This is a genomic window from Methylocystis borbori (assembly GCF_036576025.1).
Lineage (GTDB): Bacteria > Pseudomonadota > Alphaproteobacteria > Rhizobiales > Beijerinckiaceae > Methylocystis > Methylocystis borbori.
The window spans coordinates 1-54964 of sequence record NZ_JAZHYN010000010.1 but is presented as its reverse complement, the minus strand read 5'-3'; the positions used below and the strand labels follow the sequence as shown (position 1 = coordinate 54964).

The window sequence follows — 54964 nt, the reverse complement described above, 5'->3', positions numbered from 1 at the left end:
GTGCTGATGTTCTTCGCCTGGAGCGTCGGCTTGCTCGTCTCCGGCATTTTGCTGCGCTACGGATTGGGTGCGGAAAATCTCGTCTGGTCGCTGATGTTTTGCGTGCAGCCGCTCGGCGCCGTCTATTATCCGGTGACGACGCTGCCGACGTGGCTGCAACCCATTTCCTGGTCTCTCCCGCCGACCTATGTGTTCGAGGGGCTGCGCGGGGTATTGATCGATCATGTCGTGCGCTGGGACTTGCTGGCGCAGGGGCTCGCGATCGACGTTTTTCTCTTCGCCGCCGCTTCGGCCGCCTTCGGCCTGTTCCTGCAAAGCGCGCGGCGCGCCGGGACGCTGCTGCAAACAGGAGAGTGAAGATGGGCGCGACCCGCGCCGATACGGCGCTCCATGCGCGCGGGTTTTTCGCCAGCCGCGCCAAGGCGCGGGAGGCGATCGAGGCCGGGCTTGTCACCGCCAACGGCCGCCTCGTGACGAAGCCTTCGGAGCCGATCGCGCCGGAAGCGGAAGTCGTCGCGCGCGCGCCTTACCCCTGGGTCTCGCGCGGCGGCATCAAGCTCGCCCATGCGCTCGAAGTTTTCGGCGTCGATCCGACAGGGCGCTTTTGTCTCGACATTGGCGCCTCGACCGGCGGCTTCACCGACGTTCTGCTTGCGCGCGGCGCGCGCCATGTCGTCGCCGTCGATGTCGGACATGGGCAATTGCACGAAAAGCTGCGCGCCGATCTGCGCATCTCCTCTCTCGAAGGGCAGGATGCGCGCGCACTGGCGCCGGCGCGGCTTTCCGAGCCGCCGAGCCTTATCGTCATCGATGCGAGCTTCATCTCGCTAACTGCGCTGCTGCCGCATGTCCTTGCGCTCGCCGCGCCGAGGGCCGAACTGATCGCGCTCATCAAGCCGCAATTCGAGGCGGGCCGCGCGGCGGTCAAGAAAGGGATCGTGCGCGACGAGAAGATTCATGCTGAGGTCTGCGCGCGCATTCGCGGCGAGATCGAAAAGCTCGGCTGGCGCGTTTTGGACGTCATTCCTTCGCCGATCGACGGTGGCGACGGCAATAGGGAATTTTTGATTCATGCCGCCAGAGATTGAAAGTCGCGCCAATCCCCTGGCCCCTTATCTCACTTCTCCCCGCAAGCGGGGAGAAGGGGCGGAAGGCGCCGCGCCCAATGCCGATAGAAACGAGACGAAGCGCAATGCTGGCAGCCCCTCTCCCCGCTTGCGGGGAGAGGTAAGGTGAGGGGCTTGGGTGATTAGCCCGCAGCGCCTCGTCGTCGAACGCCTCGGCCATCGCGGCGAAGGCGTGGCGTACATAGGCGACAGGCGCGTCTTCATGCCCTATGCGTTGCCCGGCGAAATCGTGACGGCGGAGATCGAGGGCGATCACGCGCGGCTCGTGGACATCGTTGAGGCCTCGAAGGATCGCATCGCGCCGATCTGTCCCCATTTCGGCCATTGCGGCGGCTGCGCCGTGCAGACGCTTTCAGCCGGCGCCTATGCAGCATGGAAGCGCGGCCTTCTCGAAGACGCGCTGCGCAACGCCGGACTTGCGCTTAATGTCGCGCCGATCATTGACGCGCATGGCGCGGGACGGCGCCGCGTGACGTTTCACGCGCGATTCGAAGCGGGAACGGCGCGCGTCGGCTTTATGGCGGCGCGTTCGCACGAAGTGGTCGAGATCGACGCCTGTCCGCTGCTGGCGCCCGAACTCGAAGGCGCGCTGCGGGCGGCGCGGGCGCTCGCCGCGCCTCTCGCGTCGCGCGGCAAGCCGCTCGATATCGCCATCACCGGGACGTCCGACGGCTTGGATGTCGAGCTGCGCGGCGCGGGGCCGCTCGCCGAAGACGAATGGCGCGCGCTGATCGCCGTCACGGAGACCCATGATCTCGCGCGGCTGACGAATCACGGAAATCTCGTCGCGCTGCGCCGCGCGCCGCGGATCGCGATCGGCGCCGCGACGCTCGCACTTCCGCCGGGCGCTTTCCTGCAAGCGACGCAAAAGGGCGAAGAGGCGATCGCCACGCTCGTGCTTGAGGCGACAAAAGATGCCCGCACTATCGCCGATCTTTTCTGCGGCGTCGGCGCTTTCGCGCTTCGGCTGGCGGCGCGCGCGCGCATTTGCGCCTATGACAACGCCGCCGGCGCGATCGACGCGATGGCGGCGGCCGCGCGGACGACGCAAGGATTGCGAAAGATCGAAACCTTCGAGCGCGATCTCTCCAAGCGCCCATTAATCACGCAGGAACTCGAAGCCTTCGACGCGCTCGTCTTCGATCCGCCGCGCGCCGGCGCGCCCGCGCAAGCGGCGGAAATAGCGCGATCGAAAACGCCTATCGTTATTGCAGTCTCATGCAATGCACAAAGTTTCGCCCGCGACGCCGCTATTTTGCTCAGCGGCGGCTATCGCGCGCGGACCGCGACGCCCATTGACCAGTTTCGCTACGCGGCCCATGTGGAGATTGTGGCGGTTTTCGCGAGAGACGGCGCCGTGAGCCCGAGAAAAAGACGTCTGCTCGGCTGAAATAGCAAAGGCGCAGCTATATGACTGTGCCGTGAATGTCACAGAAGGGTAAAGAAGAAGAGCGGATGACCGTCATGAGCAAAGAGCCGTATTGCCGAGTCGGCAAATCAGGCATAGGATTTGCGTGATGGTCCGGGCTTGGCCGGAAGTCCAATGACTTCCGTGATCTGAAAGGAGATCGTCATGATGAATGCGCTTATCGCCGCAACATTGTGTAGCGTCGTCCTCGCACTCGCTTGCGCGCCTGTCGCGACTCGCGCCTATGTCTACGCGCGCCGCAAAGACGGTCGCAACCATCGTCGTCGCTAAAGACGGCGCGACAAAAAGGGCGCATCTGACTGACTGTGACAGCCAATCGGTTTGACGCGCCTCTTTTGCTCTCTCGCCTCGCGGCCATCATCGGCGAGGCGGCCGTCGTAACGGATACGGCGGCGATGTCGGCCTATCTGGCCGAGCCTCGCGACCTCTATCACGGCCGCGCCCTCTGCGTTTTAAAGCCCGCCAGCGCCTCGGAAGTCGCGCGGATTCTCGCGCTCTGCAACGAGAGCGGAACCGCTGTGACGCCGCAGGGCGGCAATACCGGCCTTGTGGGCGGCCAGACGCCCGATGAAAGCGGCGCCGGCGTCGTCCTCTCCCTCGAAAGACTTAAAAAGCGCCGCCATATCGACGCGGCAGCCGACGCGATGACGCTCGAGGCCGGCGTTACGCTGCTCGAGGCGCAGGAGGCCGCAAGCTCGGTCGACCGCTATTTCCCGCTCTCGCTCGCCTCGGAAGGAAGTTGCGCCATCGGCGGCAATCTCGCCACCAACGCCGGCGGCGTGCATGTGCTCGCTTATGGGTCGATGCGCGATCTCGTGCTCGGGATCGAGGTCGCGCTTGCGGACGGGCGTCTGCTCTCGACGCTCGGCGCGCTGCGCAAGGATAATACGGGCTATGATCTGACGCGGCTTTTCGTCGGCTCGGAAGGAACGCTCGGCGTCATCACCGCCGCGACATTGAAGCTCTTTCCGCGCCCGCGCTCCCGCGCCGTCGCCTTTCTGGGCTTAAGCGATCCGGCTCAGGCGCTTGATCTGCTTGCCTTCGTAAAGTCGCGCGCGGGTCCGAGCCTGCATGCTTTCGAACTCGTTTCGCGCATCGGCCTCGACCTTGTGCTGAAGCATATTCCCGGCGCGCGCGATCCGCTCGCGCAAGCTCACAAATGGTACGCGCTTGTGGAGATCGCGGCTTTTTCAGCGGGCGAGGCGGAGCGTCTTTGCGCCGAAATCCTCGCCGCCGCGCATGAGGCGGGGCTCGCCGAGGACGCGACGCTCGCGCAATCCCTCGAACAGGCGAAGGAGCTTTGGCGGCTGCGCGAAAATCTGTCGGAGGCGCAAAAGCGCGAGGGCGGCTCGATCAAACACGACATTTCCGTCCCGGTGAACGCCATTCCGCAATTCATCGCGGAGGCGGGCCGCCGCCTGCGCGAAGCGATCCCCGATGCGCGGCCCGTGCCGTTCGGCCACATGGGCGACGGCAATTTGCATTACAACGTCTCGCAGCCCGTCGGCGGAGATAAGGCGGCCTTTCTTTCGCGCTGGGACGAGGTCAATGGAATCGTCCACGGGCTTGTCGCCGAATGTCACGGCTCGATCTCGGCCGAACATGGGATCGGCCGCTTGAAGCGCGATCTGCTGCGCGAAACGAAGGACGCCGTGGCGCTCGACGCCATGCGCGCGATCAAAAAGGCGCTCGACCCGAAGGGGATTCTCAACCCGGGCGTATTGCTATAGCCCGGGCAAAGAATCAGGGCGGACAGTCCGTGCGCACCGTCGCGCCGTCGCGATAGCGGAAATATTCGACGCAGGAGACGCCGTTCACCTCGATCGGCCGCTTGCCGACCTCCGGGGCGCGCAGGAAATCGGCGATCGACGTATGGCCCTTGCCCTCCCAATCCATCTCCGCCCAGGAATAGCCCTGCCGCCAGGCGGTGAGGGCGCGAATGGCGAGAAAGAAGATCGGGACCGCCAGAACCGCGGCGATAGCGGCGACGACGAGGCGCCTGCCGAAGGGCCCGGACATGGTCAGCCTTTCCGCAAGGGTTTGACGTCGGTCAGCGCCCATTCGGCGCTTTTTTCGCGGCAGGCGGCGCCTTGCAGCTTCTCCTCGTTTTCCTTGACGGCGATATCGGCGAGAAAGGCGCGGCAGACCTTGCCCTCCAGCGGATAGGGCTGGCCGACGGGGGTAAAGGAGCCCTTGGCGCCCGTCTGCGGATTGTCCCAGTTAACGCTGGCGCCGCTTCCCTGCGGATCGAGCGCGGTGCTCATCGCGGCGACCGCCCGGCGCAGATCTTCGGGATCGAGCGCGCGCGAAAGCGCCGGCGGCCGCTTCGTTATCGATCCTGTCGCGTCCTGCGCGACGCTCTCTTTCTCCCACATGGCGGAGCCGGACATCGGAACGGCGATGGAGCACCCCGAAAGCGCCGCGGGCCCGGCGAAAGAAGCGAAAAGCGCCCCATGGCGCAAAATTTGAGCAATGGCGCCGGCGGCGCTATGTCTGATACGCAGATAATGCAAAGCGCCACCTTCCATAGGCGCCGCGCCAAGGGCGCCCGCCGAGAGAGGATTTTCGCGTGAACGCGTTAACGCCGAGTGACTTCGTCGAAGCGGCCGAGCCTTTCGCGCTTTTCGGCCAATGGTTCGAAGAGGCGAAAAAGAAAGAGCTTAACGATCCCGAAGCGATGGCGCTCGCCACCGTCGACGAGAATGGACTGCCCGACGCCCGCATGGTGCTGCTCAAGGACTGGAGCGTGGAGGGCTTCGTCTTTTACACCAACGCCGAGAGCGCCAAGGGCCGACAGCTCGCCGCCAATATGCAGGCGGCGGCGCTCTTCCACTGGAAGTCGCTGCGCCGCCAGGTGCGGCTGCGCGGGCCGGTGGCGCCGGTGAGCGAGGCCGAGGCCGACGCCTATTACGCCAGCCGCCCGCGCGATTCGCGCATCGGCGCCTGGGCGAGCCAGCAGTCGCGCCCGCTCGAGAGCCGCTTCGCGCTGGAGAAGGCGGTCGCGGCCTTTGCCGCCAAATATGCGCTCGGCGAGATTCCGCGCCCCGCCTATTGGCGCGGCTTCCGCATCCAGCCGCTGGCGATCGAATTTTGGTCCGACCGGCCGTTTAGGCTGCATGATCGGCTTCGCTTCCATCGGGCGGGGCCGGGAGAGGAATGGCGCAAGGAGCGGCTCTATCCATGAGAATGAAGCGGTTAGCACTCGCGCTCGGCCTCGCGTCCGCGGCGCTTTTTTCCGTTGAGGCCGCCGCGCAGGACCCGTTCGACTTCCTTTTCGGGGGTTTTGGCGGCTACCGCCGCGCGCCGCGCGAGCAGGCCCCGCCGCGATGGTCCGAACCGTCCGTGGCGAGAAAGCGCGTCGCCCCCAAGAAGAGCGTGGAAAAACCGGCGGCGGGGGGAACGGCGGCGCCTGGGGGCAAAACGGCGTCCGGCTCGGAGCCGCCGCCGCCGCCCTATGAGCCGCAGATCACGCGGCTCTCGGAAGTTCTCGGCGCCCTCGCCTTTCTGCGCGATCTCTGCGGCGCGGGCGACGGCGAGGAATGGCGCGGCAAAATGTCCGCCCTCATCAACGCCGACGCGCCCGGCGGGCCGCGCCGCGAGCGTCTGGTCGCCTCCTTCAATCGCGGCTTTCGCGGCTATGAACTGACCTACCGCGCCTGCACGCCCAACGCCAAAACCGCCATTTCACGCTATCTCATAGAAGCCACCTGGCTCACCCGCGACATCACCTATCGCTACGGCAATCCCTAAAAGCCGCGGAATTAACCTTTCGGCAAGAGCCGCCTCGCGCGTCGCCGGCGGCTTGTCTAAAGTGCGCCCATGACGCAATTGAATTTGGCCGCATTCGACGAAGCGGGCGGAGAGGAGCAGCGGGCGGCGCTCGTCTATGTCACCGAAGCCTTCGCCGAGGCGATCCTCGCAGGCATAGAGAGCGATTCCTTCGCCCAGGCGGCCCTCTCGGCGGCGCTGCGCGAACTCGTCGCGAGCTATGGCGAAGAAGCGGTCGCCGGTTTCGCCGACACGCTGCCCGGCAGGATTCGCCGGGGCGAATTCACGACCGGCCTGCGCCATTGATTTATGCGGCGGCCCGGCCGCGCGATTAATCCCGCGACTCGCAAAATGCCGACTGACTTTTTCCCTCCCAAGTTTTAGATAGCGGGAGAAATGGCGCGCGGCGCGCTTCCGGCGCCGTTTTGACGGATACCTCGCGCGCTGCCGTCAGAAATGCGCATCCCGCTCTAAACTAAGGGGATAGGGCGGGGTTCGCATCCAAGGCGGAGTCGCCTGCGACTCCGCTCAAAATGGCCCTGCTCTCGCGGCTCCCCTTTGAAACGCCGCTCCCGCGTCTTAAATCCGAACGGACATGCCCCGCACGCTTCTGTGTCTTGCGCGCCACGGCGAGACCAATTGGAACATCGAAAGGCGCTTCCAGGGCCAATTCGATATCGCGCTCAACGCCCGCGGCCGCGCCCAGGCGGCGGCGCTGGCGCGCGAACTTTCCGGCGCGCATTTCGACCGCGTCTATTCGAGCGATCTGCGCCGGGCGCTCGCCACGGCGGCGCCCATGGCGCGCGCGCGCGGACTCGAAGTCGCCAAGACCCCGGCGCTGCGAGAGAAAGACGACGGCGTCTGGCAAGGCCACACCCACGCCGAGGTGCAGGCGACCTTCGCCGACATCTATCCGCATTATCTCGCCCGCGAGGCCGATTTCGCCGCGCCGCAGGGCGAGACGCTCGACTATTTCGCCCAGCGGGTGCGCAAGGCGCTGACCCAGATCGCCAAGGAAAGCGCCGGCAAGACGGTGCTCGTCGTCGCCCACGCCGGCGTGCTCGACATCGCCTGGCGCCTCGCCGCCGGCAAGGGGCTGGCCGAAAAGCGCGAGCATCCCGTGCTCAACGCGACGCCGAACTGGATCGCCTATGAGGACGGAAAATGGTCGCTCGTCGACTGGGCGAAGCCCGACGGGCGCGCCGAGATCGCCGCGCCCTGGGACGGGCGCGCGCTGCCGCGTCGCGAGGCCGCGCGCGCGCTGATCGTCAATGAGAAGGGCGAGGTCTTGCTCATCCGCTATGCGGGCGGGCTGACGCCGCATTTTCTCGCGCTCGGCCACCATCATTTCTGGGCGACGCCCGGCGGCGTGGTCAAGGAGGGCGAGAGCTATGAGGCGGCGCTGCGCCGCGAACTCTATGAGGAAACGGGACTGACCAAGCTCGAACACGGCCCCGTCGTCGCGACGCGCGATTTTCCGATGGAGATCGGCGAGGACTGGCATCAGGCGATCGAGCGCTATTATCTCGTGCGCGTGCGCGCCTTCACGCCCGCGCCGCGCGATCTGACGCCCGAAGAAAAGACCCATATATTGGGCTGGCGCTGGTGGAGCGCCGACGAGATCGGCGCTTCGCATGAGTTGATCTTCCCCGAAGGGCTCGAGGCGCTGTTGCGAAAAGTTACGATGTAGCAGCCGCGACGTTCATGAATCGCCGCTTCGTGAATATGTTTTGATTTCGTGAATTGAAAAATTTTCTCGCGCCGCAGTGACGCGCGCCTCGGAGAAGCATGTGACGGAAACGACCGCGACGCGCGACGCCCTGCCGCTCCCCAGCGGCGATCTGCGCGGCTCGGTGCGCGTGCCCGAGGGCGGCAAATTCCTGCGCCGCCTGTTCGTCTTTCTGGGTCCCGGCTATCTCGTCGCCACAGGCTATATGGACCCCGGCAATTGGGCGACGGCCCTCGCCGGCGGCTCGAAATTCGGCGCGGCGCTGCTCTTTGTCGCCGTGCTGTCGAGCCTGATGGCCATCGTGCTGCAATCGCTGGCCGCGCGGCTTGGCGTCGGCGCCGGGCTCGACCTCGCCCAGGCCTGCCGCGAACATTACCCTTTTCCGGTCGCGGTGGGACTTTGGCTGCTGGCGGAGGCCGGCATTTTCGCCACCGATCTCGCCGAAGTGATCGGCACGGCGATCGGGCTGCAACTGCTGTTCGGCATGCCGCTCGCGCTCGGCATCCTCATCACCGTGCTCGACGCTTTCCTCGTGCTCGCCTTCGAACGCGCCGGCTTCCGCAAAATCGAACTTTTCGTCGTGGCGATGCTCGGCCTCATCACGCTTTCCTTCGCCGCGCAGCTTGTCATGGCGCGCCCCGACGTGGCGCAGATCGCCGCGGGGCTTATCCCAACCCGCCGCTTCTTCACCGATCCCGAGATGCTTTATCTCGGCCTCGGCATTCTCGGCGCGACGGTGATGCCGCATAATCTCTTCCTGCATTCCTTCGTCGTGCAGACGCGCGCGGTCGGCGCGCCGCTCGATAAAAAACGCGAGGCGATCCGTTTCGCGGTGATCGACAGCACGCTGGCGCTTCTCCTCGCGCTGCTGGTCAACGGCGCCATCCTCGTCCTGGCGGCGGCGGTGTTTCATGCGAGCGGCCATACGGAGGTGGCCGAGCTTGGCGAAGCCTATCGCCTGATCGCGCCGCTGCTCGGGCAGCCTTTGGCGGCGACGCTTTTCGCGGTCGCGCTGATCGCCTGCGGGCTGAACTCCACCGTCACCGCGACGCTCTCAGGCCAGATCGTGATGGAAGGCTTCGTGCGACTGAAGATGAAGCCCGCGACGCGACGCCTGATCACCCGCGCCATCGCCATCGCGCCGGCGATCGGCGTGACGCTCTACGCCGGCGAGGCGGCGACAGCGCAATTGCTGGTGCTGAGCCAGGTGGCGCTGAGTGTGACCCTGCCCTTCGCCGTCGTGCCGCTCGTGAGCTTTACGGCGCAGCGCCGGATTCTCGGCGAACTCGTCGCGCCGCGCCATACGACGGCGGCGGCGGCGATCATCGCCGCGCTCGTCATCGCGCTCAATGCGAAGCTGCTATGGGACGCAGCGTTGGGGTGAATGTCGGGCGGCGTCGCTTATCGTGATGGCGCATAGCGCCGCAAAGATTCAACGAAGGCGGCGCTATCTGCTGGCCGAGCGGCCATCCGACAGATATCGTTTGCCGGCCTGGCGCCCCGCACTCTTTGAAAGGATGCATTCATGAAACCTCATTACCCCGATGGGCTTTCGAACCCGACCCGACGCACTTTCTTTACCTGCACCGCCGTGACCATGGGCGCGGCGGCGACCGGCGCATTCGCAGCCACGCCTGTCAACGCGCCGCCGGAGGGCAAGCGCAAATTTATGGAAGAGGCGACGCGGCTTGCGACCGAATCTGTCGAGAAGGGCTGGGGCGGCCCCTTCGGCGCGGTGATCGTGAAAGACGGAGAGATCATCGGCCGCGGACAGAACCGGGTGCTGCTCACGGGATGTCCCGTATATCACGCCGAAATCACCGCCATCATGGATGCGTCGCATCGACTGAATCCGAAAGCGCTGCTCGGCAGCGACTATGGCGCGGGCACCATTCTCGATATGATTCCGCGCGAGCCGAACTCTCCCGATCCGGTTCCGCAGCGCGCGCGCATGTTGAAAGGATGCGAAATCTACATCAATGGCGCGCCATGCCCGATGTGCATGAGCGCCATCTATTGGTCGCGCATCGACCACGTCTATTTTGGAGCCAGCCTGGAGGACACGAGCCGGATCGGCTTCGACGACGCCTTTCAATATGAAGACTTTGCAAAGCCATGGGAGAAGCGGCGCATCGCGGTGACGCCGAATTTCGAACGGGACAAGGGGCTCGAAGCATACCAAGCCTGGGATAACAAAAAGGATCGTCATCCCTATTGAGATCGGCGCGTCGCGTTCTTTTGGAGGCGCGATCCTACCGCTCGTCGAGCAGCCTGTGTTTCGTCAGCCGGTTTGACGCGCGCGACCAGGATTCGTCGGTCGAGCCGCGATAATCGATGACAGGCTGATCGATGAGCGCGCCCGACTGCGCGTCGCGAATGCGGAACACGAGCGTCTGCTCCATCACGCTGACTTTCTGAAAGACGCCGAGCAAGGACCGATCGGCGCCGAGCGATTTGGCGATGTTCGCCTCGCATCCATTGCACTTGCGCAGCCAATGATCGCTCATCTCTTTCGTATGCGCCGTCGAAACGTCTACGAGCTGGTAGCGGCCGGATTTCGCGAGCTGATCGCGTAGCTGCCCGGTGACGAGTTTGAGGCGCGCGGTTTCGGCGGGGCTCTCGCCGGCGATGGGCCCGCCGGCGGAGTAATCCTCGAGCTCCATGTCGAACACCGCGATTTTTATCGGCGCCGCGCTTTCCGGCGCAGTCTGTTCGGCGCGTGGCATTGCGATGAGAGCGCTCATAAAACCCGCGCATAGGGCAAGAGAGCAAGCCGTCTTGCGAGACGTCATGGCGGAATCCTTTTGGCGCGGCGATCGCGCAGGCGCTTAAACTATAACCGCTTCTTCTTGCGGGCAATAAACCGCGCCATTGCCATTCCGCCCGGTCTGGTTTAGCTCGACGCCAGTTTAGACCGGAGCGATCACCCCGCATGAAACTTCCCAATCAATTCTATCGTCCGCTCGCCGTCGGCGCGCCGGCGCCCTTGCGCGAACTTCCCGTCAAGGTCGAGCGGATGATCCATTTCGTGCCGCCGCATCTGGAAAAATTCCGCGCCAAGGTCCCCGAGCTCGTCAAACAGGTCGACGTGGTGCTCGGCAATCTCGAAGACGCCATTCCCGCCGACGCCAAGGAAGCGGCGCGCGCGGGCTTCATCGAAATGGCGAAATCGACCGATTTCGGCCAGACGGGCCTCTGGACGCGCATGAATTCATTGAATTCGCCCTGGGCGCTCGACGATATGATCGAAATCGTCGGCGCGGTGGGCGATAAGCTCGACGTGGTCATGCTGCCCAAGGTCGAGGGCCCTTGGGACATCGCCTATCTCGACCAGCTTCTCGCCCAGCTCGAGGCGAAGAGCGGCGTGCAAAAGCCCATTCTCATCCACGCCATTCTGGAGACCGCCGAAGGCGTCAAGAACGTCGACGCCATCGCCGCCGCCTCGCCCCGCATGCACGGCATCTCGCTTGGGCCGGCGGACCTCGCCGCCTCCCGCGCGATGAAGACCACGCGCGTCGGCGGCGGCCATCCCGAATATAAGGTGGTCGCCGACGCCGAGGCCGGCCAGGGTCCGCGTCCCTTCTTCCAGCAGGATTTGTGGCACTACACCATCGCCAAAATGGTCGACGCCTGCGCATCCGCCGGGATCAAGGCCTTCTACGGTCCCTTCGGCGATTTCTCCGACCCGCTGGCCTGCGAAGCGCAGTTCCGCAACGCCTTTTTGCTCGGCTGCGCCGGCGCTTGGTCGCTGCATCCTACGCAGATCGCCCTCGCCAAGAAGGTCTTCTCGCCCGATCCGGCCGAGGTGGCTTTCGCGAGGCGCGTGCTCGAAGCCATGCCCGACGGCACCGGCGCGGTCATGATCGACGGGCGCATGCAGGACGACGCGACGTGGAAACAATGCAAGGTCGTCGTCGATCTCGCCAAACAGGTCGCGGCCAAGGACGCCGATTTCGCGACCGTTTACGGTTTCTAAAGGCGGGCGCGCCGGGGCCTCGCCAGCGGGAAAACCCCGCCCTATCTGTAGTCTTTCCGGCTGTTCCGTCGCACGAAGCCGATTGACGGCCGCGGGCGGGCTGAGTTACGAAATGCGTGGGAAACAGCGTCTTAAGGGCGTTTCGACAATGCCGCGGGAGAACGTCGCAAAATTCGCGATCGGCCAGGTGGTCAAGCACCGCCGCTATCCGTTCCGCGGCGTGATCTATGACGTAGATCCGGTTTTCGCCAATACCGAGGAATGGTGGCTCTCGATCCCCGAGGAGCTGCGTCCGCGCAAGGACCAACCCTTCTACCACCTCTTCGCCGAAAACGCCGAAACGGAATATATCGCCTATGTGTCGGAGCAGAATCTCGTGCCCGACACGTCCGGCGATCCGGTGCGTCACCCGCAGGTCGAGGAGACCTTCGAGCGCGACGACGACGGCGTCTATCGCATGCGGGCCCCCAAGCGGCACTGAGAATGCCCGGAAGCGGCTTTCCGTAAGGACATCCTCCCCCGCTAAGGACGAAAAAAGCGCGCGCGCCGGGATTGACGATCCCGCGAATCGCGCACATCTTTGCGCTCAGGTCCAACTTCATCGCGGGAGAGACCGGCGCGCGACGCCGGCGCCGAAGGCGAAACCGCCCCGGAAACGCTCAGGCCAAAGGACCGCGACGATTGAGAACTCTGGAAAGCGGCGAAGCGCGCGAGCGTTTCGCCCACCGAAGGGCGTAACCCGCAGGCTGCGATAAGGCGGCGCGCGGGGAAATCTCTCAGGTCACCGGACAGAGGGGGCGCGCGGCAGACGACTGCTGCGCATGCGCCTTTGCCGGAGTCCTCGGTGACTGACGAGCCAGACATCGCGACCGCCACAGCTCCTCTCGTCAGGCTGCCGCTCGACGCGCTGCACCGGCGCATGGGCGCGCGCATGGCGCCCTTCGCCGGCTACGACATGCCCCTGCAATATGACAAGGGCATCGTCGCCGAGACTCTTCACACGCGCGATAAGGCCAGCTTGTTCGACGTGTCGCATATGGGTCAGGCGATGATCGGCGGCGCCGGCGCCGCGCGCGCGATGGAGGGCGTTACGCCCGCCGATCTGCTTTCGCTCGCGCAGGGACGCATGCGCTATACGCAGCTGCTGAATGAAACGGGCGGCGTTCTCGACGATCTTCTCGTCGCGCGTTTGCCCGGCGTCGAGGAGCGTCTGTTCCTCGTCGTCAACGCGGCGCGGAAAAGCGCGGATTTCACGCTTATCGCCGCGGCGACGGGGCCTCGGCTCAAACTACACCTACTGGACCGCGCGCTCATCGCCCTGCAGGGACCGCGCGCGGCCATGGTCCTCGACGCGCTCCTCCCCGGCGTCGAGGACCTCTCCTTCATGGACTGGCGGGCCTTCGATTTCGAGGGCGCGCCCGTCTTCGTCTCGCGCAGCGGCTATACCGGCGAGGACGGTTTCGAATTGTCGCTGCGCGCCGATTGCGCCGAGACTTTCGTCACAAAGCTGCTCGCCCATGGAGATGTCGCGCTGGCGGGACTGGGCGCGCGCGACGCGCTGCGGCTTGAAGCGGGACTGCCGCTTTACGGCCATGACCTCGACGCGACGACCGATCCGATTGAGGCGGGGCTCGCCTGGTCGATCGGCAAGCGGCGGCGCGCGGAAGGCGGCTTCCCCGGCTTTGCGCATATCAGCGCCCAATTAGCCCAGGGACCGCAACGCATGCGCGTCGGCCTCCTGCCGCAATCGAAAGCGCCGCTGCGCGAAGGCGCGGAGCTCTTCGCCCAAAATGGCGATCCCGTCGGCGTCGTCACTTCGGGCGGCTTTTCGCCGACGCTCCAGCGGCCCATCGCCATGGGCTATGTCGCGGCGGCGCATGCGGGCGCCGGCGCGACGCTTTTCGCGACATTGCGCGACAAGCGGATCGAGGTCGCCGTCGCGCCCTTGCCCTTCGTCGTGCATCGCTACGTCAGACCAACCTCCGGAAAGGACGCGAGATGACCGATTGTCGCTATTCCAAGGAACATGAATATGTCCTTCTCGATGGCGATGTCGCGACCATCGGCATAACCGATTATGCGCAGACGCAGCTCGGCGACATCGTCTTCGTCGACCTGCCGCCGATCGGCAGGAAAATCGACAAGGGCAAGGAGTTCGCCGTCATCGAAAGCGTGAAGGCGGCGAGCGAGGTCTATTCGCCCGTCTCGGGAGAAGTCGTCGAGGTCAATTCCGAGCTTGGCGAAACGCCGGCGCTCGTCAACGACGATCCCCTGGGGCGCGGCTGGCTCGTCAGGGTGCACACAAGCGACAGAACCGAATTCGACTCTCTCATGGACGAAGCCGCTTACGCGGATTTTCTCAAGACGCTTTGAGCGAAGGAAGACGAAAGATGCGCTATCTTCCCCTCTCCGACGCCGACAGAAGCACGATGCTGGCGACGATCGGCGTTGCTTCGATCGACGATCTCTACGCCGACGCGCCGACAAACACGCTGCTCAAGGCCCCGCTCGATTTGCCGCGCGGCAAATCCGAACTCGATGTCGAACGCTTCTTCGAACGGCTTGCGGCGCGCAATACGCCTGCGTCGCGCGCGTCCTTTTTCGTCGGCGCCGGCGCCTATAAGCATCATATTCCCGCGAGCGTCGATCACCTCATTCAACGCTCCGAGTTTCTGACGAGCTACACGCCCTATCAGCCGGAGATTTCGCAGGGGACGCTGCAATATCTCTTCGAGTTTCAGACTCAGGTCGCGCTGCTCACCGGCATGGAGGTCGCCAACGCCTCCATGTATGACGGCTCGACCGCGACCGCCGAAGCCGTGTTGATGGCGCATCGCTTGACGAAGCGCCGCAAGGCGCTGCTTTCGGGCGGCCTGCACCCGCATTACGCCGAGGTCGCGCGCACCATCTCGCGTCTCGCCGACGATGAAACCGTCTCGATGGCCCCGGATGTCGGCGCGACGGAAGATCTGATCGCGCGTATCGACGACACGCTTTCCTGCGTCGTCGTGCAGACGCCCGACTTTTTCGGCAATCTGCGCGATCTGACAAAAATCGCGGAGGCTTGTCATCGCCATGGCGCGCTGCTGATCGCCGTCTTCACCGAGGCCGTCTCTCTCGGCCTCGTCGCGCCGCCCGGCGCGATGGGCGCGGATATCGTCGTCGGCGAAGGCCAGTCGATCGGCAATGCGCTCAATTTCGGCGGCCCCTATGTCGGCCTTTTCGCGACGCGCCACGAGCATCTCCGCCAAATGCCCGGAAGGCTCGCCGGCGAAAGCGTCGACGCTGACGGACGCCGCTCCTTCGTGTTGACGCTTTCGGCGCGCGAACAGCATATCCGCCGCGACAAGGCGACCTCGAACATCTGCACCAATTCGGGGCTTTGCGCGCTCGCCTTCGCCATTCATCTGACATTGCTCGGCGAAGCGGGATTGCGGCGGCTCGCCCGCGTCAATCACGCCAACGCGGTTCTGCTCGCCGATATGCTCGCGGGCGTCCCGAACGCGCAGGTGTTGAACAAGAGTTTCTTCAACGAATTCACGCTGCGCGTGAAAGGCGACGCCGGCGCGCTTCTTGAGAAGATGGCCGCGCGCGGCGTGCTCGCCGGCGTGCCGGTCTCGCGGCTTCTGCCGGGGCAAGGCCTCGACGATCTCCTCATCGTCGCCAGCACCGAAATCAACACGGACGAAGACCGCGCGGCTTTCGTCGACGCGCTGAAGGAGTCGCTCTGATGCTCGACAAGACTTCCGCTCTTGGGCCTATTGAGGACGATCGCGCGCCCGCGACCTTCACCGGCAATCGCGGCCTCGACCAGGAGGAGCCGCTCCTCTTCGAGATCGGCCGCGTTGACGCGACGGGCGTCGACATCGACGACGCCGCGCCGGTCGGAACGCGCCTTGGCGGGCTTGAGCGCAAGGCGCCGATCGGCCTTGCGGGCCTTACCGAACCCGAGACCATGCGCCATTACGTGCGCCTCTCCCGCAAGAATTATTCGATCGACGCGGGGCTTTATCCGCTCGGCTCCTGCACGATGAAACATAATCCGCGCGCCAATGAAAAAATCGCGCGGCTCGCGGGCTTCGCCGATCTTCATCCGCTGCAGCCGCAATCGACGGCGCAGGGCGCGCTCGAGATCATGCAGACTCTCGCGGACTGGCTGACGACGCTCGTCAACATGCCCGCCGTCGCGCTGTCGCCCAAGGCCGGCGCGCATGGCGAACTCTGCGGCATGATGGCGATCAAGACGGCGATCGCGGCGAAGGGCGAAGGCGCGACGCGCAACGTCGTGCTCATTCCCCAATCGGCGCATGGCACCAATCCGGCGACGGCCGCCTTGCTCGACTTTTCCGTGCGGGTCGTTCCCGCCGCGCCCGACGGAACGCTGCGCGCCGAAACGGTGCGCGAGCATCTCGGCCCCGATGTCGCGGCGATCATGCTGACCAACCCCAACACCTGCGGCCTTTTCGAGCGCGAGATCATCGAGATCGCAGAGGCCGTGCATGAGGCGGGCGGCTATTTCTATTGCGACGGCGCCAATTTCAACGCCATCGCCGGCGTCGCGCGGCCGGGCGATTTCGGCGTCGACGCCATGCATATCAATCTGCACAAGACTTTTTCGACGCCGCATGGCGGCGGCGGGCCGGGCGCCGGCCCGGTCGTCTTCTCCGAGCGTCTCGCGCCTTACGCGCCCGTTCCCTTCGTGCGGCGCGTCGGAGAGAAGCTCGAACTCGTCGAACATGCGGAGGGGACGGAAAGCTTCGGCCGTCTCACCGCCTTCCACGGGCAAATGGGCATGTTCCTGCGCGCGCTCGCCTATATGCTGGGGTTTGGCGCCGAGGGTCTCGCGCAAGGATCGAAGGACGCCGTGCTCTCGGCGAATTACATCCGCGCCTCGTTGCGCGATCTCATGACGCAGCCCTTCGGCGACCGTCCCTGCATGCATGAAGTTCTCTTCGACGACGCCTGGCTGCATGGAACGGGCGTCTCCACGCTCGATTTCGCCAAGGCGATGATCGACGAGGGCTATCATCCGATGACGATCTATTTTCCGCTCGTCGCCCATGGCGCCATGCTGATCGAGCCGACGGAGTCGGAGTCGAAGGCCTCGCTCGATCTCTTCATCGCGACGCTGCGCGATCTTGCGCAAAGCGCCAAGGCCGGAGACGCGCCGCGCTTTACCGGCGCGCCGCGGCTTGCGCCGCGCAGACGCGTCGACGAGACGCGCGCGGCGCGCAAGCCCGTCCTGCGCTGGGAGGAGAAAGCGGCGGGCTAGAGCGCGCTGCGAAAAAGCGGACGCCGGTTTTTCGCGTAAAGCGCGCTCTAAGCTTTTGGAATCGATCACGTGATCTGCGTTTAGGCGATTCCGCCTAAACGCAGCGTGATCTAGAGCGCCGGAGGCGACCGGCGCGGCGGCAGAATGGGCAGAACGACCTCCGGCGAGCGTCCCGTCAGCGACAGTAGAAAAGCGACGATCTTGTCGGTCTCGTCGGCGCTGAGCTGGGCGCCGAGCTGGCTTTCCGCCATGACGCCCACCGCCTTCTTCAAATCGAATGTCGCGCCGGTGTGGAAATAGGGCGCGGTCAATTCGACATTGCGCAGCGAAGGAATCTTGAAGACATATTTATCGGCGAGCGACTTGGTGACGACGAAACGCCCCCAATCGTCGGCGGGCAGATATTCGGGCGCCGGCTCCTTGACGACGCCGAAGCGCGCATAAGAGGCGCCGCCGATATTGACGCCGTTGTGGCAGGACGCGCAGCCCTTATCGATGAAAAGCTTCAGCCCCGCCTTCTGCGCGTCGGAAAGCGCCTGATCGTCTCCCTTGAGCCAGAGGTCGAAGGGCGAATCGGGCGTAATGAGCGTCGTCTCGAAGAGCGCGATGGCGCGGCCGATATTGTCATAGACCAGCGGATCGCTCTCGTCCGGAAAGGCCTTTTTGAAAGCCTCGACATAGGCGGGGATCGTTCTGAACTGTTCGATGACGCGCTGCTTCGTGCGCGCCAGTTCGGCGGGGTTGATCGCGATCGGGCCGCCGCGCGTCTTTAGCATCGCCTTGGGATTGGCCATGACCGAATTGACGACCTGATCCTTAAGGTCGACGGCGCGGCCGTCCCAATATTGCGCCTTGTTGAAGACCGCGTTCAGCACGGTCTGCACTTCACGGCCGGCGAGATGGGCGTTGCGGCCGCCCGACAGCGCGCCGCCGTCGACCCCGCCCGTGCTCAAATTGTGGCAGGCGGCGCAGCTCAGATCCTGGCTTTCGGAAAGGCGCGGCTCGAAGAAAAGCATTTTGCCGAGCGCGAGCTTGTCGGGCGTCGCGACATCGCCCGCGAGCGCCGGCGGCGTCGAGGGTATGGGCTCGAACAAACCCTTGGCCTGATCCCTGAGGCTGAGGTCGGCGAAAGCCGGGCCGCCGGCGAGAAGCGCGAGGACGGAGGCGATGAGGAAAAGACGCATCTAAAATTCACCTCGACGGAGGGTCGTTGAAGGGAGCCCGCTTATAGCACAGCCGCGCCGACGCGCCGCTAGATGAGAACCGTTCCAACGGCGCAATTTTACTGGCTGGCCCAGAGAATGCGCGCCATCCAGCTCACCTCGTCGCGTGGAACGACGCGGTCGGGATAGGCGGGATTGATTGATTTCAATTCGATCGTGCGGGCGGTCTGGCGCTTCAGCTCCTTGGCCATGACCTCGCCAGTCGTGGTCTTCACCACCACCCGGTCGCCGCGCCGCACGGGAGCCGCGGGCGAGACGATCACCACATCGCCGTCGCGATAGAGCGGCGCCATGGAGTCGCCGGAGATTTCCAGCGCATAGGAATGTTCGTCGGCCTCGGCGAGAATATCGATCTCGTCCCATCCGGCGCCAGTGGCGAAGCCGGCGTCGTCGAAAAAGCCGCCGACGCCCGCCTGGGCGAGGCCGATGAGCGGCCGCGTGTGACGGAGCCGCCCGGCCTCGCCATTGGCGGCGACCAGCGTCATGAATTCATCGAGGCTCGCGCCCGTCGCCTGCAGCACCTTGGCGATCGATTCGGTCGAGGGCCAACGCTGGCGTCCCTGCGCCGTTTCGCGCTTGGAGCGGTTGAAGGTCGTGGGATCGAGCCCCGCCTTGCGGGCGAGCCCGGAGGGCGTCAGGCCATAGCGCTCGCCGAGCGCGTCGATCGCCGCCCAGATTTGCTCATGGGTGAGAATATCCGACATTTCATCTCATGCCGTGTCCGGCGGACCCGCCCGTCGTTCCCGACGCTTCGCTACAGGCGAGGCGGGCAGACGTCCGCGGCAAGGTCCATTCCTGCATCGACTTCTCGATTCCCGCTCCGGCTTCCGGCCGGCCGGGAACGATGACGCGTCGGCTACGCTGCTCCGCCGGATTCTCTTGTCGTCATCCGGGAAGTATTTCCTAGCGATAGGAATATATCGATTGCCTATCCGGCGCAATAGGAAAGGCTGGACTCTCGGCCAAAGTGCGGGGAACGGCCGCTCATCCGACGGAGCGCGTGGGGGATTTCGCCCTCCGCCTCCCGCGGGGAGCCATCAGGGCTCGCCGCTTTCCTCCGCCACCCGGCCGGAAAGGCGCCGGCGCGCCAGCTCCCGCCTGATTCCCTTGATGCGCTCGACCTGACGGGGGCTCGCCGCCTCCTCACCCGTCGGCTGCAGCAGCTTGCGGAATTCGTCGCGCTTCTCGTGGATCGAGGCGATGACATAGCCCATGGGCACGCCGACGTCGACGAGCACGGTTTCGGCGAGTTGCAGGCTCGCTTCGATCGTCTCCGGGATGGCGTCGCTCGCGCCTGCCTTATAAAGCTCGGTCGCGTGGCGGGCGTCGCGGGCGCGCGCGACGATGACGAGATCGCCGCGAATCTCATGCGCGAGCCCGACGATCTCCTGCGCCGCTGGCGCGTTTTCGACCGTCACCACCAGCGCGCGCGCCTGCCCGACGCCGCAACGCAGAAGGAATTCGCGCCGCGCGGCGTTGCCCCAGTAAATCTCGACACCCTTCCCGCGCGCTTCCGTCACGAGCGAAACTGCTTCCTCGATCGCGACGAAGGGCACGTCGTGCCGCGCCAGCATCTCGCCGACGAGGCTGCCGATGCGGCCATAGCCGACGATCACGACGCGGCCTTCGGCGACCCGCTCTCCTGGCTGGAGATGGGCGTGCTCCTCTTCCTTGGCGACGCGTTCGCCCCGCTGCGAAAGCTTCGCGCCGAGGCGGCCGAGGAAGGGGATGGCGAAAATGCTGAGCGTCACGATGATCATCGTATCGGCGCCGGCCTGGCCCGGCAGCACGCCGGCGTTCATCGCTGATGTGAGCAGGGCGAAGGCGAACTCGCCGCCGGGCGCGAGCAGCAGCGCCGCCTCCAACGCCGGGCGCGTTTCGACGCCGAAAGCGCGCGCGAGACCGAAGATCAACGCCGCCTTCACCGCGATGAGGCTCACAGCGTGCAGCACGATGGGGCCCGGAGTCGCGGCGACAGCGCCGATGTCGAGGCCCGCGCCGACGGAGACGAAGAAGAGCCCGAGCAGCAGTCCCTTGAACGGCTCGATCGTCACTTCGATCTCGCGGCGGAACTCCGTCTCGGCGAGGAGCAGGCCGGCGATGAAGGCGCCAAGGCCCATGGAAAGACCTGCGGCGGCCGTTATGAGCGCCTCGCCGACGACGACGAGCAGGCAGGCCGCCATGAAGAGTTCGGTCAATTGGGCGTGCGCGACGAGGCGAAACAGCGGCCGCAGCAGCAGGCGGCCGAATATGATAAGCCCGGCGAGCGCCGCGACGGCCGGCAGGAAGGTCCAGAGGGCGTCCGACGCGCTGAAGCCGTTTTTGGCGTTGGCGAGGACGGAAACGAAGAACAGCGCCGGCGCCACCGCCAGATCCTGCAGCAGCAGAACCGAAAAGGCGACGCGGCCGGGCGCCTTGTTGAGACGGCGCCCCTCCGCGAGCACCGGCATGACCACCGCCGTCGACGACATGGCGAGCGCGACGCCCATCAGGATCGACGGTCCCGCCGCGACGCCGAACCAGTGATGGCCGATGAGGCCGAGAACGGTCGCGCAGACGGCGACCTGGGCAAGTCCCAGGCCGAACACGAGCTTGCGCAGACGCACCAGGCGCTCCCAGGACAGCTCGAGGCCGATCATGAACAACAGAAAAACGAGCCCGAATTCGGCGAGATCGGCGACGCCTTCGACATCGGCGATGGCGAACATCGCGAGCCAGCTATTCTCGCCCTGCGCGAAGCGCCCCAGCCCATGCGGCCCGACCGCCGCGCCCGCGAGCAGAAAACCCAGGACCGGGCTGATCTTCAGCCGATGGAACACCGGCACGACGACGCCCGCCGTCGCCAGGAAAACCAAGGCTTCGCGATAGGATTCAAGATGCAACGAAGTCGCCATGCCGTCCTTTCCGATTGCGCGCCCCTGGCCGACGATAGACGCGCGGCGCGGCTCTTGGCGAGAAAATGAGCAAAAGTCGCGCCGTCCGGCGCGCGCTCATGCCGACATTCGAACAAGTCCGAATTAGGCGAAAATCTCGACCCGGCCGTCAGCGAGACGGTAAATCCCCCCGACCACCTTGACGCGATTCTCTTCCACCGCCGCGCTCAACAGGGGCGTCGCGGCCTTGAGCGCCTCGACGTTGAGCCGGACATTTTCCCGCGTCGCATTCTCGAGCGCGTCGCCGGGCTTGCCCGCGACGGCCTTGACCGCGGGCGCGATGGCCGCAACCAGAGAAGGCAGATGGCCGGGCAGCGTCGTCTTGTCCTCGATAGAGGAAATGGTCGATTGCACCGCTCCGCAAGCGTCGTGCCCCAGCACCAGCAGGAGCGGCGTTTTCAAAATCTCGACGGCGTATTCGAAGCTGGCGATGCCGTCGGGATTGGCGAAATTCCCGGCGACGCGCACCACGAAGAGATCGCCGCGCGAACTGTCGAAGGCGTATTCCGGCCCGATCCGCGAATCGGCGCAGCTCAAAATGCCCGCATAGGGATTTTGTCCCCCCACGAGCGCCTCGCGCTCGGCGATGAAGTCATGTCGCTTGGCGACGCCCTTGCGATAGCGCTCATTGCCCTCCATCAGGCGCGCCAACGCCGCGTCCGGCGAAAGCACGTTCTCCGGCTTGGGGGGCGCCTTTTTGGCTTTCTTTTCTTTGGCGAAAACGCCGGCGGGGGCCGCAAGGGCCGCTCCGAGCCCGACGCCGAGCGACAACAGGGTGCGTCGCGGAAGTTCTTGTCGGTGCGTCAGATCGGGACTTCCGCAGGCGTGGCACATGGGCTGACTCTTCTCGCTATCCGGCGCCGCTCCACGTCGACGAGGAATAAACAATCATTATCGCAAGATCATGCACATGGCCGGCCGGCGCACAAGCGTCAGCGCGCTTTAAGAGCGGAAGGAATCGACAAGAAATCCCGCCAAATCGACCGGCTGGAGCAACTCCCGATCAAAAGTCCGTCAACTTTTCCCGAACTTGCTAGCGCGCGAGGAGCAGCCCGTAGATGTCGAGCGTCGCGCGCTGCATCTGCTCGATGGAGAAGCGCGTCTGCACATTGAGGCGCGCGCGCGAGGTCAGTTCGTCGCGCGCCGAGGCTTGCATCGCCAGCGCTTCGCCAATGGCCTGCGCCAACGCCACGGGATCGCCCGGCGGCACGCGCCATCCGGTCGCGAGATGGCGGGGCGTCTGCGGCGGCGCCTGCACGATTTCGGCCGCCGCGCCAATATCGGAGACGATAACCGGCGCGCCCATCGCCTGCGCCTCTATGGCGACGCGGCCGAAGGCCTCGGGCTCCGTCGCTGGCGCGACGATCGCGGCCGCCGCGAGATAAGCGGCCGGCATGTCGTCGCAATAGCCGTAATTGCGCACCGCCCCGGAAAGCCCGCAATGCGCGATCTGCGTCTCCAGGCCGCGGCGAAAGGCCTCGCTATGCGCGTCGCCGACGAAGACGATGCGCAGATCCGACCAGCCTTCTTTCATCAACCGCTTGGCGGCCTCAATCAGCACCGTATGGCCCTTGCGCGCGGAAAGCCGCGCCGGCAAAAGCACGACGCGCTCATGTGGCGCGACGCCCCACTCGGCGCGCAGCCGCTCGACGCGCCGCCGCTCCACGGCGGCGGGCGAGAAGGCCCGAAGGTCCGCGCCGCGCGGAATGACGAAGACGCGGCCCGCGCATTCGGGATGCAATTCGCGAATGCGCTGCGCGGCATATTCCGAAATGGCGATGACGGCGTCGCCCGCCGTCATGATCGAATTGTAGCGCAGCTTGATCGGCGAATCGCCGCCATAGGCGCTGTGATAGGTGGTGACGAGCTTCGCGCCCGTCTGACGCGCGGCGTAATAGGCGACCCAGGCGGGCGCGCGCGAGCGCGCATGGATGATGTCGACGCCCTCATCGCGCATGATCCGCGCGAGTTGCACCGAATTTAACGCCATGGCGAAAGGATTCTTGGTTGCGGCCGGGAAGGGCAGCCAAACGCCTCCCTTCGACTGCAATTCGCTGACCATGCGCCCGCCGCGCGACGCGACGAGGCAGCGCGCGCCGACATTGGCCAGCGCCTCGGCCATCTCGACGGTCGCCCGTTCGGCGCCGCCGGACTGGAGGTCGGGCACGATCTGCAAAATCGTGCGCCCCGCCAAACGATGGTCGGACACGGCGATCTGGTCGAGCTGTTGCGACATCGCTGGGCTGATGCAATCCACGCCGCGACGGAAAGCGCCCGGCGGACCGCATTTTCTCGTGATAGTGTTTACTAACTATGAGCGAAACGCCTATTTTCAAGCGCGGCGCGAACTTGCCGCCTTGCTGACGGTTCAAAACGGCCCGCCTTGCCCGAATCCGACAATCTCGATTTTCTCGACGTCCCCAATCCCGCCGGCGGCGCCTGGCGGATCGCGCGGCGTTTGCGGCCTGCCGGCCCCGCTGGCGGAAACGCCCCCGGCCTCGTCTGGCTCGGCGGCTTCGCCTCCGACATGGAGGGAACGAAGGCGAACTTCCTCGATGAATGGGCGCGCGAGAGGGGTCGGGCGTATCTGCGTTTCGACTATTCCGGCCATGGCCGCTCCGGCGGGCGATTCCAAGACGGCTGCATCGGCGACTGGCTGGAGCAGAGCCTATTCCTTTTCGAAGGGTCGACGCGGGGGCCGCAGATCGTCGTCGGCAGCTCCATGGGCGCCTGGATCGCGCTGCTCCTGGCGCGCCGCCTCGCCGAAAAAGGCGAAAGCGGGCGACTCGCGGGCCTCGTCCTCCTCGCGCCGGCCGTCGATTTCACCGAAGCGCTGATCTTCGCCTCGCTCGACGAGGCGGCGCGCCGCGCGCTTGAGGAGAAGGGCGTCTTCATGCGCCCTTCCGATTATGGGCCGGACCCCACGCCGATCACCCGGAAGCTGATCGAAGAGGGGCGCAGGCATCTGCTCCTGGGCGGCGAAATCCGCGCCTATGCGCGCGTGCATATTCTCCAGGGCATGCGCGATGCAGACGTGCCCTGGCGCCATGCGTTGACCATCGTCGAACATTTGAGCGCCGATCCGGCGACGCTGACCTTCATCGCCGACGGCGACCACCGCCTGTCGCGCGAGGAGGACCTCGCCCAGATCGCCGCCGCCATCGAGACGATGAGCGGGCCGCCGCCGGGCGAGCCGCCACCCACGCTTTTCGACTGACGAGGTCGGCTACCGCACAGGGGCGCTTGCTGCTAACTTTCTTGGGAGGAATCGCCGAATTCGAGCGCGACCTCATAGGCGCGCGAACGAGCGAAGGCCGCGCGCGCGCCAAGTCGCGAGGCGTTCACATGGGACGACCCCCGCGCTCACGCCTCACCAGCGCGAGGAAGCCTTGCGCGACCTCGCCAAGGGCAAGGCGATGCAGGCCGACCTTGCGCGGCGGTTCAATGTGTCGCGGAGCACAATTTCACGACTTACTGCTTAACCGAGGAAAAACGCCAGATCAACGTGACGAGTTGATTCTTAGGGCGGTTCAGCGCGGCATCCTCAGTCGTCAGACTTAAAGCGCGTGGACGTCGTTAGCCGCGTGCCGACGAAAAATCTCGATCGGCTGTAACAAATCACGCGCGTCATCTCCTAAGGGATGAGAGCCAAAGTTGGCCTCGCCGGTGTCGAATAGCCGACACCACAAAACACGGAGAGATCAAATGTTGGATACCCCGGAAACCCAGACCGAGACGACAGCGCCGAGCTGGGCAGCGGATGCCCCCCGAGGGGGCAAAACCGTTATGAACCGCATTCTGAAGGAGAACGCGACCGTTCCGCTGTTCTTCGCACAGACCCTAATCGCGTCCTTACGGGACGTTGGCTACAACAATACCACCTCTGCCCTGTGCGAGCATGTGGACAACGCCATCGAAGCCGGCGCGAAGGAGATCCGTATCTACTTCCGCCAACGCGGATCGAAAGGCAGCTATGAAATAGACGCGGCCGTTTACGACAACGGCCGAGGCATGTCGCCAAATGTCCTCAAAATGGCGACTTCGTTCGGCGGCTCGATGCGATATGGCAATCGCGAAGCGATCGGTCGCTTTGGCATGGGGATGAAGACGGCGGCTCTCAGCATGAGCCCCGTGATGGAGCTCTACTCGTGGCAGGAGAAAAGCGCGTTTTACAAAATGACGCTTGATGTTGAGGACATCGGGAAGGACCGATCGAATTCGGTTGAATTGCCGGACCCTACCTTTTCGACGGAGTTGCCGACCGAGGTCGCCAACTTCTTTACGGAAACGATGGTGTTCCCCGACAAGAACGAGCAGGAATTCCTTGCAACGCATGACGACGACCTGAACGAAATTCTCGGCGCATCCGGGACGATAGTATTCCTTCCGAATTGCGATCGGCTCAGCTACGCGAAAGCACAGACCCTTGTGGATCATGCGGTAAAGGAGATGGGCCGAGTCTACCGTCGTCTGCTCGCTGGAGGCGTGGAGCTGTACGTCAACAATCGGAAAGTCGAGATATTCGACCCGACCTATTGGATGCCGAATGCTCGCCACACGCGAATTCGCGATCTTCCAGTGACGCAAAGTCGCCTTATCGACACCAAGGAGGTCGATGTTGCGGTGTCCGAGTCATCGAACGAAAAGGCGAAGGTGACGGTAAAATTGTACGCTCTGCCATTCGAGGCTTGGCTTGGCTTGCCTCGGAAAGTCCAGAGAAACGATTTGCGCGTTTTCGACGGCTTGACCGTTTCGATTCTCAGGAATGATCGGGAAGTCTATGCAGGCGCGATGCGCGAGATCGTGCCCAAACACAGCGTGGCGAACTGGTATCGGGTTCAAATCGACTTTCCAGGCATCCTCGACGAGGCATTCGGCGTCGCCGCGAACAAACAGGGCGTTCGGTTGAAGGGTTATGTCGTCGAAGCGATAAATGCGAAAATTCGCGACGACGTGTCCGCGATCGCGGAAGAAATCAAGCGCTTTCAGAGCAAGCAGGCGGCGGCAAAACTGGAGGCTGGCCGCAGCGAGGCTGAGTGCAGAGCGAGCGATACCGACGGTTTCCAAATGAAACCGCTCAATGTGGAATCCTTGTCGCCGGAAGAAGAGAAACAGAGGGACGAAAATCTGCGCGGCCTCGCCCTCACCCTGAAACGGGAGGAGGAAACCGACGAACAGGCATTCGAACGAGTGAAAGCGTCGAAATACCTGATCACTTTCAAGTATGACGAATATTGGCCGTTCTATCACGTTGAAAACCACTTTGGCCGCGTGATCATGACGATCAACACCGCTCATCCGTTTTTCAGCAAGCTCTATGAGCCGCTGAAAAAGACGACCATTACGGCGGCCGTCGAAGAAACTGGAGAAGCAGGAGAGGTCCCGGCGGCTGCCGAGGGTGCTGACGGGCTCATCGTCGCGCTGGACCTGTTGCTGCTATCGCTGGCCCGGACGCAAAGCGTGCTGTCCCACAACAACGAGGACGCCCGCAAATTGCTCGACGGGTTCCGAAAGGAATGGTCTGACGCGTATCGGGTTCAGATGACCGACTGAATGGGTTGGGCAGCGCCGCAATTCGCGGCGCTGCGCCTCCTCTTTTCTGCTATTCGAAAATCGACTATATTATGTAGGCAAACGGTATGTCCTAAGCAGGCCCGGATCACTTCTGACCAGCACAGCGTCTCGGTCAAAAGTTTACCGGAAACAGCCTGAGGCGGACGCGCCGGTTGTCATCCCCGTAGGCCAACAGCGGCCTACACAAAACAAGGAAAGACAACTATGGCGGACCTTCCGCATCCATGGGGCATGTACGCCCGCCTCCAAAACACTCTTCGTCGCGACCATCAGGTAGGCGAACGCAGTTGGGGCACCGAGTCCGGCTTGGACTATATTCTCGACTCGGCTTCTAATGCTCCGCCGACCGAGGACGAGGTCAATCAAGTCATTGCCACCAGTAGAAGGCGCGAACGTCATCGCGGCAGCCGCCGGGTGCCGTTGGTTGAGGATATCGCGACCGCCGCCCATCCCGACGGCGCTTTGACCGCCCGTCGCGAGCTTGAGGCGATCCGGCGCAAGGTAGGGGTTCGCAATTGGGAACTCCTGACGGCCGTGGGTATCGGGTCCGATTACAAGGAAATATCCGTCGCTATGTCGGTGCTGCAGGGCACGGTAAGGGTTAAGGTTATGCGGCTGCGTGCGTCGCTTGCCGACGCAGCATAATTATTAGCTGACCCCGTACATGACTTCGGAGCATTGCAAAAGGCGGAGCTTCCGCAAGACAGCGGATCACCCGCGCCGATCGCTCTCGAGAATTTGCAGCGCGGTCGCCATTGGCAGAAACATCCGCCGCGCTTCGTCGGGAATTGTGGCGAAGCCGTTCGCTGCATAAAAGGCGCGCGCGCGTTCGTCCTTTGCGTCCACGATCAGCGCATAGGCGCCGATGCGAAAGCTTTCCGTGCGGATCACCGCATCGGCGATCAGGGCGCGGCCAAGCCCCTGCCCTTGCCGTTTCGTTGCGACGGCGAGCCGGCCGATCAGCATGGCCGGCAGCACGGGATAGCGGGGCAGCTTTTTCGTCACTGCCGGCGGCGCCAGATTGAGCGGCACGCTCGTCGCCGCGAGCGTGTAGAATCCGGCGATTTCACCAGCGTCATCGAGCATGACGAAGCAGCCGGCGACGCGCCGCCTGATGTCCTGAAAGGCGAATTCCTGAAGATAGCGATCAAGCGCCTCGACGCCGGAGCGAAAGCCAGTGCGGTCGTGATCGCGGCTGAGGCTGGCGGTGACAAATGACGTCAACGAACCTCGCGAATAAGGCGACGGTGACTGGCGAAGGCGCGCTTTAACCCTTCCGACGGCGCAGGCGGTTTCAGGATCGCGTCGGCGAAAGCCTGCTGACCCGCTACCGAGAGCCGGATGATTTCCGTTTCCTCAATGGCGCGGCGGGCGGCTTCTTGAGCAGCGCTCACGACAAATTCGCTGACGCTCCGCCCCTGAATTTCAGCGGCGCGCTTCACCAGGGCGAGCACATCGGGCGCGAGACGCGCCTCGATGCGCGCGGTGCGGGCAGTTTCTTGAGGCATCAGATCTTCCTCTTTTCGAAGACGGCTTCCCTTGATCTTTGTACGGTAATACGCCGGACAAATCAAGAAGGCGAGCGCTCCGGCGCCCGCGCGCAACGCTTGACAGGCCCTCCGCAGGCGCCGATGTTGCCGAACAAAGCGTTCGATACACCGAACGCTCAGGAGATCGTTTGTCCATCCGCTCCGAACCGAAGCCAAGCGGCTACGGGGCTGCGACGCCCAGGACCGTCGTCTTTCCGGCCGAGCAGGCGCTCGTGACGGACGGCGGCGGCCGCATCGCGCCCCTCGCCATCGCCTATGAGACCTACGGCCGGCTCAATGCGGCGCGCAGCAACGCCATTCTCCTGTGCCATGCGCTGACGGGCGACCAATACGCCGCGGACGTTCACCCCGTCACCGGCAAGCCCGGCTGGTGGGAGGCGATGGTCGGCCCCGGCAAGCCCTTCGACACCGACCGCTATTTCCTTATCTGCTCCAATGTCGTCGGCGGCTGCATGGGCACGACCGGCCCGTCCTCGATCAGTCCGGCGACCGGCAAGCCCTATGGCCTCGACTTTCCCGTCGTCACCATTCGCGACATGGTGCGCGCGCAGGCGATGCTGATCGACCATCTTAAGATCGACACGCTGTTTTGCGTCGCCGGCGGCTCGATGGGCGGCATGCAGGTGCTGCAATGGGGCGCGAGCTATCCCCAGCGCGTCTTCTCGGCCATGCCGATCGCGACGGCGGCAAAACATTCGGCGCAGAACATCGCCTTTCACGAAGTCGGCCGCCAGGCGGTGATGGCCGACCCCGACTGGCGCGCCGGGCGCTATCAGGAACAGGGCGTGCGCCCCGAAAAAGGGCTCGCCGTCGCCCGCATGTCGGCGCATATCACCTATCTGTCGGAGGCGGCGCTGCAGCGCAAATTCGGTCGCAAGCTGCAGGACCGCGCCGCGCCGACCTTCTCCTTCGACGCGGATTTCCAGGTCGAGAACTATCTGCGCTATCAGGGCCTCGCCTTCGTCGAACGCTTCGACGCCAATTCCTATCTCTTCGTCACCCGCGCCTGCGACTATTTCGATCTCGCGGCCGATTACGGCGGCTCGCTCGCTAGGGCGTTCAAGGATACGAGAACGAGATTTTGCGTCGTCTCCTTCACTTCCGACTGGCTTTATCCGACCTCCGATTCGCGCGCGATCGTTCATGCGCTCAACGCCGGCGGCGCCTCGGTCTCCTTCGTCGAGATCGAATCCGACAAGGGCCATGACGCCTTTCTCCTGCATGAGCCGATGTTCATCGCCACGACGCGCGGCTTTCTCGAGTCCGCCGCCTCGGCGCGCGGCCTCGACCGCGACGGAAATCCGAAATGAATTTCATCCCCGCGCCCGACAGAGGGGAGCGTCCCGCATCGCTCGATCAGCCGCGTCTCGATCTCGCCCTCATCGCCGACATGGTCGCGCCGGGCGCGCGCGTCCTTGATGTGGGCTGCGGCGACGGCGCCCTGCTGCAGCTTCTCGCCGAAAAGAAAGGCGTCGACGGACGCGGCGTCGAGCTTTCGCAGCATGGCGTCAACGAATGCGTCGCCAAGGGCCTCTCCGTCATTCAGGGCGACGCCGACACGGACCTTTCCGATTATCCCGACGACGGCTTCGACTATGTGATTCTTTCGCAGACCTTGCAGGCGACGCGCCGCCCGCGCACGGCGCTCGCCAATATGCTGCGCATCGGCCGGCGCGCCATCGTGTCCTTTCCCAATTTCGGCCATTGGCGCGTGCGCGCCGAACTCGTCTTTCGAGGCCGCATGCCGGTGACGGGCCAACTCCCCTATCGCTGGCACGACACGCCTAATATTCACCTTTGCACCATTCGCGATTTCGTCGAACTCGTCGACGAACTCGGCGCGCGCATCGAGCGCGGCGTCGCCCTCAATCGTTCCGGCGCGCCGATCCGCGTCAAGGCGCCCTGGTGGGTCTGGAATCTTCTCGGCGAGCAGGCGGTGTTTCTCCTCAAGCGCGACGACGGCGCGCGCTTCTAAAGCGCATTTTCTTAAGCCGAACCGGCGGCGACTTCGGCGGAAAACGCGCCGGCCATGCGACGGTTTGTCCCGCCGCGCCGCCTTTCGCGGGTCAAGCGTTCGCGATAGCCTTCCAGTCGGCGGCCAAACACAAATCCGTCAGGAAAGGCGTCGACGCCGTTTAGGGGCGTTTCGCGTCGCTTGCGACGCGGCGCGGGTTTGCCGCGTTTGAGAGGAGCCGCGAGCTTGACAACGCATGTGAGCGAGATCGCGCAAGGCTACGGGGCCGGACGGCGGCGGGGACGCGTCGCGCGAAACGCGCCGCCTGTTCAACAGACGGAGCCGCCAAAGCTGCGGGACGCTCCGCTCTTTGCGACGCTCGACGAGACGACGCTGTCGCGGCTTTCCCTCGACGCCAAGATCGAAATTTTCGAAGACGCCGAAGCGATCTTCCGCCAGGGCGACGCCGTCTCCCATCTCCTCATCGTCCTGCGCGGCCATGTGAAGCTTTCGCGCCTCTCCCTCTCGGGCGAAGAAACGCTGATCGCCATGCTGGGCGCCGGCGAAACCGTCGGCGCGCCGCCGACCTGCGCGAACGAAATCCATAGCCTCTCCGCGAAAGCCGTCGGTCCGACGAGCGCGCTCGCCCTGCCGGCCGGGCGCTTCGCCGGGTTGGTTAAAGAATCGCCGGCGCTGAACGCGGCGGTGATGCAGGACGCAAAAAACCGCATCGCCTCTCTCATCGACGAGATCGAGTCGCTCAAGGGCCAGAACGCCGACGAGCGGCTCGCGCGCTTTCTCCTGTCGCTTTGCCCGCCGGGAGAGGAACGGTGCCGCTTCCGTCTGCCCTATGACAAGCGTCTCGTCGCCGCACTTCTCGGCGTGCAGCAGGAGACGCTGTCGCGCGCCTTCGCCAAATTGCGCTTCTACGGGGTGCGCACCGAGACGCGCAATGTTCATGTCGAAAGCGTGTCGCGGCTTGCGGACCAGTGCGAACATTTCGGCCGGGCCGCCGAGTCTCGCGGCGGCCGCGGCGGCGCGGCCTGACGCTCCTTACCGAAAAACTCTCATGCCGCGGAATGCGCGTTCTGGATGGCCGGGGCGCATATTCACCGCTCGATGATTTGCGCCTATGCTCCCCTCGCCGTCCCGACCCCGCCGCGCGCCCGTCGTAATTTATTCCTCTGGACCGGCTTATCGTCTTTGCGCCCACGCCTTTGCTTAAGGAGACCCGTCATGATCCCGGTCAAGACATTCGGCTTGCTGTCGCTCTTCGCCGTCATTCCCGTCGCCGCCTATGCGGGAGTGAGCAATGGCTCCGGCGCGCTGGCGCTTTCGGCGATCGTCGGCGATGGTTCGCCGCTGACGAGCCCCGCCGACAAGAAGTTGCTCGCCGCCTATCTTAACGGCCGCGCCGACGCGCCGCACGCCAAGGGCCAGCGCGTCGCGGTGAAAGCCGACGCCATCGACTGCCGCGCCGGAAATGTGGACATCACCTCGCATTCCTGCGATCTGACCTTCGGCGGAAAGAAAGTCGAATTGCGCGGCCGCAAGGCGCATGAGCTTTACGCGACCTTGATCGAGAATGGCGTCGCGCTCGAAGGCGCCGCCGGCAGTTCGCACGCCTCGATCACGGCGCTCGACTGCAACGTCGACGCCGACGAGGTCGCGGAAAAGGCCGGCGGCGGCGCGCGCTGCGCTTTCAACCCATAGAGCGCGGCTCGCGAAAAAGTGGATGCCGGTTTTTCGCGTAAAGCGCGCTCTACGCTTTTGGAATCGATCACGTCATCTGCGTTTAGGCGATTCCGCCTAAACGCAGCGTGATCTAGCCGAAGCCGATCCCCTTGTCTTTGACGCGCGCTTGATCGACAAGGCGCGCGAGAGCCAGGAGAGAAATATGTCGAAGCCGGACGTGACGATTTTCGTCTGCACATGCTGCCGGAGCGGCGACGATGCGGACAGCCGTCCGGGCGCGGTCTTTATCGACGCGCTGCGCGAACGGCTCGCGCAGCGCCGGATCGAGATCGGCGTCGAACCCGTCGAATGTCTTGCCGTCTGCAAGCGCCCGGCGACGGTCGCCTTCGCCGGCGCCGGAAAATGGACCTATGTGATCGGCGACCTCGACGCCGCCGCCCATGTCGACGACGTGATCGACTCGGCGCAAAGCTTCGGCGCGACGGAAAACGGCATCGTCCCCTGGAAGGACCGGCCAGACTGTTTCAAGAAAGGCGTCGTCTCGCGCACGCCGCCGCTACCCTAACGAATCCTTCCCAGCCTTGGCGCGATCGATTTCGGCGCGTTCAATCGCCTGGGCGATGAGCGCGCGAGCCTCGGCGGCGTCGCCCCAGCCCGCGACCTTCGCCCATTTGCCTGGCTCCAGATCCTTGTAATGCACGAAGAAATGCTCGATGCGCCGCCAGGTCATCTCCTGCAGGTCGGTGTAATTCTTGACGTCGATATAGCGCTGGGTGAGCCGCGCGGAGGGCACGGCGACGATCTTCTCGTCGCCGCCCGCCTCGTCCGTCATGCGCAGCACGCCGATCGGGCGCACCGCGATCACGGCGCCGGGCGCGACGGGGCGCGTATTGGCGACGAGCACGTCGCAGGGATCGCCGTCGTCCGACAGCGTATGCGGAATGAAGCCGTAATTGCCGGGATAGCGCATCGCCGTATAGAGGAAGCGATCGACGAAGAGCGTGCCCGACGCCTTGTCGAGCTCATATTTGATCGGCTCGCCGCCAAGCGGCACTTCGACGACGACATTGACTTCATGGGGCGGATTGGCGCCGATCGGAATGGCGTCGAGACGCATTCAAGAACTCCCAAAAGAAAGCGACGGGCGGCGCGGCGACCCTCGCCGCGCCTATTTCATTAATCCCGGATTGAAGCGGGGGGCGAATCAACCGCCCCGAGATGTCGTAGAACGGCTCGGCGCGCTTGAACGGACACGAAGGATTCTTTCGAGCATGTCCTTAGCGGAAAACCGCTTCGCACTTTTCCGGGACATGCATTAGCGCACGGGCGCGGAGACGAAGCCGAAGGCGACGCGGGTCAGCATGTCGGCGCCGAAGCGCTCCTCGGCGCGACGGATCGTCTGGCCGCCGAGCCGGCGATAGAAGGAGAGCGCCTTATCATTGTCGGCGAGCGCCCAGACGATGGTCGAAATATAGCCGTGCTCGGCGAGTTCCTGCCGCGCGGCGTTGAAGAGCCTTCGTCCGAAGCCCAGCCCCTGATGTTCCGGATTGAGGTAAAGCTCAAAGATTTCGCCGGAATAGGGCATGGAGGGCACGCGGTTTCGCCCATAGGTCGAATAGCCGACGATCTTGTCGTCGAAGTCGATGACGAGCAGGCCGGTGCCGCGCACGATGGCGGAATGCCACCACGTCGGGCCGCGGCGGGCGATCATCCGCTCGAGCTCGGCGCCCGGAATGACGCCGCGATAGGCGTCGCGCCACGAGGCGTCATGGACGCGCGCGATCTCCTCCGCGTCCCCCGGACGCGCATGTCGGATCGAGAAGGCGGTTTTGACCATAAGGGGATGTTAGGTCCCATCGGTTCGCTTCGGCAAGAGCTAGAAGCGCTCCGAAAGCAAAAATTCTCAAACGCGTAAAACCGTGCGGCAAGATGAGGCGGGGCTTGAATTTTCAGGGGCGCGCGCAAACGGGCGACGGAAAGCTTGCGGGACGGGCCGATCTTGCGTATCCTTTCGCAGGCGCCATGAAACGGCGCCGGAACGGGACGAGATTAACGCCATACGTCGCCGCCTTCGCGAATCTTCTTGCGACGCCCTTGCGGGCGCAGGCGGTCGCGCGTCCCCGCCTGCCGCTTCTCGGCCTGCTGCTTCTTAGTCGCCCCTGAGCGCCCGACGGGCTCACGCCCAGGCTTTCAGGGGAGCATGTCACACACATCGCGACAGACGCCCCGAAGCGGGCCCGACAGAGCAGGATTTCACATGAGCCACCCAACCGACAAAAGCGCCGTCGCGCATAATGACGAGCGCGTTCTGATTTTTGACACGACCCTGCGCGACGGCGAGCAATCGCCCGGCGCCTCCATGACGCTGGAAGAAAAGCTCGAAGTCGCCGATATCCTCGACCAATTGGGCGTCGACATCATCGAGGCGGGCTTCCCCATCGCCAGCCCCGGCGATTTCGAAAGCGTCGCCGAAGTCGCGCGGCGGGTGAAGAACGCTTCCGTCGCCGGCCTCGCCCGCGCGTCGGAGAAGGACATCGACCGTTGCGCCGAGGCGCTGAGGGAAGCGAAACGCCCGCGCATCCACACCTTCATCTCCACCTCGCCCGTGCATATGAAATACAAGCTCCAGATGGAGCCTGAGCGCGTGCTGGAGATGATCGCCGCCTCGGTGACGCGCGCGCGCAATCACGTCGAAGACGTCGAATGGTCGGCCGAGGACGGCACGCGCACGGAGATCGATTTCCTCTGTCGCTGCGTCGAGAGCGCCATCAACGCCGGCGCGACGACGATCAATATTCCCGACACCGTCGGCTACATCACGCCGGCGGAATATGAGCAGCTCTTCCGCACGGTGCGCGAGCGCGTGCCCAATTCCGACAAGGCGATCTTCTCCGTCCATTGCCACGACGATCTCGGCATGGCGGTGGCCAATTCGCTGGCGGGCGTGCGCGGCGGCGCGCGGCAGATCGAATGCACCATCAACGGCATCGGGGAGCGCGCCGGCAACGCCGCGCTCGAAGAAGTCGTGATGGCGATGAAGACGCGCGGCGACGCATTGCCTTACTACACCAACATCGACGCGAAGCTCTTAACGCGCGCGTCGAAGCTCGTCTCCGCCGTCACCTCCTTTCCGGTGCAATATAATAAGGCGATCATCGGCCGGAACGCCTTCGCGCATGAGAGCGGCATCCATCAGGACGGCATGCTCAAGAACGCGCATACTTACGAGATCATGACGCCCGAAAGCGTCGGAGTCTCCAAGACCTCGCTTGTCATGGGGAAACATTCCGGCCGCCACGCCTTTCGCGAAAAGCTGAAGGAACTGGGCTATGATCTCGGCGAGAACGCGCTGCAGGACGCCTTCAATCGCTTCAAGGATTTGGCCGACCGCAAGAAGTTCGTCTATGACGAGGATCTGATCGCGCTCGTCGACGACGAGATCGTCAACGCCCATGACCGCATCAAGGTCGAGGCCCTGATGGTGATGGCGGGAACGCATGGGCCGCAGTCGGCGGCGCTGACGCTCGACATCGACGGCGAGAAGGCGACGCATCAGGCGACCGGCAACGGCCCTGTCGACGCGATCTTCAACGCCATCAAGGCGCTCGCGCCGCATGAGGCGACGCTGGAGCTCTTCCAGGTCCATGCGGTGACGGAAGGCACCGACGCGCAGGCGGAAGTCTCCGTGCGCCTTTCCGAAGACGGCAAGTCGGTCACGGGCCGCGGCGCCGATCCCGACACGCTCGTCGCCGCCGCGCGCGCCTATGTCTCGGCGCTCAACAAGCTGATGGCGAAGCGCAGCCGCGGCAAGCCGGAAGCCATGCAGGCGGGATAGAGTTTCCTTCGGAAGACTGGAACCGCCGTTCAACGAAGCAAAGCATGATTGCGCAGCCCGCGATCATGCTTTTCCTTTTCCCTTCATCCTTGAATGCGCTTGCGGCGCGGCGTCACATGACTTCTGTTGAATGGCGCGAATGTCGTTCTCGACGCGCGATATGGGGGCGGGGAAAGCTTTCATGACGAATGACCACGCAGGAGGAGCCCCTTTGCCATTCGTCGACGAACGCGCCGACGGGCCTGGCGTCTCCAGGATCGATCCGCTGGACCCGGCGGCGTCCTTCTACCAGCTGCTCGCAAAATTGCGCGCGCCGCTCGCGATGCGCGACATGATGATCGCGCCCGTGCGCGCCTGCTACAGAGGCGAGGGCGTCACGATCGATCCGGCCGAACTGCCAAAGAGCGCGGCCGAGCTTTATCCGCAGATCGCGGTCTCGACGCTCGCCATTCCATCCGACGCCGGACCCATCCGCTGCCAATGTTTCGCGCCGCCTCCAGGCAAGACGCTGCGGCCGATGATGCTTTACGTTCACGGCGGCGGCTTCGTCGTCGGACGCTCGGAAGACACCGCCTATATTACGACCCGCATCGCGGCGGAGAACGACGTGATCGTCGTCAGCGTGAACTATCGGCTGGCGCCGGAATGGCCCTTCCCCGCCGCCCTCGACGATTGCATGGCCGTGCTGCGCTGGATGCGCGAAAAGGGCCATGAAATCGGCGGCGACACCGCGCGAATCGTCGCCGCCGGCGATTCTTCGGGCGGGAATCTCGCGGCCGTTCTGCCAATCCGCGCAAGCGACGAGGGCGCGCCGCTTCAGGCGGCCCTACTCTTCTGTCCGATCACGGATTTTCACTATGAACGCTTCGCGTCCTTCGAGCGTCTCGCGCCGTCGGGCCTCGTCATCGACATGGCTTTCATGGGCTATGTGCGCGGTGCCTATCTGATGAAGGGCGAAGACTGGCGCGCGCCCTATGCGAGCCCGATCTTCGCCGATCTAAAAGACTATCCGCCGACGCTCATTATCACCGGAACCGCCGATCCGCTCATCGACGACAATCGCGCCTTTGCACAGAAATTGCGGGAAGCGGGGCGCCAGGCGACGCATGTCGTCGCGGAAGCCATGCCGCATGGCTTCTATTTCTTTCCCGGCGTGCTCAAGGAGAGCGAAGCGGCCTATGCGGCGATCGCCAAATTTCTGCCGTCGGCGCTGGCGGCGAAATAACGCCCCATCTGGATTAGCGGAAGGACTAAAGCCTCAGCAGTCTCCGGGATTGATCGAAACGTCGGCGATCGTCGCGCCCTTCCCGTCCTTGAGCGAATATCTGACGATCGTGCCATTGGCGCGCAGATCCGGCATGCCCATGCAGACGCGCTCATGCAATTGCTTTCTCAAATCGTCGAGCTTGCTCGGATTTTCCGTCATGCCGCGCGCGGCGTCGTCGTCGACGATCGTATAGGCGTAGTTGAACGAATTGCCCGGCCCGGCGGTGGCCTTGTCTAAAAGGACGCCTTCGCTGACCATTTCGGGAAGCGTGGCGTTCAACTCTTCCGCTTCGCGCTCCAGCGCGGAATAGACGGCCTCGGAAGTGTCGGCCCAATATTCGGCGTTCTTATAATATCTCGCGAGCATAAAGGGGGCCGCGACGGCGACAATCAAAACGGCCACATCCCTGGCCGTCAGAATATTCTCGTCCTTCTCTAGGCTCATCGCATCTTTCTCGCCTGGAGCATTTTCCCTGGCGCGGACGCGGGCCCGGCCTGAGAAAATGCGTCAATTCAATAAGCTGGCGCCTGTTCATGAATGCGTCGCTCATGAACACGCCCCTAGCGCGCTTTCCGATCCGGACGAACGCCGGATCAATATGAAATCGCGCCAAACCATTGAGCCGGAGCCGGTTCCGACCGCAAAGTCTCGCGACTTTGGAACTTGCTCTTGGCTAGCCTCAAGCCCGATTTTGGCCCGATTTTAACCTATTCGCAATGCGGAGGCTATGCTGCGCTGAATAGCGTTGCGTTTCAGACCTTTGCCGCAACATGCGCTCTTAATATTGTCGATTGATTAATGCCGATCGGGCGCGGCGGCCGCATATACGAAAACTTCTTAAATAAGCCAAGGTCAAACTCGCAGGCGAAGCGTCTTCGCCAAGTCGCCGCAACCGCCATGGACCTAGCGCCGACGCCCGATAGCGCCCGACGCCGCGCTGCGCGCGATTCGCCGGGTCTTGAGTCGGGCGCTGCGCACGACGCATGGACCGCAACTTGCCTCGCATCGCAATATGCGAACGGGACGGCCCAGGAGGCGCGGTTGAAACTCGACATGGAGTTCGAAATTCCCGAGGGCGAGGCGCGCGCGATGATGCGCATCGTCCTCAATCCCGTGGGGGAATCGCCGCTCACGGGCCTGCCGCTCGTGATCCAGAACTGCGCGACGCTCGACGACCTCGAGGCGCAATTGCAGCAGATCGAGAAGCAACTCGGCAAAATCCGTAAGGAAGCGGCTAAATTTTACCGGACTGCTCCCAAGCCGTGAGGGGCGTCCTTTCGTCGATCGCCCGATGGCGTCAGCTTTTCGCGGTCTTTCAGCCGTCCTCCGCGAGCACAAGCTCGGCGACAGGCTGCTGATTCAAGACATGCTGCTCGTAAATGCGCAGCAGGTTTTCGCTCGTCAGATCGCGATACCAAATATCGTCGGGCAGAACATGCGCGAGCGGCTCGCCCGAGCATTTGCCAAGACAGGACCGGCGCACGCAGGACGCGGGGCCGACGCTCTCCTCATTCAATCCGCGCTGGACCAGAAGCCGCCGCAGGGCCGCAAGTTGCGCCGACGCCCGCCCGGCTCCGTCGCAGCACGGGCCCGTGCAGACGAGAAGCCGCCGCTCCTGCGCTGGGCGTCCGAATATGTCGAGCGGCTCTTCCATCGATCCCCGGCGAGTCTTGTCTGAAGCGGCCTCGGGACGGGCAGCGACACGATGACGCCGTGATCCGAAGTCGCCAACGCCGGGGCGTCATGCAAAAAAGGGCCCGCCGAACGACGGCTTCCGCTTCGGGGGGTCGGTTGGCTCCGCTCGAAGGAGGAAGGAAAACTCGATGTCCCGGCACAGCGCGGCCATCCATTGGCGCCATGCTCCCCATCCGGCGGAGCCGGAGGCCTATTCTCGCAATTACATTGTCCAGCTGAACGGCGGGCAAACGGTCAATGTCTCCGCCTCGGCCGAGTTCAAGGGCGATCCGGCCTGCGCCGACCCCGAGCAGCTGCTCGTCAGTTCGCTTGCGAGCTGCCACATGCTCTTCTTTCTCGCGATCGCCCAGGTTCAGGGCTATTGCGTCGAAGAATATGACGACCAGCCGGCGGGCTATTTGGAGAAAGGCGCGGACGGCCGGACCGCGATGACTCGGATCGAACTCAATCCGATCGTCCGCTTTAGCGGCGACAAGGTCCCGGACGAAGCGGCGCTCGCCCGCATTCACGCGCTTGCCCATAAGAACTGCTTCATCGCCAATTCGATCAAGGCGGAGGTCGTCGTCGCAAAACAGCCCGTCGACGGTTGAGGCGACTCGCTCGCCGCAGGGACAAGAACGCCATGAACACGCATGCGGAAGCGAGCGAGCCGGTTCTCCTGCGCGAGGAGAGAGATGGCTGCGTCACGCTGCGGCTCAATCGTCCGCGGCAGTTCAACGCGCTCTCCGAGGCGCTTCTTGGCGCCTTGCAGAGCGAATTGGACGCGATCGCGAAGCAGGCGGACGTCCGCTGCGTCGTGCTGGCGGCGTCCGGCAAGGCCTTTTGCGCCGGCCATGATCTGCGTGAGATGCGGGCGCAATCGGAAAAGGCCTATTTCCAGCAGCTCTTCGCGCGTTGCGGCGCGGTGATGCAGAGCATTGCGGCGCTGCCCGTCCCCGTCATCGCGCGCGTGCAGGGCGTCGCGACGGCGGCGGGATGCCAGCTCGTCGCGAGCTGCGATCTCGCCGTCGCCGCCGCCTCGGCGCGCTTCGCGGTTTCCGGCATCGACGTGGGACTGTTCTGCTCGACGCCCGCCGTCGCGCTCACGCGCAACATATCGGCGAAACGCGCCTTCGAAATGCTGGCGACCGGACGCTTCATCGACGCCGCGACCGCGCAGGACTGGGGCCTTATCAATCGGGCCGTCGCCGACGCGGCGCTGGACGAAGCGGTTGCGGAGTTCGTCGCGCAAATCGCCGCGAAGAGCCCCGCCGCCATCCGTCACGGCAAGGCGATGTTCTACCGGCAGCGGCAAATGCCGCTGCCCGACGCCTATGCCTTCGCGAGCGAGGTCATGGCCTGCAATATGATGGAGGCGGACGCCGGCGAAGGGATCGACGCCTTCCTGCAGAAGCGCAAGCCGGTCTGGCGGGCGTGACGAGCCCGCTCTCGCTAGCCGAAGGCTGCGATGACGGTTTCGATAGGGAGAAACAGGGTTCGGCTGTCGGCGGGATATTCGATGAACTCGGCGCATTTCATATAAAACCGCTTCGCGGCGTCATCCTTGGCGTGAACGAGCACCGCTCCTATGCCGATACTCTGCGAGGCGACGGCGATACGGCGCAGGGCGTCCGAAAGCATGTCGGCTCCAAGCCCCTTGCCGGCATAATCGCCACTGACCGCTAGCCGCCCGATCACGGAAACGGGGATCGCGTCAGGAGCGTTGCGCCTTATCTTGCCCGGCGCCGCCGCGCGCTCCACCGCGCCGGCGGAAATGCAGAAATAAGCGACGACCCGGCTCCCCTCGCAGACGACATAAGTGCGCGAAAAACGGCTTTCGTTCCTCAGGGCGCGGTGGCGCAGCCAATCATTTAGCGCCGGCTCGCCGCAGTCGAAGGCCGATAGGTCGTGATCGGCGGTGAGGGGAACGGGAGCCGACAGTAGAGGCGCGGGTTGCTCCGGCTCGCCTTTTACTTCCGCCATGCCGGAACTCGGCGCAGCAATGACCGCAGTTTCGGTCCCGGCGCGGGCGGGTTGTCGAGCGCCTGCAGGAACGCGCCGTATCGCTCGGCATCGAGCGTAAAGAGCCTTTGGTCGAGCAGCACGTCGATCGCCTGCCGCCGGGCGCTTTCGATCATGAATTCGGTGCGCGTCTTGCCGAGGATCGCCGCCGCATCATCGATGAGCCCGCGCGTATGCGCCTCGATACGCAGGTTGATGCTGCCCTTCGTCTCGGCGGCCGACGAACGCGCCGCGACGGCGACGGTCGTTGCTTCAGGACTTTTCGAGGTGGAGGAACGGCCTTTCGACATGCGCCTAAATATGCGCCTTTGTATCCACAACGTCAATACGAGAAGAAGGCCGAGGTTTCCACGCAGCGGCAAATGCCAGCAATAGTGTGGGAACCCTCGGCGACTCGATAATGTAAATGCTAATGGTCAAGATACGAACTTTCAAAATCCAAGTCGCTCAAATCAAGCTCGTTGAACTGCTTTGAGTATCGACTAGCCCGACCAGTTGAAGAGCGATACAAAACCGTCGTGTATCCCTATGGTTGCGTTCTCTTAATGTTCTAATATCATACGTACTCTGTTTGTGGGCGCACGGCTGAGCCATGTCGATCAAGGTCAACATCGAGAACCAAGTCCGACAGACGACGGTCCTCGCGTGGCGTCCCCTCTTGCCGCTCTTCGAAGCGGTCATGAACTCTTTTCAGGCGATCAAAGAAGCGAATCTCCCATTTGACATTCCGGGACGCGTAACGATCGAAGTCGCGCGGCGCCCTGACATGCTCAACATCGACACTCCTCCGATCAGCGGATTCAGGATCACTGACAATGGGATTGGCCTCGACGACGACAACTGGGATTCGTTCAACACCGCCTTCTCTCCACATAAGCTCAATCGTGGAGGTAAAGGACTCGGGCGCTTCACGTGGCTTAAAGCGTTCGATCTCGCCAAGGTTCAAAGCACCTTCAAAGACAAGGGAGGCTTCCACACCCGGTCGTTCACATTCGACGTAAACTACGATTCTGACGATGAGCGGGGGCTTCCCAAGACGGCAATACAGGGGCACACGGGTACCACCGTCGAACTAGTAGCCTTGAAGCCCCAGTACGCAGACCAATGCCCACGGCAAACCGAGCAGTTCATCCAGAAGCTTGTCGAGCATTTCATTCTCGTTTTTCTCGAGAAGGATTGCCCCTCGCTCACTCTCATTGATCTCGGTCAAAAGCACGACCTTAACACTATATTTGAGAAGGACTTCAAGGCTGCGGCATCAGCACACACCTTCCTGATCAACGACCACGAGTTCACCCTGCATGGTTTTCGCCTGCCGAGTTCACGCGCGACGAAGCACAAGCTTGTTTATGCTGCCGACCAGCGCTCCGTTCTGAGTGATAAGCTCGCAGACCACGTGCCAAACTTGGCCGGCCGTCTTATCGACGACGAAGGCAAGTCATTTTTCTATCTCGGAATCGTTCAAAGCCTCTACCTCAGCGAACACGTCAACACGAACCGCACCGATTTCGAATTCGGAAATCCTGATGATGCTGAGCTCGAATTGCCGCTTCCAGGGCATGATCAGCTCATCCCGAAGGCCGACATTCGCAGCAAGGCGCTCGCGTTCGTGCAGGACGACCTCGCCAACGTGATCGAGTCAATCAATAGCGCGAAGCTCGACGCGATCCGCCGATACGTCCACCGCGACGCGCCGCAGTACCGCATTCTCCTCAAGCACCCTGAGCGCTTCCTCGACAAGCTGACACCGATGCCCCAGCGCCAGGAGATCGAAACAGCGCTCCACAGAGAACTTTTCCTTCGCGAGACCGAACTCAAAAAAGAAAGCACACGTATCATCAAGGAGGCTGGCAAGATCAGCGATTACCAGCAGTACCATAAGCAATTCACGAAATTCCTCGACGAGTACAATGAACTCGGCGTCTCAGCGCTTGCCCAGTATGTCGCACATCGCCGAATCATCCTTGATTTCCTAGAGCGTGCTATCAATCTGCCGCCCGACAAAAAGAACTTCCCGATTGAGAAAGTCGTTCACGACCTTGTTTTCCCAATGCAATTCACAAATGAGGACATACCGTCGAGTGAACAAAATCTCTGGATAATCGACGAGCGGCTGACCTACCACTCTTTCGTGTCTTCCGACAAGAAAAACAAGGTAATCCCCGTCATCGACTGCAACGACCAGCAGCGTGGCGACATCGTTGCCCTTGACGAGCATTCGATGATCTTCGACGAAAAGGTCATTTTCAGCGACGAGAACCGGAAAGGGCACCCTCTCAATTCGATCGTCGTAATCGAATTCAAGCAGCCGGGCCGAACCGCCTACAAGGAAACAGAGAACCCCGTTCTCCAAGCTACGCGCGTCATCAACGCCATTCGGGCTGGAAAATACAAGCACAAGGGCCGCAAAATCCCTATCGCAAACGCAGAAATACCTGCCACAATCTTCGTCATCGCCGATCTGACCGACCGGCTGAAAAATATTCTCGTGGACTTCGGCGCAACGATCACTCCCGATAAACAAGGCTTCTATGGGTACCATTCCAACCACAGGGTCTATTACGAAGTAGTCGATTACACAAAGATGCTTGCGGACGCGATAAAGCGAAATCAGCGTTTCTTTGACAAGCTCAATCTCGTAGACAGCCACTAGGCAGGGGCAATACTCCTCGTCGAGGCGAGCAGCGGGCCAAAAAATGTTCTTATGTGAAGCCGCGCGGTCCAGATAATAACTAATGGGGGATAGCGCGCAATCGGCGGCAAATGGCGGAGGGGGCGGGATTCGAACCCGCGATACGGTTTCCCGTATACACACTTTCCAGGCGTGCGCCTTCAACCACTCGGCCACCCCTCCGGCGAAGCGCGCAATATAGGCAGGCGCGGCCGGAACGCAATCGCGACGCGAAACTCTTCGCCCATAAAGATCGCGCCACAAATCCCCGCTACAAATCCCCGCTACATGGACAGGCGCGCGGCGGGCGCCTATTCTGCCCCCGCTTCGCCTCTCCTTTTTTCGAAAACCGCAAGACCATGCTGCGACTCCTGACCCGCTTCATCGGCCTCCTCCTGCTCGCCGGGGGCTTCATCGCCCTCATCGTCGACGGCACGCGCTCCATCGCCGGCGGCCAGTTGATGGTGACGACGCTGCGGCGCGGCGCCTCGGCGCTCTTTCCCGCCCTTTTCCAGTCGTTCCAGGCGAGCGTCGAAAATCTCTCCGCCTTTCTTTGGGACCCGGTCGTCTCGACGCTGATGCTCGCGCCCGTCTGTGTCGCGCTTGGCGGCGTCGGGGCGCTCCTCATCCTCGTCAGCCATCGCGAAAGCGCCCCGGTCGGCTACGGCCGCCGCTAATTTTCGAGACTGACGCTTTTTTGCGCGGAGCCGGCGGGTCTTTGAGCCATCAGCGCTCTGGTTTTTCGGGGCGCCGCCCCCTATATGCCGCGCCATGGCGACTTTCGAGACATCAAGACTCGCAAAGCTCCTCGGCCCCATCCCCGACCGCGAGCGGGTCGTCGCGCATGGCGCGATGCATTTCGTTAACGGCCGGCCGCTCGATCCGCCCTTTCCGCTCGGCAGCGAGCAGATCCTCTTCGGCATGGGCTGTTTCTGGGGCGCGGAGCGCAAATTCTGGCAGGCGGGCGAGGGCGTCTATGTCACGGCGGTGGGCTACGCCGGCGGCGTGACCCGCAATCCGACCTATGACGACGTGTGCTCCGGCCGCACCGGCCACGCCGAGGTCGTGCTCGTCGTCTATCAGCCGGCGGCGACGCCCCTTGAGGAGCTGCTGCGCATCTTCTGGGAAAGCCACGATCCGACCCAGGGCATGCGCCAGGGCAATGACGTGGGCACGCAATATCGCTCGGCGATCTACGCCCCGACCCCGGCGCAGCTTGCCGCCGCCGAGGCGTCGCGAGATGCGTATCAACGCGTATTGACGTCGTCCGGCTTCGGTCCGATCACGACGGAAATCGCCGGGGAGCGCCCTTTCTATTACGCCGAGGACTATCACCAGCAATATCTCGCCAAGAATCCGGGCGGCTATTGCGGGCTTGGCGGCACGGGCGTCTCCTGCCCTGTCGGAACCGGCGCGCGGGTCGGCTAGCGGGCTTTCAACACATCCTGGCAGGCCGGCGGCAGCGCCGCCATGGTCATCGGCGGCCAGCTCTTCGTCGATTTATGCGGATGCAGCGCCTCCTCGGTGAACCACCAGGCGAGCGAGGCGTCGCAGCCGTCGCCTGAAGGCGTCGGGTCTTGATCCTTGCAGTTCGAGCCGTCGGGGCAGAAGAGCCGGACGTGGAAATGGTAGCTGTGGCCCCAATAGGGCCGCACCTTGCGCATCCAGCTCTCGCCCGCCGCCGCGCGGCAGAGCGCTCGTTTGATCGCGGCGTTGACGAAAATGCGCTGCACGGCGGAATCCATCGCCGCCGCGCGGATGACCGCGAGATGTCCTTCGCTCCAGAGGTCCGAACGCACGTCGAGCAGGTCTTCGCGCACCACGTCGGTCGCCGACATTTCCTCGCGCTCGGCGCGCGTCAGCTCCCGGCCTGGCATGGGCGTCAGCCAAATGTCGGCGTCGAGCCCGATCTGATGCGAGGCGTGACCCGTCAGCATCGGCCCGCCGCGCGGCTGCGACATGTCGCCGATGAGGAGGCCCGGCCAGCCCGATGCATGCGCCGCCTTCGGCGCGAAGCGCTTCAGGAAGGCGACGAGATTGGGGTGGCCCCAGTAGCGGTTGCGCGAGAGGCGCATGACCTGCCAATTGGGGCCGTTGACCGGCAGCGCCTCGCCGCCCGCGAGGCAGCCGCGCGAATAAAAGCCGATCGGATTGGGGCTCAACGCCGCCGCCTCATGGGCGCGGCCGAACAGCTCCTTCGCCGGCGTCCTCGGATCGGAGGGATGGGCGAGCGCCGGCAAGGGCTCGGGATCGACCGACCCCTTATCCTGCGCGTTCAGGGGCGAAGCGGCGGCGAGCGCCGCGAGCGCGAAAAGCGTGGCGCGAAAAGCGCGTCCTTTTCTTTCCTTCATGCCGAGCGTCCCGAATCGCAAAATCCCCGCTCGCGGGGACGAAACATGCTTGCCGCTCAACCTTACCGCTTCATTTAATTTGGCGGCGCACCCGACGCGCGCGATGATGCCGTCCGCCAAAGATGCGCGCGTTCTGCGTAAGGAGAGGGTTATGCGTATTTCGTTCATTCTTTCGATCTTGTTGATCTTCCTGGCCTCGGCGGGCGCCGCCAACGCCACCGCCCGAATCCATATCAATCTGTCGACGCAGACGATGCATGTCGAGTCGTCGAGCGGAAGCTATAGCTGGCCCGTTTCGACGGCGCGGTCAGGCTATTACACCCCGCGCGGCTCCTTCGCGCCGACAGGGCTGCAGCGCATGCATTACTCGCGCAAATACCATATGTCGCCCATGCCGCATTCGATCTTCTTTCGCGGCGGCTACGCCATCCATGGCTCTTACGCCACCGGCATGCTCGGCCGCCCGGCGTCGCATGGCTGCGTGCGCCTCTCGCCCGGCCATGCCGCGGCGCTCTACGAGATGGTGCAGAACGAAGGCGGCAGCATTTCGATCACGGGTTCGCCGCCCGCCAGCCCGCGCTACGCCAGCGCCGGCAGGCGCGGCCATGCGCTCGCCTATGGACCGGGCGAACGGCGCGGCCATTACGGCGTGCGTCAATGGCAGGCCGATCCGCTCTCGCCTTTCGGCGATTTCTTCTAACCTCGAAAGACGCGGACGAACCATGCGGCGGGCGCCTTTCGCCGCGGATCCCTCTCCTTGTTTTCGCCTTGGGGCGCGCCGAAAATGAGCGGGCTTGCGACGCAAGCCCGGGGCGCGCCATAAGAATTGAAAAAGCAAGAGGGACCCTCCGCGTGACGACGCTATTCGATCGCCGCCGTTTTCTCCTGGGCGCGGGCGGGTTCGCCCTGACCGGCCCGGCCGTGGCGCAGCCCAACGACGCCGATGAACTGCAGGTGCGCGTCGAGAATAAATCGGTGCCCGAGCTTTGCGCCGAGAAGGACAATATCGAACTCGACTTCTCCTCGCCGCGGGTGCGCCATATGCAGATCCAGGCGGTGCACCCGTCTTACATCAACACCATCGCCTCCGACCGCTGGGCGCCGGACTGGTCGAGCTGCGACATTTCGCACGACCCGAAGGCCTTCGCGCTGGCGAAGCGGCGCACCTTCTGGGAGACGCCGGAATTCTGGCTGACCGGCTATACGTTCCCGTCCTTCTGGCGGCCGGGCGACGTGCCGGTGCGCGTCGGCGACAAAGTGGAGACGGGCCTTCATCTCATCCAGTTCTGGATGTGGTATCGCGAGCGCGCCGAAGAGATCATGGTCTTCTATCCGCCCGACGGCTATTGGCGCGCGCGCCCGCTTCCCTTCGAGGACATGCGCTGGACGGCTTATGGCTCCTCCTTTCTGGTGGGGCCGGTGGAGACGCAGGAGCGTCCGCTCGTCGTCATGGAGGAAATCGTCTTCGAGCCGGAGACGCGCACATTCGTCTTGAAGTTCAAGCGCGGCGGCTCGGCGCGGGTGAAGCTTAAATCCATCGATCAGGATCGGCTGACCCTCGACGTCTCCTTCAGCGACGCCATGCCCAACGGGCTGCCCTTCGCGGCGCTGCGCTCGATGTACGCCATGGAGACGATGAGCGACGCCGCGATCGTCGCCTGGCGCGGCAGGCGCGGCAAGGGCTGGGAAGAGGAGCCGGTGATCCGTTTTCCCGGCGCGAGCGCCAGCGAAGTCTGGGTCGGCCGGCACGCGCCGTCGCGGCATAATCTTTCCGCGCCGGATATGGTGTTCAGCAAATTCCTGGGGGCGTCGACGGCGGCGCAGCGATGACGCAGCGCCGCTGGGGGGCGCTGGACGCGGCGCGCGGCCTCGCCGTCGTCGCCATGATCGTCTTCCATTCGATCTGGGATCTTTCCTATTTCGGCTACGCCCCGGCGACTCTTCCCTGGTCGGCGCCGATGCGCCTCTTCGGCCATTCGATCGCCTTCGCCTTTCTCTTCGTCGCCGGCGTCGCGCTGACGCTGGCGCATCGCGATTGCATCCGCTGGCGGGCCTTCTGGCGGCGCTTCGCCATCGTCGCGGGCGCGGCGGCGCTGGTGACGATCGGCACCTATGTCGTCTTTCCGAGCGCCTATGTGTTCTTCGGCATTCTGCATTGCATCGCGGCGGCGAGCCTCCTTGCGCTTCCCTTCCTGCGCGCGCCCTGGCCCTTGGCGCTCGTCGCGGCGGTCTTTTTTCTCGCCGGCCCCGAGCTTTTCGCGTCGCCCGCCTTCAACTCGAATTGGCTTCAGTGGCTGGGCCTATCGACGAGCGAGCCGATGACGCAGGACTGGCGCCCGCTCTTTCCCTGGACGGGGGCGCTGCTGCTTGGGGTCGCCGTGGGGCGCGCAATCCTCTCCCATGGGGAGAAGGCAGGCGCGGGTGGCGAGGGCGTTTTGCCCCAAGCCCCTCGCCTTGTCGCCACAAGTGCGGAGAGAGGATGGCTGTTCTTCCTCGGCCGGCACAGCCTCATCATCTATCTCGCGCATCAGCCGCTGCTCTTCGCGCTCTTTACGGCGCTGGTCGCGCTCGCGCCGCCGCCGATTGATACGGCGGATTTCGTCGCCTCCTGCGAGGCGCGCTGCGTCGAAGCCGGCGGCAAGCGAAAGATTTGCTACGATGGTTGCCTCTGCACGGCGCTCGAAGCCGTGCGCAGCAAAGCGCTCGAGGGCGTCACGGATGAAAAGGAACGCGGACGCCGGCTCGACGAGATCGCGCAGCGGTGTGTGGATCGCTATTCCAAACCTTAAATCGTCCCTCGTTCAATCAAGCTACCAACGACTGCCAGACTGTGGGCCTTGGTTTTCTGCAGGAACTCTTTCAATGTCATCATGTCCTGCGAGAATGAGAGATGCATGTCGATCTCCGCATTCTTGAATGCTCTATTGAAATTTCGCTGACGAAGCGCAAAAACCCTTGTGAATAGGTTTTTTTCCATCAAATTCGCAGCGCGACGGGCAGAAAACACATACCATCCGGATGTTGAAAGCTTACTTTCGATAGATTTTAATAATTCCGGCGAACTTAAAATAGCATATCTTACGATATCCTCCTCTGTTTCCCTTTTTCTCGCATTAAATAGATGTTTGGCAATGGCAAGACTTTTGATAAGGCGTACATCCAAGCTGCTTCCAATTGCCTCCGCACCTACGCCTGGCGCTGTCACCACAACAAATAAAAACGGCAAATGATATTTGTCCTGCTTTTGCAGGGCTGAAAATATTTTATAGGTAGCGAGCGGAAAACAGTCTTCGGGGTCCAGCCCAACCTGTTCTCGGGCCGAACGAAAAAGAGAGCCATGGAGTTTGATATTTAAGCGATAGAGTTGTCTCTTGCTGCCGTTCAAAAGAATGTAGTCAGCATCGGATCGACTCTCTCGGTCATCAGTCAGTTCGACCTCAGAGGTTTGCATTTCCGCGGCATAAATTTTTTCAAATGCTTGTTCTGCGGCGCCGCCGATGAGAAGGGAGCCCAAGATCAATTTGGCGCGCTGAATATCTCTCTCGTCGATTGTAACGCTCGTAATTTTGTTTGTTAATAACCCAATGTCGCCGGTCTGCTTCTTATAGGGTGCCGGCCAAGACTTCGTGCCGAATATCTTCGCTAATTTTTGTGCGATTTCTTCGGCATCCATTAAATTCTCCTCCCAAACCGCAACGCCGAGTTCGATGTATAGAGAGGGTCGATTTCGACTGAAATCCACTTCCTATTAAGGCTCTCACTCACCGCGCCGGTCGTGTTGCTTCCTGCAAAAGGATCTAATACTATATCGCTTTCTTCTGTAAGAAGTTTAATAAAAAATTCGGGTATTTGGGCGGGAAACCGAGCTGGATGAACTTTTTGGCCAAGCAACTTAGAATTCTTGATATATTCAGAGTTACTCTCATTATTACCTCTTATAACTAGATTTGAAGGTATCGATCCTCCAAGATTTTTTTGGAATTTATGAGTGATGTTATGCCCACTCGGACGCTGCTTGGCTTTATAGCCTTTTGAAATTAATCTCAGCATATCATCGCTGTAAGGTGTTAATACGTTCCTGTTATCTGCCTTTGGCCATGGAGTTGAGGAAAGCCACCAGATATATTCTATTGAATCTTTGACTCTCATCCTCCTCACGTTAACCCATTCGGCAGGGGCAGGAAGTTTTGCTGGATTATACCAAAAACATTCCTGAGCTAAGTGAAAGTTTAGTTCTTCACACAGGGCTATTAGTAATTTGAAATGATAAAGTGATCTTGTCGGTGAACCTGGCTGATAGCTTCCTCCAATATTGAGGACAAAACTCCCGCCAGGCTTCAATATCCTTTTGATTTGTTCGGCAAAGGTGAGAAACCAATTTACGTATTGGTCCTTACTTTTATTTCCATATTCCTTTTGAAATTCTAACGCGTATGGCGGAGACGTTATTACTAGGTCAACACACTCGTCGGGCAGAGAAGACATTATCCTCCGCGAGTCGTAGCAGTAAGCGGCACCAAGTTTAGTTTGATATGAAGGACTATATTCTTTTAATAGATTGATAATATGCTCTACTTTACCTTTTCTTTCCTCACTCCGCTGTAAGCGAATGACCTTAGCTGTCATTGTAAGCCCCTATCAGCGCGGTTAATGCTCACATCCCGCCGAGATGCTCGGCGACGGTGAAAATATCCTTGTCGCCGCGGCCGCACATATTCATCACCATCAGATGATCGCGCGGCTTTTGCGCCGCGAGTTCGAATACTTTGGCGAGCGCGTGCGAAGGTTCGAGCGCCGGGATGATCCCCTCGAGTTTCGAGCAGAGCTGAAAGGCGGCGAGCGCCTCCTTGTCGGTGGCGTTCAGATAGGTCACGCGGCCGATTTCATGCAGCCATGAATGTTCGGGGCCGATGCCTGGATAATCGAGCCCCGCCGAAATCGAATGGCCTTCGAGAATCTGGCCGTCGTCGTCCATCAGGAGATAGGTGCGGTTGCCATGCAGCACGCCCGGCCGCCCGCCGGTGAGCGAGGCCGCATGGCCGTTCGGCACATCGACGCCATGGCCCGCCGCTTCGACGCCGTAAATCTCGACGCTCGCGTCATCAAGAAACGGATGGAACAGACCGATGGCGTTGGAGCCGCCGCCGATGCAGGCGACGAGCGAATCCGGCAAGCGCCCTTCCATCTCTTGCATCTGGACGCGCGTCTCATTGCCGATAATCGACTGGAAGTCGCGCACCATCGCCGGATAGGGATGCGGCCCCGCCGCCGTGCCGATGCAATAGAAGGTGTTGGCGACATTCGTCACCCAGTCGCGCAGCGCCTCATTCATCGCGTCTTTGAGCGTGCGGGCGCCGGACTGCACGGGAATGACTTCGGCGCCCAGCATCTTCATGCGGAAGACGTTGGGCTTTTGCCGTTCGACGTCGACCGCGCCCATATAGACGACGCAGTCGAGGCCGAAGCGCGCGCAGGCGGTGGCGGTGGCGACGCCATGCTGGCCCGCGCCCGTCTCGGCGATGATGCGCTTCTTGCCCATGCGCCGCGCGAGCAGGATCTGCCCCAGCACATTGTTGATCTTATGCGCGCCGGTGTGGTTGAGCTCGTCGCGCTTGAAATAGACCTTGGCGCCTTTGTCCTCGCCAGATCGCTCGCGGACATAGTCGGTGATGCGCTCGGCGAAATAGAGCGGGCTCGGGCGCCCCACATAATGTTTGTGCAGGCCCTGCAGCTCTTCGTGAAAGGCCGGATCGTCCTTCGCCCTCGCATAAGCCTGCTCGAGTTCGAGCACGAGCGGCATGAGCGTCTCGGCGACGAAACGTCCGCCGAATATGCCGAAGCGGCCGTTTTCATCCGGACCGGCGCGGAAGGAATTGGGAAGCGGCTTGTTCACTGGCGTATTCCATGGGCGCTTCCCTCTCCCGTCTGCGGGAGAGGGTGGCCCTGCGAAGCAGGGTCGGGTGAGGGCCCTCATCCGTCGTCGCTTCGCGACGACGCCTTCTCCCAAACCGAAGTCGGCTGTTGCCGACTTCGGCGTCGAATCCGCAAACCGGGAACACCCGGTTTGCGACGGGAGAAGGGACGTAGGCCCTCTATGCTCGGATATCTATTAGCGCCTCGCCCGCCGCTATGAAAGCCGCGTCGCGCTCACAAAAGCCGCGATCTTTTCCGCGTCCTTCACGCCGCGTTCGCGCTCGACCCCCGACGACACGTCAACGGCGCGCGCGCCCGAGCGGCGGATGGCTTCCGCGACATTCTCGGAGTCGAGGCCGCCGGAAAGCATCCAGTCTTTCGCGGTTACGCCGCGCAGCAAATCCCAGTCGAAGGAGACGCCCGCGCCGCCGGGAACGGCGGCGCCCGGCGCGGGCTTGGCGTCGAAGAGGATGATGTCGGCGACGCCTTCGTAATCCCCTGCCGTTTCGACATCGTTCCGGGCGGCGACGCCGATGGCCTTGATGAGGGGAAGGCCATAGCGCGTTTTCACTTCCTTGACCCTTGCCGGCGTCTCCGCCCCGTGAAGCTGGAGATAGTCGGGCGCGAGCGCGGCGACGATCGCATCGAGCGCAGCGTCGTCGGCGTCGACGGTCAGCGCGACCTTGCGGATGCGCCCCTGCGCGATCGGCCCGAGCCTGCGGGCGGCCTCGAGGCCCAAATGGCGCGGGCTTTTCTCGAAGAAGACGAAGCCGGCGAAATCCGCGCCGGCGTCGATCGCGGCGCGAAGCGTCTCGGGCGTGGACAGGCCGCAGATTTTGACAAGGGGATCGGACATATCGAACCGTTGCGCGACGACCCCCGGCCCCTCATCTCACTTCTCCCCGCCAGCGGGGAGAAGAAGCGGCTGGCGCCGCCGCCTCAACTGAATCCTTGGCGAATGCCATCGCCTGCCGCAAGGGCGAGACGCTGGCCGGCCCTCTCCCCGCTTGCGGGGAGAGGTTAAGGTGAGGGGCTGGGAGGTTTAGCCAGAATGCTTCGTCGCAGGCCCGACGCTCATCCCCGATTATACGCATCCTCGAAGCGGACGATGTCGTCCTCGCCGAGATAGGAGCCGGTCTGCACCTCGATGAGCTCCAGATCGATTTTGCCGGGGTTAGTGAGGCGGTGCCGGCAGCCAATCGGCAGATAGATCGACTCGTTTTCATGCACGAGATGGGTTTGCTCGTCGCGGCCGACCTCGGCCGTGCCGCGCACCACGATCCAATGCTCGGCGCGATGGAAATGCTTTTGCAGCGAGAGGCGCTGGCCGGGCTTCACCACGATGCGCTTCACCTGATAGCGCTGGCCCTCGTCGATCGCCTGATAATAGCCCCAGGGCCGGAAGATGCGCTTATGCTCGCCCGCCTCGCGCCGGTTCTCGCTTTTCAACTGATCGACGAGCTGCTTGACGCTGTCGCCATGCTCATGGCTCAGGACCAGCACCGCGTCCTGCGTCGTCACCACGATCACGTCGTCGACGCCGACGACCGTCGTCAGCGTATCCTCGGAGCGCACATGCACATTGCGCGCATCCATCACGACGCCGTGCCCGCGCACGGAATTGCCCAATTCGTCGCGGTCCGACAATTCCCACACCGCGCGCCAGGTGCCGACGTCCGACCAGCCGATGTCGGCGGGAATGAGCGCCGCCTTGTCGGTTTTCTCCATCACGGCGTAGTCGATGGATTTCTTCGGCGCATGAGCGAAAGCTTCCGCGTTCAGAAGGACGAAGCCGAGGTCCCGGCTGGCGGCTTCGATCGCGGCCTCGGCGGCCGAGAAAATGCCGGGCTCGAATTGCGCGATTTCCGACTGCATCACATCGGCGCGGAAGATGAAATTGCCGCTGTTCCAGAAATAGCCCGCCTCGACATATTTCCGCGCCGTCTCGCGGTCGGGCTTTTCGACGAAAGCCTCGAGCTTGTAGACGTCGTCGCAGGCGGGAAGCGCCGCGCCGGGGCGCAGATAGCCGTAGCCCGTCGCCGGGCCGTCGGGCTTCACGCCGAGCGTCACGATATAGCCTTGCGCCGCCGCCGCGCGCGCGCGCTTGCACAGATCGACGAGTCCCGCTTGATCGCGCACGACATGATCGGCGGCGAGCACCACGACCACCGTGTCGGGAGCCCGCCGCGCGGCGATGCCCGCCGCGACGGCGACCGCCGGGCCGGAATCGCGACGCGAAGGCTCCAGCACGATGTCCGCCTCGGCGCCGATCTCGCGCAACTGGTCGGCGATCAGGAAGCGATAGTCGAAGTTGGAGATGACGATCGGCCGCTCGAAGGCGGGATCGGCGAGCATCGTCATTGTCGTCTGAAAGGTCGAGCGCTCCCCGACAAGCGGAATGAATTGCTTGGGCAGGGTCTCGCGCGACTCGGGCCAAACCCGCGTCCCCGAACCGCCGCACATGATGACGGGCAAAATTTTCGTCATAAGACCCTCTCGCATGAGAGCAGGATCGCTTGAAACGGAATCCTATGCGATTCCCGTTTCAACGTGAATCCCGCACCCTGCCTTTAATCAGAAGGAGCATCGCGTTCGTGACGGAAGCGCGCGGCGTTTCCATCAGGAAGAATCTCGCTCCGGGCGCAAGGCCGCGCCGGCCAGCAATAGGTTATCCGCCCGCCTGTTGGCAAGACGAAGGCGAAGCCTCACGCCGCCTGTCTTTAACGGCGCTTATTTTCCCTTTTTCTCAAGCTCCGCCTTGAGAGCGGCGAGCTTGGCGAAGGGCGAATCGGGATCCGGCTGCTTTTCGCGCCGCTCGGCCTTGACGAAGCCTCCTGGCCGGCCCTGGCGGGCGTCATCGCGCGGCGGGCGTCCTTCGAAACGCGGTTTGGCTCCCGCGCGGGGCGCCCGCTCCTTGCCGTCGCCCTCCGGACGCGGGCGATAGTCGCGCCGCGGCGGGCGCTGTTCTCCTCCATCCGCCGCGCGCGGGGCGGGGCGGGCC

59 protein-coding genes, 1 tRNA gene and 2 riboswitches (1 of these 62 cut by a window edge) are annotated in these 54964 nt (G+C 63.4%); of the genes, 36 read left to right on the top strand and 24 right to left on the bottom strand.

Features of this window, described 5'->3' with window-relative positions; all coding sequences use genetic code 11:
• From V3H18_RS05265 to V3H18_RS05250, 4 genes are all read left to right on the top strand, one after another.
• Positions 1 to 357 carry the end of an ABC transporter permease gene (locus V3H18_RS05265; protein WP_332080892.1) on the top strand. The gene continues 456 nt to the left of window position 1, outside the view, so the window shows 357 of its 813 coding nt (coding positions 457-813); the start codon falls outside the window, past its left edge; it ends in the stop codon at positions 355 to 357.
• Positions 358 to 359: 2 nt separating this feature from the next.
• On the top strand, positions 360 to 1088 hold the full coding sequence (locus V3H18_RS05260; protein ID WP_332080891.1) for a TlyA family RNA methyltransferase: 729 nt from the start codon (positions 360 to 362) through the stop codon (positions 1086 to 1088).
• A 160-nt stretch (positions 1089 to 1248) separates the two neighbouring features.
• Positions 1249 to 2517: a class I SAM-dependent RNA methyltransferase gene (locus V3H18_RS05255; protein WP_332080928.1), complete on the top strand. Its 1269-nt coding sequence runs from the start codon at positions 1249 to 1251 to the stop codon at positions 2515 to 2517.
• Between the two features lie 344 nt (positions 2518 to 2861).
• The gene (locus V3H18_RS05250) at positions 2862 to 4286 is read left to right on the top strand and encodes an FAD-binding oxidoreductase (protein WP_332080890.1); all 1425 of its coding nucleotides are present in this window, start codon (positions 2862 to 2864) and stop codon (positions 4284 to 4286) included.
• Positions 4287 to 4299: 13 nt separating this feature from the next.
• Here V3H18_RS05250 and V3H18_RS05245 read toward each other — a convergent pair whose 3' ends face one another.
• The gene (locus V3H18_RS05245) at positions 4300 to 4575 is read right to left on the bottom strand and encodes a hypothetical protein (RefSeq protein ID WP_332080889.1); all 276 of its coding nucleotides are present in this window, start codon (positions 4573 to 4575) and stop codon (positions 4300 to 4302) included.
• Positions 4576 to 4577: 2 nt separating this feature from the next.
• Positions 4578 to 5084, bottom strand: coding sequence for an RT0821/Lpp0805 family surface protein (locus V3H18_RS05240; protein ID WP_332080888.1), 507 nt, complete (start codon positions 5082 to 5084; stop codon positions 4578 to 4580).
• A 41-nt stretch (positions 5085 to 5125) separates the two neighbouring features.
• On the opposite strand from V3H18_RS05240, the gene pdxH reads away from it, so the two are divergent.
• The 6 genes from pdxH to V3H18_RS05210 all read left to right on the top strand — a co-directional run bounded on the left by pdxH (position 5126) and on the right by V3H18_RS05210 (position 10271).
• Positions 5126 to 5740: a pyridoxamine 5'-phosphate oxidase gene (pdxH, locus tag V3H18_RS05235; RefSeq protein ID WP_332080887.1), complete on the top strand. Its 615-nt coding sequence runs from the start codon at positions 5126 to 5128 to the stop codon at positions 5738 to 5740.
• Positions 5737 to 6306: a TIGR02301 family protein gene (locus tag V3H18_RS05230; protein WP_332080886.1), complete on the top strand. Its 570-nt coding sequence runs from the start codon at positions 5737 to 5739 to the stop codon at positions 6304 to 6306. The genes pdxH and V3H18_RS05230 overlap by 4 nt, the downstream gene beginning before the upstream one ends.
• Positions 6307 to 6375: 69 nt before the next feature.
• Complete coding sequence (locus V3H18_RS05225) at positions 6376 to 6630, top strand: hypothetical protein (protein ID WP_332080885.1); 255 nt, start codon at positions 6376 to 6378, stop codon at positions 6628 to 6630.
• Positions 6631 to 6919: 289 nt separating this feature from the next.
• Positions 6920 to 8014: a histidine phosphatase family protein gene (locus tag V3H18_RS05220; RefSeq protein WP_332080884.1), complete on the top strand. Its 1095-nt coding sequence runs from the start codon at positions 6920 to 6922 to the stop codon at positions 8012 to 8014.
• A gap of 100 nt (positions 8015 to 8114) precedes the next feature.
• Positions 8115 to 9437, top strand: a complete 1323-nt coding sequence (locus V3H18_RS05215; protein ID WP_332080883.1) for an Nramp family divalent metal transporter — start codon at positions 8115 to 8117, stop codon at positions 9435 to 9437.
• A gap of 141 nt (positions 9438 to 9578) precedes the next feature.
• Complete coding sequence (locus tag V3H18_RS05210) at positions 9579 to 10271, top strand: nucleoside deaminase (protein ID WP_332080882.1); 693 nt, start codon at positions 9579 to 9581, stop codon at positions 10269 to 10271.
• A 34-nt stretch (positions 10272 to 10305) separates the two neighbouring features.
• Here V3H18_RS05210 and V3H18_RS05205 read toward each other — a convergent pair whose 3' ends face one another.
• The gene (locus V3H18_RS05205) at positions 10306 to 10797 is read right to left on the bottom strand and encodes a DUF3280 domain-containing protein (RefSeq protein ID WP_332080881.1); all 492 of its coding nucleotides are present in this window, start codon (positions 10795 to 10797) and stop codon (positions 10306 to 10308) included.
• A gap of 188 nt (positions 10798 to 10985) precedes the next feature.
• Here V3H18_RS05205 and V3H18_RS05200 point away from each other — a divergent pair, with 188 nt between their 5' ends.
• The 6 genes from V3H18_RS05200 (at position 10986) to gcvPB (ending at position 17301) form a co-directional block, all read left to right on the top strand.
• A complete protein-coding gene (locus tag V3H18_RS05200; protein WP_332080880.1) occupies positions 10986 to 12029 on the top strand; it encodes an HpcH/HpaI aldolase/citrate lyase family protein in 1044 nt (347 codons plus the stop codon).
• Between the two features lie 148 nt (positions 12030 to 12177).
• Positions 12178 to 12510, top strand: a complete 333-nt coding sequence (gene hspQ, locus V3H18_RS05195) for a heat shock protein HspQ (protein ID WP_332080878.1) — start codon at positions 12178 to 12180, stop codon at positions 12508 to 12510.
• A 113-nt stretch (positions 12511 to 12623) separates the two neighbouring features.
• A riboswitch (glycine riboswitch) is annotated at positions 12624 to 12714 on the top strand.
• Between the two features lie 3 nt (positions 12715 to 12717).
• Positions 12718 to 12823, top strand: a riboswitch (glycine riboswitch).
• A 50-nt stretch (positions 12824 to 12873) separates the two neighbouring features.
• Positions 12874 to 14031 carry a glycine cleavage system aminomethyltransferase GcvT gene (gene gcvT / locus V3H18_RS05190; protein ID WP_332080877.1) on the top strand — a complete coding sequence of 386 codons (1158 nt, stop codon included), beginning with the start codon at positions 12874 to 12876 and terminating at the stop codon, positions 14029 to 14031.
• Entirely contained in the window at positions 14028 to 14402 is a 375-nt protein-coding gene (gene gcvH / locus V3H18_RS05185) for a glycine cleavage system protein GcvH (RefSeq protein ID WP_332080876.1), read from the top strand. The genes gcvT and gcvH overlap by 4 nt, the downstream gene beginning before the upstream one ends.
• A gap of 17 nt (positions 14403 to 14419) precedes the next feature.
• Positions 14420 to 15760, top strand: a complete 1341-nt coding sequence (gcvPA, locus tag V3H18_RS05180; RefSeq protein ID WP_332080875.1) for an aminomethyl-transferring glycine dehydrogenase subunit GcvPA — start codon at positions 14420 to 14422, stop codon at positions 15758 to 15760.
• Positions 15760 to 17301: an aminomethyl-transferring glycine dehydrogenase subunit GcvPB gene (gcvPB, locus tag V3H18_RS05175; RefSeq protein ID WP_332080874.1), complete on the top strand. Its 1542-nt coding sequence runs from the start codon at positions 15760 to 15762 to the stop codon at positions 17299 to 17301. Before gcvPA ends, gcvPB begins: the two co-directional genes overlap by 1 nt.
• A 110-nt stretch (positions 17302 to 17411) precedes the next feature.
• Here gcvPB and V3H18_RS05170 read toward each other — a convergent pair whose 3' ends face one another.
• The 5 genes from V3H18_RS05170 to V3H18_RS05150 all read right to left on the bottom strand — a co-directional run bounded on the left by V3H18_RS05170 (position 17412) and on the right by V3H18_RS05150 (position 23693).
• Positions 17412 to 18485 (bottom strand): cytochrome-c peroxidase, encoded by a 1074-nt coding sequence (locus V3H18_RS05170; protein ID WP_332080873.1) that lies wholly within the window; start codon positions 18483 to 18485, stop codon positions 17412 to 17414.
• Positions 18486 to 18583: 98 nt separating this feature from the next.
• Positions 18584 to 19228, bottom strand: a complete 645-nt coding sequence (locus V3H18_RS05165) for a S24 family peptidase (RefSeq protein WP_332080872.1) — start codon at positions 19226 to 19228, stop codon at positions 18584 to 18586.
• 333 nt (positions 19229 to 19561) lie between these two features.
• Complete coding sequence (locus V3H18_RS05160) at positions 19562 to 21418, bottom strand: cation:proton antiporter domain-containing protein (protein WP_332080870.1); 1857 nt, start codon at positions 21416 to 21418, stop codon at positions 19562 to 19564.
• 123 nt (positions 21419 to 21541) lie between these two features.
• On the bottom strand, positions 21542 to 22291 hold the full coding sequence (locus tag V3H18_RS05155) for a carbonic anhydrase (protein ID WP_332080869.1): 750 nt from the start codon (positions 22289 to 22291) through the stop codon (positions 21542 to 21544).
• A gap of 199 nt (positions 22292 to 22490) precedes the next feature.
• Positions 22491 to 23693 carry a glycosyltransferase family 4 protein gene (locus tag V3H18_RS05150; RefSeq protein WP_332080868.1) on the bottom strand — a complete coding sequence of 401 codons (1203 nt, stop codon included), beginning with the start codon at positions 23691 to 23693 and terminating at the stop codon, positions 22491 to 22493.
• Between the two features lie 147 nt (positions 23694 to 23840).
• Between V3H18_RS05150 and V3H18_RS05145 the strand changes: the two genes are divergently transcribed.
• The 4 genes from V3H18_RS05145 (at position 23841) to V3H18_RS05130 (ending at position 27676) form a co-directional block, all read left to right on the top strand.
• The gene (locus tag V3H18_RS05145) at positions 23841 to 24674 is read left to right on the top strand and encodes an alpha/beta hydrolase (RefSeq protein WP_332080866.1); all 834 of its coding nucleotides are present in this window, start codon (positions 23841 to 23843) and stop codon (positions 24672 to 24674) included.
• Positions 24671 to 25018: a recombinase family protein gene (locus V3H18_RS05140; RefSeq protein ID WP_332080926.1), complete on the top strand. Its 348-nt coding sequence runs from the start codon at positions 24671 to 24673 to the stop codon at positions 25016 to 25018. Before V3H18_RS05145 ends, V3H18_RS05140 begins: the two co-directional genes overlap by 4 nt.
• Before the next feature lie 144 nt (positions 25019 to 25162).
• Positions 25163 to 27010, top strand: coding sequence for an ATP-binding protein (locus V3H18_RS05135; protein ID WP_332080865.1), 1848 nt, complete (start codon positions 25163 to 25165; stop codon positions 27008 to 27010).
• Between the two features lie 327 nt (positions 27011 to 27337).
• Positions 27338 to 27676: a hypothetical protein gene (locus tag V3H18_RS05130; RefSeq protein WP_332080864.1), complete on the top strand. Its 339-nt coding sequence runs from the start codon at positions 27338 to 27340 to the stop codon at positions 27674 to 27676.
• Positions 27677 to 27742: 66 nt separating this feature from the next.
• Here the strand turns inward: V3H18_RS05130 and V3H18_RS05125 are convergent, their stop codons facing one another.
• Both V3H18_RS05125 and V3H18_RS05120 read right to left on the bottom strand, forming a co-directional pair.
• The gene (locus tag V3H18_RS05125) at positions 27743 to 28255 is read right to left on the bottom strand and encodes a GNAT family N-acetyltransferase (protein ID WP_332080862.1); all 513 of its coding nucleotides are present in this window, start codon (positions 28253 to 28255) and stop codon (positions 27743 to 27745) included.
• Positions 28252 to 28635 carry a type II toxin-antitoxin system TacA family antitoxin gene (locus V3H18_RS05120; protein ID WP_332080861.1) on the bottom strand — a complete coding sequence of 128 codons (384 nt, stop codon included), beginning with the start codon at positions 28633 to 28635 and terminating at the stop codon, positions 28252 to 28254. The genes V3H18_RS05125 and V3H18_RS05120 overlap by 4 nt, the downstream gene beginning before the upstream one ends.
• Before the next feature lie 74 nt (positions 28636 to 28709).
• On the opposite strand from V3H18_RS05120, the gene metX reads away from it, so the two are divergent.
• From metX to V3H18_RS05095, 5 genes are all read left to right on the top strand, one after another.
• Positions 28710 to 29891 carry a homoserine O-acetyltransferase MetX gene (gene metX, locus V3H18_RS05115; RefSeq protein ID WP_332080860.1) on the top strand — a complete coding sequence of 394 codons (1182 nt, stop codon included), beginning with the start codon at positions 28710 to 28712 and terminating at the stop codon, positions 29889 to 29891.
• On the top strand, positions 29888 to 30556 hold the full coding sequence (gene metW, locus V3H18_RS05110) for a methionine biosynthesis protein MetW (protein ID WP_332080858.1): 669 nt from the start codon (positions 29888 to 29890) through the stop codon (positions 30554 to 30556). The genes metX and metW overlap by 4 nt, the downstream gene beginning before the upstream one ends.
• 225 nt (positions 30557 to 30781) lie before the next feature.
• Positions 30782 to 31582 carry a Crp/Fnr family transcriptional regulator gene (locus tag V3H18_RS05105; RefSeq protein WP_332080857.1) on the top strand — a complete coding sequence of 267 codons (801 nt, stop codon included), beginning with the start codon at positions 30782 to 30784 and terminating at the stop codon, positions 31580 to 31582.
• A gap of 189 nt (positions 31583 to 31771) precedes the next feature.
• Positions 31772 to 32248 carry a hypothetical protein gene (locus V3H18_RS05100; RefSeq protein WP_332080856.1) on the top strand — a complete coding sequence of 159 codons (477 nt, stop codon included), beginning with the start codon at positions 31772 to 31774 and terminating at the stop codon, positions 32246 to 32248.
• A gap of 184 nt (positions 32249 to 32432) precedes the next feature.
• A complete protein-coding gene (locus V3H18_RS05095) occupies positions 32433 to 32795 on the top strand; it encodes a DUF1636 domain-containing protein (RefSeq protein WP_332080855.1) in 363 nt (120 codons plus the stop codon).
• On the opposite strand, the gene ppa is transcribed toward V3H18_RS05095, so the two are convergent.
• Together ppa and V3H18_RS05085 are read right to left on the bottom strand one after the other, a co-directional pair.
• On the bottom strand, positions 32787 to 33347 hold the full coding sequence (gene ppa, locus V3H18_RS05090; protein ID WP_332080854.1) for an inorganic diphosphatase: 561 nt from the start codon (positions 33345 to 33347) through the stop codon (positions 32787 to 32789). The genes V3H18_RS05095 and ppa overlap by 9 nt on opposite strands.
• Positions 33348 to 33545: 198 nt before the next feature.
• Positions 33546 to 34067: a GNAT family N-acetyltransferase gene (locus V3H18_RS05085; protein ID WP_332080853.1), complete on the bottom strand. Its 522-nt coding sequence runs from the start codon at positions 34065 to 34067 to the stop codon at positions 33546 to 33548.
• A 420-nt stretch (positions 34068 to 34487) separates the two neighbouring features.
• Between V3H18_RS05085 and V3H18_RS05080 the strand changes: the two genes are divergently transcribed.
• Together V3H18_RS05080 and V3H18_RS05075 are read left to right on the top strand one after the other, a co-directional pair.
• Positions 34488 to 36065, top strand: coding sequence for a 2-isopropylmalate synthase (locus V3H18_RS05080; RefSeq protein ID WP_332080851.1), 1578 nt, complete (start codon positions 34488 to 34490; stop codon positions 36063 to 36065).
• Positions 36066 to 36246: 181 nt separating this feature from the next.
• Positions 36247 to 37290, top strand: a complete 1044-nt coding sequence (locus V3H18_RS05075; RefSeq protein WP_332080850.1) for an alpha/beta hydrolase — start codon at positions 36247 to 36249, stop codon at positions 37288 to 37290.
• 33 nt (positions 37291 to 37323) lie between these two features.
• On the opposite strand, the gene V3H18_RS05070 is transcribed toward V3H18_RS05075, so the two are convergent.
• On the bottom strand, positions 37324 to 37776 hold the full coding sequence (locus V3H18_RS05070) for a hypothetical protein (protein ID WP_332080849.1): 453 nt from the start codon (positions 37774 to 37776) through the stop codon (positions 37324 to 37326).
• A 597-nt stretch (positions 37777 to 38373) separates the two neighbouring features.
• On the opposite strand from V3H18_RS05070, the gene V3H18_RS05065 reads away from it, so the two are divergent.
• On the top strand, positions 38374 to 38598 hold the full coding sequence (locus V3H18_RS05065; protein ID WP_332080848.1) for a hypothetical protein: 225 nt from the start codon (positions 38374 to 38376) through the stop codon (positions 38596 to 38598).
• Positions 38599 to 38647: 49 nt separating this feature from the next.
• Here V3H18_RS05065 and V3H18_RS05060 read toward each other — a convergent pair whose 3' ends face one another.
• A complete protein-coding gene (locus V3H18_RS05060; RefSeq protein ID WP_332080847.1) occupies positions 38648 to 38986 on the bottom strand; it encodes a (2Fe-2S) ferredoxin domain-containing protein in 339 nt (112 codons plus the stop codon).
• 169 nt (positions 38987 to 39155) lie between these two features.
• Between V3H18_RS05060 and V3H18_RS05055 the strand changes: the two genes are divergently transcribed.
• Both V3H18_RS05055 and V3H18_RS05050 read left to right on the top strand, forming a co-directional pair.
• Positions 39156 to 39617 (top strand): OsmC family protein, encoded by a 462-nt coding sequence (locus V3H18_RS05055; RefSeq protein WP_332080846.1) that lies wholly within the window; start codon positions 39156 to 39158, stop codon positions 39615 to 39617.
• A gap of 32 nt (positions 39618 to 39649) precedes the next feature.
• Positions 39650 to 40444, top strand: a complete 795-nt coding sequence (locus V3H18_RS05050) for an enoyl-CoA hydratase (RefSeq protein ID WP_332080845.1) — start codon at positions 39650 to 39652, stop codon at positions 40442 to 40444.
• A gap of 14 nt (positions 40445 to 40458) precedes the next feature.
• On the opposite strand, the gene V3H18_RS05045 is transcribed toward V3H18_RS05050, so the two are convergent.
• Together V3H18_RS05045 and V3H18_RS05040 are read right to left on the bottom strand one after the other, a co-directional pair.
• Positions 40459 to 40989 carry a GNAT family N-acetyltransferase gene (locus V3H18_RS05045; protein WP_332080844.1) on the bottom strand — a complete coding sequence of 177 codons (531 nt, stop codon included), beginning with the start codon at positions 40987 to 40989 and terminating at the stop codon, positions 40459 to 40461.
• Positions 40977 to 41318 (bottom strand): type II toxin-antitoxin system TacA family antitoxin, encoded by a 342-nt coding sequence (locus tag V3H18_RS05040; protein ID WP_332080843.1) that lies wholly within the window; start codon positions 41316 to 41318, stop codon positions 40977 to 40979. Before V3H18_RS05040 ends, V3H18_RS05045 begins: the two co-directional genes overlap by 13 nt.
• Before the next feature lie 302 nt (positions 41319 to 41620).
• Between V3H18_RS05040 and V3H18_RS05035 the strand changes: the two genes are divergently transcribed.
• Complete coding sequence (locus tag V3H18_RS05035) at positions 41621 to 43681, top strand: ATP-binding protein (RefSeq protein WP_332080841.1); 2061 nt, start codon at positions 41621 to 41623, stop codon at positions 43679 to 43681.
• 111 nt (positions 43682 to 43792) lie between these two features.
• Here the strand turns inward: V3H18_RS05035 and V3H18_RS05030 are convergent.
• Positions 43793 to 43882 (bottom strand) — tRNA-Ser (locus V3H18_RS05030).
• Between the two features lie 176 nt (positions 43883 to 44058).
• Here V3H18_RS05030 and V3H18_RS05025 point away from each other — a divergent pair.
• Together V3H18_RS05025 and msrA are read left to right on the top strand one after the other, a co-directional pair.
• Complete coding sequence (locus V3H18_RS05025) at positions 44059 to 44376, top strand: hypothetical protein (RefSeq protein ID WP_332080840.1); 318 nt, start codon at positions 44059 to 44061, stop codon at positions 44374 to 44376.
• 94 nt (positions 44377 to 44470) lie between these two features.
• Positions 44471 to 45127, top strand: coding sequence for a peptide-methionine (S)-S-oxide reductase MsrA (msrA, locus tag V3H18_RS05020; RefSeq protein ID WP_332080839.1), 657 nt, complete (start codon positions 44471 to 44473; stop codon positions 45125 to 45127).
• On the opposite strand, the gene mepA is transcribed toward msrA, so the two are convergent.
• The gene (mepA, locus tag V3H18_RS05015) at positions 45124 to 46050 is read right to left on the bottom strand and encodes a penicillin-insensitive murein endopeptidase (protein WP_332080838.1); all 927 of its coding nucleotides are present in this window, start codon (positions 46048 to 46050) and stop codon (positions 45124 to 45126) included. The two genes, msrA and mepA, sit on opposite strands and share 4 nt — an antisense overlap.
• Before the next feature lie 151 nt (positions 46051 to 46201).
• Between mepA and V3H18_RS05010 the strand changes: the two genes are divergently transcribed.
• The 3 genes from V3H18_RS05010 (at position 46202) to V3H18_RS05000 (ending at position 48839) form a co-directional block, all read left to right on the top strand.
• Complete coding sequence (locus V3H18_RS05010; RefSeq protein ID WP_332080837.1) at positions 46202 to 46750, top strand: L,D-transpeptidase; 549 nt, start codon at positions 46202 to 46204, stop codon at positions 46748 to 46750.
• Positions 46751 to 46902: 152 nt separating this feature from the next.
• A complete protein-coding gene (locus V3H18_RS05005; RefSeq protein ID WP_332080836.1) occupies positions 46903 to 47880 on the top strand; it encodes a hypothetical protein in 978 nt (325 codons plus the stop codon).
• Positions 47877 to 48839: a heparan-alpha-glucosaminide N-acetyltransferase gene (locus tag V3H18_RS05000; protein ID WP_332080835.1), complete on the top strand. Its 963-nt coding sequence runs from the start codon at positions 47877 to 47879 to the stop codon at positions 48837 to 48839. Before V3H18_RS05005 ends, V3H18_RS05000 begins: the two co-directional genes overlap by 4 nt.
• On the opposite strand, the gene V3H18_RS04995 is transcribed toward V3H18_RS05000, so the two are convergent.
• The 6 genes from V3H18_RS04995 to V3H18_RS04970 all read right to left on the bottom strand — a co-directional run.
• Complete coding sequence (locus V3H18_RS04995; RefSeq protein ID WP_332080832.1) at positions 48836 to 49723, bottom strand: hypothetical protein; 888 nt, start codon at positions 49721 to 49723, stop codon at positions 48836 to 48838. The two genes, V3H18_RS05000 and V3H18_RS04995, sit on opposite strands and share 4 nt — an antisense overlap.
• Positions 49723 to 50676 (bottom strand): DNA-methyltransferase, encoded by a 954-nt coding sequence (locus V3H18_RS04990; protein ID WP_332080829.1) that lies wholly within the window; start codon positions 50674 to 50676, stop codon positions 49723 to 49725. Before V3H18_RS04990 ends, V3H18_RS04995 begins: the two co-directional genes overlap by 1 nt.
• Positions 50677 to 50704: 28 nt before the next feature.
• The gene (trpB, locus tag V3H18_RS04985; RefSeq protein WP_332080828.1) at positions 50705 to 51943 is read right to left on the bottom strand and encodes a tryptophan synthase subunit beta; all 1239 of its coding nucleotides are present in this window, start codon (positions 51941 to 51943) and stop codon (positions 50705 to 50707) included.
• Positions 51944 to 52177: 234 nt separating this feature from the next.
• Positions 52178 to 52819: a phosphoribosylanthranilate isomerase gene (locus V3H18_RS04980; RefSeq protein WP_332080826.1), complete on the bottom strand. Its 642-nt coding sequence runs from the start codon at positions 52817 to 52819 to the stop codon at positions 52178 to 52180.
• Between the two features lie 218 nt (positions 52820 to 53037).
• Positions 53038 to 54450 (bottom strand): mannose-1-phosphate guanylyltransferase/mannose-6-phosphate isomerase, encoded by a 1413-nt coding sequence (locus tag V3H18_RS04975; protein ID WP_332080825.1) that lies wholly within the window; start codon positions 54448 to 54450, stop codon positions 53038 to 53040.
• A gap of 243 nt (positions 54451 to 54693) precedes the next feature.
• Positions 54694 to 54964, bottom strand: a 271-nt coding sequence (locus V3H18_RS04970) for a hypothetical protein (RefSeq protein WP_332080824.1), incomplete at its 5' end; no start/stop codon positions are given.

Bases quoted from the DNA above. Each gene is read 5' to 3' on its own strand.
- V3H18_RS05260 (WP_332080891.1), top strand. From the start codon at position 360: ATGGGCGCGACCCGCGCCGATACGGCGCTCCATGCGCGCGGGTTTTTC.
- V3H18_RS05245 (WP_332080889.1), bottom strand. From the start codon at position 4,575: ATGTCCGGGCCCTTCGGCAGGCGCCTCGTCGTCGCCGCTATCGCCGCG.
- V3H18_RS05240 (WP_332080888.1), bottom strand. From the start codon at position 5,084: ATGGAAGGTGGCGCTTTGCATTATCTGCGTATCAGACATAGCGCCGCC.
- V3H18_RS05230 (WP_332080886.1), top strand. From the start codon at position 5,737: ATGAGAATGAAGCGGTTAGCACTCGCGCTCGGCCTCGCGTCCGCGGCG.
- V3H18_RS05225 (WP_332080885.1), top strand. From the start codon at position 6,376: ATGACGCAATTGAATTTGGCCGCATTCGACGAAGCGGGCGGAGAGGAG.
- V3H18_RS05220 (WP_332080884.1), top strand. From the start codon at position 6,920: ATGCCCCGCACGCTTCTGTGTCTTGCGCGCCACGGCGAGACCAATTGG.
- V3H18_RS05210 (WP_332080882.1), top strand. From the start codon at position 9,579: ATGAAACCTCATTACCCCGATGGGCTTTCGAACCCGACCCGACGCACT.
- V3H18_RS05205 (WP_332080881.1), bottom strand. From the start codon at position 10,797: ATGAGCGCTCTCATCGCAATGCCACGCGCCGAACAGACTGCGCCGGAA.
- V3H18_RS05200 (WP_332080880.1), top strand. From the start codon at position 10,986: ATGAAACTTCCCAATCAATTCTATCGTCCGCTCGCCGTCGGCGCGCCG.
- hspQ (WP_332080878.1), top strand. From the start codon at position 12,178: ATGCCGCGGGAGAACGTCGCAAAATTCGCGATCGGCCAGGTGGTCAAG.
- gcvH (WP_332080876.1), top strand. From the start codon at position 14,028: ATGACCGATTGTCGCTATTCCAAGGAACATGAATATGTCCTTCTCGAT.
- gcvPA (WP_332080875.1), top strand. From the start codon at position 14,420: ATGCGCTATCTTCCCCTCTCCGACGCCGACAGAAGCACGATGCTGGCG.
- gcvPB (WP_332080874.1), top strand. From the start codon at position 15,760: ATGCTCGACAAGACTTCCGCTCTTGGGCCTATTGAGGACGATCGCGCG.
- V3H18_RS05170 (WP_332080873.1), bottom strand. From the start codon at position 18,485: ATGCGTCTTTTCCTCATCGCCTCCGTCCTCGCGCTTCTCGCCGGCGGC.
- V3H18_RS05165 (WP_332080872.1), bottom strand. From the start codon at position 19,228: ATGTCGGATATTCTCACCCATGAGCAAATCTGGGCGGCGATCGACGCG.
- V3H18_RS05160 (WP_332080870.1), bottom strand. From the start codon at position 21,418: ATGGCGACTTCGTTGCATCTTGAATCCTATCGCGAAGCCTTGGTTTTC.
- V3H18_RS05155 (WP_332080869.1), bottom strand. From the start codon at position 22,291: ATGTGCCACGCCTGCGGAAGTCCCGATCTGACGCACCGACAAGAACTT.
- V3H18_RS05150 (WP_332080868.1), bottom strand. From the start codon at position 23,693: ATGTCGCAACAGCTCGACCAGATCGCCGTGTCCGACCATCGTTTGGCG.
- V3H18_RS05135 (WP_332080865.1), top strand. From the start codon at position 25,163: ATGTTGGATACCCCGGAAACCCAGACCGAGACGACAGCGCCGAGCTGG.
- metW (WP_332080858.1), top strand. From the start codon at position 29,888: ATGAATTTCATCCCCGCGCCCGACAGAGGGGAGCGTCCCGCATCGCTC.
- V3H18_RS05100 (WP_332080856.1), top strand. From the start codon at position 31,772: ATGATCCCGGTCAAGACATTCGGCTTGCTGTCGCTCTTCGCCGTCATT.
- V3H18_RS05095 (WP_332080855.1), top strand. From the start codon at position 32,433: ATGTCGAAGCCGGACGTGACGATTTTCGTCTGCACATGCTGCCGGAGC.
- ppa (WP_332080854.1), bottom strand. From the start codon at position 33,347: ATGCGTCTCGACGCCATTCCGATCGGCGCCAATCCGCCCCATGAAGTC.
- V3H18_RS05085 (WP_332080853.1), bottom strand. From the start codon at position 34,067: ATGGTCAAAACCGCCTTCTCGATCCGACATGCGCGTCCGGGGGACGCG.
- V3H18_RS05080 (WP_332080851.1), top strand. From the start codon at position 34,488: ATGAGCCACCCAACCGACAAAAGCGCCGTCGCGCATAATGACGAGCGC.
- V3H18_RS05075 (WP_332080850.1), top strand. From the start codon at position 36,247: ATGACGAATGACCACGCAGGAGGAGCCCCTTTGCCATTCGTCGACGAA.
- V3H18_RS05070 (WP_332080849.1), bottom strand. From the start codon at position 37,776: ATGAGCCTAGAGAAGGACGAGAATATTCTGACGGCCAGGGATGTGGCC.
- V3H18_RS05060 (WP_332080847.1), bottom strand. From the start codon at position 38,986: ATGGAAGAGCCGCTCGACATATTCGGACGCCCAGCGCAGGAGCGGCGG.
- V3H18_RS05055 (WP_332080846.1), top strand. From the start codon at position 39,156: ATGTCCCGGCACAGCGCGGCCATCCATTGGCGCCATGCTCCCCATCCG.
- V3H18_RS05050 (WP_332080845.1), top strand. From the start codon at position 39,650: ATGAACACGCATGCGGAAGCGAGCGAGCCGGTTCTCCTGCGCGAGGAG.
- V3H18_RS05045 (WP_332080844.1), bottom strand. From the start codon at position 40,989: ATGGCGGAAGTAAAAGGCGAGCCGGAGCAACCCGCGCCTCTACTGTCG.
- V3H18_RS05040 (WP_332080843.1), bottom strand. From the start codon at position 41,318: ATGTCGAAAGGCCGTTCCTCCACCTCGAAAAGTCCTGAAGCAACGACC.
- V3H18_RS05035 (WP_332080841.1), top strand. From the start codon at position 41,621: ATGTCGATCAAGGTCAACATCGAGAACCAAGTCCGACAGACGACGGTC.
- V3H18_RS05025 (WP_332080840.1), top strand. From the start codon at position 44,059: ATGCTGCGACTCCTGACCCGCTTCATCGGCCTCCTCCTGCTCGCCGGG.
- msrA (WP_332080839.1), top strand. From the start codon at position 44,471: ATGGCGACTTTCGAGACATCAAGACTCGCAAAGCTCCTCGGCCCCATC.
- mepA (WP_332080838.1), bottom strand. From the start codon at position 46,050: ATGAAGGAAAGAAAAGGACGCGCTTTTCGCGCCACGCTTTTCGCGCTC.
- V3H18_RS05010 (WP_332080837.1), top strand. From the start codon at position 46,202: ATGCGTATTTCGTTCATTCTTTCGATCTTGTTGATCTTCCTGGCCTCG.
- V3H18_RS05000 (WP_332080835.1), top strand. From the start codon at position 47,877: ATGACGCAGCGCCGCTGGGGGGCGCTGGACGCGGCGCGCGGCCTCGCC.
- V3H18_RS04995 (WP_332080832.1), bottom strand. From the start codon at position 49,723: ATGGATGCCGAAGAAATCGCACAAAAATTAGCGAAGATATTCGGCACG.
- V3H18_RS04990 (WP_332080829.1), bottom strand. From the start codon at position 50,676: ATGACAGCTAAGGTCATTCGCTTACAGCGGAGTGAGGAAAGAAAAGGT.
- V3H18_RS04980 (WP_332080826.1), bottom strand. From the start codon at position 52,819: ATGTCCGATCCCCTTGTCAAAATCTGCGGCCTGTCCACGCCCGAGACG.
- V3H18_RS04975 (WP_332080825.1), bottom strand. From the start codon at position 54,450: ATGACGAAAATTTTGCCCGTCATCATGTGCGGCGGTTCGGGGACGCGG.